The 57,671-nt window shown below is 52.7% G+C and carries 51 protein-coding genes, 1 other RNA gene and 1 pseudogene (1 of these 53 running past the window's edge); 37 read left to right on the top strand and 16 right to left on the bottom strand.

Going from position 1 to position 57,671, the window contains the following annotated elements; all coding sequences use genetic code 11:
• On the bottom strand, nt 1-1,137 hold the 5' portion of the coding sequence (metK, locus tag SK34_RS07780; protein WP_003027071.1) for a methionine adenosyltransferase. 18 nt of this gene lie to the left of the window's left edge; the window shows 1,137 of its 1,155 coding nt (coding positions 1-1,137); its start codon is at nt 1,135-1,137; its stop codon lies beyond the left edge, outside the window.
• Between the two features lie 418 nt (nt 1,138-1,555).
• On the opposite strand from metK, the gene SK34_RS25095 reads away from it, so the two are divergent.
• The 4 genes from SK34_RS25095 to speB all read left to right on the top strand — a co-directional run bounded on the left by SK34_RS25095 (nt 1,556) and on the right by speB (nt 5,059).
• Nucleotides 1,556-1,693, top strand: a complete 138-nt coding sequence (locus tag SK34_RS25095; RefSeq protein ID WP_269147429.1) for a hypothetical protein — start codon at nt 1,556-1,558, stop codon at nt 1,691-1,693.
• 91 nt (nt 1,694-1,784) lie between these two features.
• The gene (yqgB, locus tag SK34_RS23590; protein ID WP_003027062.1) at nt 1,785-1,916 is read left to right on the top strand and encodes an acid stress response protein YqgB; all 132 of its coding nucleotides are present in this window, start codon (nt 1,785-1,787) and stop codon (nt 1,914-1,916) included.
• Between the two features lie 8 nt (nt 1,917-1,924).
• A complete protein-coding gene (speA, locus tag SK34_RS07775) occupies nt 1,925-3,901 on the top strand; it encodes a biosynthetic arginine decarboxylase (RefSeq protein ID WP_003027059.1) in 1,977 nt (658 codons plus the stop codon).
• 237 nt (nt 3,902-4,138) lie between these two features.
• Entirely contained in the window at nt 4,139-5,059 is a 921-nt protein-coding gene (gene speB / locus SK34_RS07770; protein WP_003027056.1) for an agmatinase, read from the top strand.
• A 196-nt stretch (nt 5,060-5,255) separates the two neighbouring features.
• Here the strand turns inward: speB and SK34_RS07765 are convergent, their stop codons facing one another.
• The gene (locus tag SK34_RS07765; protein ID WP_003027053.1) at nt 5,256-6,014 is read right to left on the bottom strand and encodes a metalloprotease LoiP; all 759 of its coding nucleotides are present in this window, start codon (nt 6,012-6,014) and stop codon (nt 5,256-5,258) included.
• Nucleotides 6,015-6,293: 279 nt separating this feature from the next.
• On the opposite strand from SK34_RS07765, the gene tkt reads away from it, so the two are divergent.
• From tkt to SK34_RS07730, 7 genes are all read left to right on the top strand, one after another.
• Nucleotides 6,294-8,285 (top strand): transketolase, encoded by a 1,992-nt coding sequence (tkt, locus tag SK34_RS07760; RefSeq protein WP_003027049.1) that lies wholly within the window; start codon nt 6,294-6,296, stop codon nt 8,283-8,285.
• A gap of 314 nt (nt 8,286-8,599) precedes the next feature.
• Entirely contained in the window at nt 8,600-9,043 is a 444-nt protein-coding gene (gene cmtB, locus SK34_RS07755) for a PTS mannitol transporter subunit IIA (RefSeq protein WP_016150966.1), read from the top strand.
• 27 nt (nt 9,044-9,070) lie between these two features.
• Nucleotides 9,071-10,450: a PTS mannitol transporter subunit IIBC gene (locus SK34_RS07750; protein ID WP_016150965.1), complete on the top strand. Its 1,380-nt coding sequence runs from the start codon at nt 9,071-9,073 to the stop codon at nt 10,448-10,450.
• A 24-nt stretch (nt 10,451-10,474) separates the two neighbouring features.
• A complete protein-coding gene (locus SK34_RS07745; RefSeq protein WP_016150964.1) occupies nt 10,475-11,752 on the top strand; it encodes a zinc-binding dehydrogenase in 1,278 nt (425 codons plus the stop codon).
• Nucleotides 11,749-12,720 carry a class II fructose-bisphosphatase gene (gene glpX, locus SK34_RS07740; RefSeq protein WP_016150963.1) on the top strand — a complete coding sequence of 324 codons (972 nt, stop codon included), beginning with the start codon at nt 11,749-11,751 and terminating at the stop codon, nt 12,718-12,720. Before SK34_RS07745 ends, glpX begins: the two co-directional genes overlap by 4 nt.
• A gap of 15 nt (nt 12,721-12,735) precedes the next feature.
• Nucleotides 12,736-13,245 carry an MltR family transcriptional regulator gene (locus SK34_RS07735; RefSeq protein WP_032950053.1) on the top strand — a complete coding sequence of 170 codons (510 nt, stop codon included), beginning with the start codon at nt 12,736-12,738 and terminating at the stop codon, nt 13,243-13,245.
• A complete protein-coding gene (locus tag SK34_RS07730) occupies nt 13,242-13,952 on the top strand; it encodes a nucleoside/nucleotide kinase family protein (RefSeq protein WP_016150961.1) in 711 nt (236 codons plus the stop codon). Before SK34_RS07735 ends, SK34_RS07730 begins: the two co-directional genes overlap by 4 nt.
• On the opposite strand, the gene SK34_RS07725 is transcribed toward SK34_RS07730, so the two are convergent.
• The 5 genes from SK34_RS07725 to SK34_RS07705 are packed head-to-tail and all read right to left on the bottom strand — an operon-like array spanning nt 13,909 to nt 16,987.
• A complete protein-coding gene (locus SK34_RS07725; protein ID WP_048232776.1) occupies nt 13,909-14,592 on the bottom strand; it encodes an ABC transporter ATP-binding protein in 684 nt (227 codons plus the stop codon). The genes SK34_RS07730 and SK34_RS07725 overlap by 44 nt on opposite strands.
• Nucleotides 14,586-15,263: an ABC transporter ATP-binding protein gene (locus SK34_RS07720; RefSeq protein WP_048232774.1), complete on the bottom strand. Its 678-nt coding sequence runs from the start codon at nt 15,261-15,263 to the stop codon at nt 14,586-14,588. The genes SK34_RS07725 and SK34_RS07720 overlap by 7 nt, the downstream gene beginning before the upstream one ends.
• Nucleotides 15,251-15,958: an energy-coupling factor transporter transmembrane component T gene (locus SK34_RS07715; protein ID WP_048232773.1), complete on the bottom strand. Its 708-nt coding sequence runs from the start codon at nt 15,956-15,958 to the stop codon at nt 15,251-15,253. Before SK34_RS07715 ends, SK34_RS07720 begins: the two co-directional genes overlap by 13 nt.
• Nucleotides 15,959-16,537, bottom strand: a complete 579-nt coding sequence (locus tag SK34_RS07710; protein ID WP_003027040.1) for an ECF transporter S component — start codon at nt 16,535-16,537, stop codon at nt 15,959-15,961.
• Between the two features lie 24 nt (nt 16,538-16,561).
• Nucleotides 16,562-16,987, bottom strand: a complete 426-nt coding sequence (locus SK34_RS07705; protein WP_003027037.1) for a PPC domain-containing DNA-binding protein — start codon at nt 16,985-16,987, stop codon at nt 16,562-16,564.
• A gap of 374 nt (nt 16,988-17,361) precedes the next feature.
• Here SK34_RS07705 and epd point away from each other — a divergent pair, with 374 nt between their 5' ends.
• From epd to fbaA, 3 genes are all read left to right on the top strand, one after another.
• The gene (gene epd / locus SK34_RS07700) at nt 17,362-18,390 is read left to right on the top strand and encodes an erythrose-4-phosphate dehydrogenase (protein WP_003027035.1); all 1,029 of its coding nucleotides are present in this window, start codon (nt 17,362-17,364) and stop codon (nt 18,388-18,390) included.
• 39 nt (nt 18,391-18,429) lie between these two features.
• Entirely contained in the window at nt 18,430-19,593 is a 1,164-nt protein-coding gene (gene pgk, locus SK34_RS07695) for a phosphoglycerate kinase (RefSeq protein ID WP_003027032.1), read from the top strand.
• Between the two features lie 88 nt (nt 19,594-19,681).
• Nucleotides 19,682-20,761, top strand: coding sequence for a class II fructose-bisphosphate aldolase (fbaA, locus tag SK34_RS07690; protein WP_048232772.1), 1,080 nt, complete (start codon nt 19,682-19,684; stop codon nt 20,759-20,761).
• 56 nt (nt 20,762-20,817) lie between these two features.
• Here fbaA and SK34_RS07685 read toward each other — a convergent pair whose 3' ends face one another.
• Entirely contained in the window at nt 20,818-21,723 is a 906-nt protein-coding gene (locus SK34_RS07685; protein ID WP_048232771.1) for a carbamate kinase, read from the bottom strand.
• 338 nt (nt 21,724-22,061) lie between these two features.
• Here SK34_RS07685 and SK34_RS07680 point away from each other — a divergent pair, with 338 nt between their 5' ends.
• From SK34_RS07680 to srsR, 9 genes are all read left to right on the top strand, one after another.
• Complete coding sequence (locus tag SK34_RS07680) at nt 22,062-23,285, top strand: MFS transporter (RefSeq protein WP_048232770.1); 1,224 nt, start codon at nt 22,062-22,064, stop codon at nt 23,283-23,285.
• Between the two features lie 13 nt (nt 23,286-23,298).
• On the top strand, nt 23,299-24,960 hold the full coding sequence (locus tag SK34_RS07675; protein ID WP_048232769.1) for an acyl-CoA synthetase FdrA: 1,662 nt from the start codon (nt 23,299-23,301) through the stop codon (nt 24,958-24,960).
• A gap of 16 nt (nt 24,961-24,976) precedes the next feature.
• Complete coding sequence (locus tag SK34_RS07670) at nt 24,977-26,239, top strand: YlbE family protein (RefSeq protein WP_048232768.1); 1,263 nt, start codon at nt 24,977-24,979, stop codon at nt 26,237-26,239.
• A 38-nt stretch (nt 26,240-26,277) separates the two neighbouring features.
• Nucleotides 26,278-27,150 (top strand): oxamate carbamoyltransferase subunit AllH family protein, encoded by an 873-nt coding sequence (locus SK34_RS23575; RefSeq protein WP_075262637.1) that lies wholly within the window; start codon nt 26,278-26,280, stop codon nt 27,148-27,150.
• Nucleotides 27,068-28,000 (top strand): HTH-type transcriptional activator AllS, encoded by a 933-nt coding sequence (gene allS, locus SK34_RS07665; protein ID WP_048232767.1) that lies wholly within the window; start codon nt 27,068-27,070, stop codon nt 27,998-28,000. The genes SK34_RS23575 and allS overlap by 83 nt, the downstream gene beginning before the upstream one ends.
• Nucleotides 28,001-28,126: 126 nt before the next feature.
• Nucleotides 28,127-28,987 (top strand): small-conductance mechanosensitive channel MscS, encoded by an 861-nt coding sequence (locus SK34_RS07660; RefSeq protein ID WP_003027007.1) that lies wholly within the window; start codon nt 28,127-28,129, stop codon nt 28,985-28,987.
• Between the two features lie 150 nt (nt 28,988-29,137).
• Complete coding sequence (gene argO / locus SK34_RS07655; protein ID WP_003027005.1) at nt 29,138-29,773, top strand: arginine exporter ArgO; 636 nt, start codon at nt 29,138-29,140, stop codon at nt 29,771-29,773.
• 93 nt (nt 29,774-29,866) lie between these two features.
• Nucleotides 29,867-30,613 (top strand): oxidative stress defense protein, encoded by a 747-nt coding sequence (locus tag SK34_RS07650; RefSeq protein WP_003027002.1) that lies wholly within the window; start codon nt 29,867-29,869, stop codon nt 30,611-30,613.
• Between the two features lie 123 nt (nt 30,614-30,736).
• Nucleotides 30,737-31,633, top strand: coding sequence for a LysR family transcriptional regulator SrsR (gene srsR, locus SK34_RS07645; RefSeq protein ID WP_003026999.1), 897 nt, complete (start codon nt 30,737-30,739; stop codon nt 31,631-31,633).
• Here the strand turns inward: srsR and SK34_RS07640 are convergent.
• The 5 genes from SK34_RS07640 to argP all read right to left on the bottom strand — a co-directional run bounded on the left by SK34_RS07640 (nt 31,630) and on the right by argP (nt 38,175).
• Entirely contained in the window at nt 31,630-33,096 is a 1,467-nt protein-coding gene (locus SK34_RS07640; protein WP_048232764.1) for a succinyl-CoA:acetate CoA-transferase ScpC, read from the bottom strand. The two genes, srsR and SK34_RS07640, sit on opposite strands and share 4 nt — an antisense overlap.
• A 24-nt stretch (nt 33,097-33,120) precedes the next feature.
• A complete protein-coding gene (scpB, locus tag SK34_RS07635; RefSeq protein WP_003026994.1) occupies nt 33,121-33,906 on the bottom strand; it encodes a methylmalonyl-CoA decarboxylase in 786 nt (261 codons plus the stop codon).
• Between the two features lie 10 nt (nt 33,907-33,916).
• Nucleotides 33,917-34,912 (bottom strand): methylmalonyl Co-A mutase-associated GTPase MeaB, encoded by a 996-nt coding sequence (gene meaB, locus SK34_RS07630; protein WP_048232762.1) that lies wholly within the window; start codon nt 34,910-34,912, stop codon nt 33,917-33,919.
• Nucleotides 34,905-37,049, bottom strand: a complete 2,145-nt coding sequence (gene scpA, locus SK34_RS07625) for a methylmalonyl-CoA mutase (RefSeq protein ID WP_003838245.1) — start codon at nt 37,047-37,049, stop codon at nt 34,905-34,907. The genes meaB and scpA overlap by 8 nt, the downstream gene beginning before the upstream one ends.
• A gap of 232 nt (nt 37,050-37,281) precedes the next feature.
• On the bottom strand, nt 37,282-38,175 hold the full coding sequence (gene argP, locus SK34_RS07620) for a DNA-binding transcriptional regulator ArgP (RefSeq protein WP_003026988.1): 894 nt from the start codon (nt 38,173-38,175) through the stop codon (nt 37,282-37,284).
• A 170-nt stretch (nt 38,176-38,345) separates the two neighbouring features.
• Here argP and rpiA point away from each other — a divergent pair, with 170 nt between their 5' ends.
• Together rpiA and serA are read left to right on the top strand one after the other, a co-directional pair.
• Entirely contained in the window at nt 38,346-39,005 is a 660-nt protein-coding gene (rpiA, locus tag SK34_RS07615) for a ribose-5-phosphate isomerase RpiA (RefSeq protein WP_003026986.1), read from the top strand.
• A 271-nt stretch (nt 39,006-39,276) separates the two neighbouring features.
• Entirely contained in the window at nt 39,277-40,509 is a 1,233-nt protein-coding gene (serA, locus tag SK34_RS07610) for a phosphoglycerate dehydrogenase (RefSeq protein ID WP_003026984.1), read from the top strand.
• A gap of 50 nt (nt 40,510-40,559) precedes the next feature.
• Here the strand turns inward: serA and SK34_RS07605 are convergent, their stop codons facing one another.
• The 3 genes from SK34_RS07605 to zapA form a co-directional block, all read right to left on the bottom strand.
• Complete coding sequence (locus tag SK34_RS07605; RefSeq protein ID WP_003026982.1) at nt 40,560-41,156, bottom strand: 5-formyltetrahydrofolate cyclo-ligase; 597 nt, start codon at nt 41,154-41,156, stop codon at nt 40,560-40,562.
• Between the two features lie 19 nt (nt 41,157-41,175).
• Nucleotides 41,176-41,359, bottom strand: a non-coding RNA gene (gene ssrS, locus SK34_RS23570) — 6S RNA.
• A 41-nt stretch (nt 41,360-41,400) separates the two neighbouring features.
• Nucleotides 41,401-41,730, bottom strand: a complete 330-nt coding sequence (zapA, locus tag SK34_RS07600; protein ID WP_003026980.1) for a cell division protein ZapA — start codon at nt 41,728-41,730, stop codon at nt 41,401-41,403.
• Nucleotides 41,731-41,897: 167 nt separating this feature from the next.
• Here zapA and SK34_RS07595 point away from each other — a divergent pair, with 167 nt between their 5' ends.
• The 12 genes and pseudogenes from SK34_RS07595 to SK34_RS07535 form a co-directional block, all read left to right on the top strand.
• On the top strand, nt 41,898-42,476 hold the full coding sequence (locus SK34_RS07595; RefSeq protein WP_003026978.1) for a YecA/YgfB family protein: 579 nt from the start codon (nt 41,898-41,900) through the stop codon (nt 42,474-42,476).
• A gap of 24 nt (nt 42,477-42,500) precedes the next feature.
• Complete coding sequence (gene pepP, locus SK34_RS07590; protein WP_048232760.1) at nt 42,501-43,826, top strand: Xaa-Pro aminopeptidase; 1,326 nt, start codon at nt 42,501-42,503, stop codon at nt 43,824-43,826.
• Nucleotides 43,823-45,001: a 2-octaprenyl-6-methoxyphenyl hydroxylase gene (ubiH, locus tag SK34_RS07585; RefSeq protein WP_048232758.1), complete on the top strand. Its 1,179-nt coding sequence runs from the start codon at nt 43,823-43,825 to the stop codon at nt 44,999-45,001. Before pepP ends, ubiH begins: the two co-directional genes overlap by 4 nt.
• A gap of 139 nt (nt 45,002-45,140) precedes the next feature.
• A complete protein-coding gene (gene ubiI / locus SK34_RS07580; protein WP_048217184.1) occupies nt 45,141-46,343 on the top strand; it encodes an FAD-dependent 2-octaprenylphenol hydroxylase in 1,203 nt (400 codons plus the stop codon).
• A 452-nt stretch (nt 46,344-46,795) separates the two neighbouring features.
• Nucleotides 46,796-47,890, top strand: coding sequence for a glycine cleavage system aminomethyltransferase GcvT (gene gcvT, locus SK34_RS07575; RefSeq protein WP_003026967.1), 1,095 nt, complete (start codon nt 46,796-46,798; stop codon nt 47,888-47,890).
• Between the two features lie 25 nt (nt 47,891-47,915).
• Nucleotides 47,916-48,305 (top strand): glycine cleavage system protein GcvH, encoded by a 390-nt coding sequence (gene gcvH, locus SK34_RS07570; protein ID WP_003838257.1) that lies wholly within the window; start codon nt 47,916-47,918, stop codon nt 48,303-48,305.
• Nucleotides 48,306-48,436: 131 nt separating this feature from the next.
• Nucleotides 48,437-51,310 carry an aminomethyl-transferring glycine dehydrogenase gene (gene gcvP, locus SK34_RS07565; RefSeq protein ID WP_044700806.1) on the top strand — a complete coding sequence of 958 codons (2,874 nt, stop codon included), beginning with the start codon at nt 48,437-48,439 and terminating at the stop codon, nt 51,308-51,310.
• A gap of 61 nt (nt 51,311-51,371) precedes the next feature.
• Nucleotides 51,372-52,115 (top strand): SDR family oxidoreductase, encoded by a 744-nt coding sequence (locus SK34_RS07560; RefSeq protein WP_032937431.1) that lies wholly within the window; start codon nt 51,372-51,374, stop codon nt 52,113-52,115.
• Between the two features lie 147 nt (nt 52,116-52,262).
• Entirely contained in the window at nt 52,263-54,572 is a 2,310-nt protein-coding gene (locus SK34_RS07555; RefSeq protein ID WP_048232755.1) for a type VI secretion system Vgr family protein, read from the top strand.
• Between the two features lie 2 nt (nt 54,573-54,574).
• Nucleotides 54,575-56,215 carry a LysM peptidoglycan-binding domain-containing protein gene (locus SK34_RS07550; RefSeq protein WP_053064278.1) on the top strand — a complete coding sequence of 547 codons (1,641 nt, stop codon included), beginning with the start codon at nt 54,575-54,577 and terminating at the stop codon, nt 56,213-56,215.
• On the top strand, nt 56,215-56,733 hold the full coding sequence (locus SK34_RS07545) for a hypothetical protein (protein ID WP_044715551.1): 519 nt from the start codon (nt 56,215-56,217) through the stop codon (nt 56,731-56,733). Before SK34_RS07550 ends, SK34_RS07545 begins: the two co-directional genes overlap by 1 nt.
• Nucleotides 56,734-57,320: 587 nt before the next feature.
• A pseudogene (locus SK34_RS07535) lies at nt 57,321-57,671 on the top strand (bacteriophage T4 gp5 trimerisation domain-containing protein); the annotation flags it as partial.

The following is a 57,671-nucleotide window of genomic DNA, read 5'->3' as shown; positions in this document are numbered from 1 at the left end:
TTCACGCAGCAGAGCGGCTTTGTCGGTTTTTTCCCATGGGAAATGTTCGCGCCCAAAGTGACCGTAAGCAGCGGTTTCTTTGTAAATCGGGTGCAGCAGATCCAGCATCTGAATCAGGCCATACGGGCGCAGGTCGAAGAACTCGCGCACCAGCAGGGTCAGTTGCTCAGAAGGCACTTTTTCAGTACCAAACGTTTCCACCATGATAGAGGTCGGTTCAGCCACGCCGATTGCGTAGGAAACCTGAATCTCACAGCGATCAGCCAGACCAGCGGCAACAATGTTTTTCGCGACGTAACGAGCTGCATAGGCTGCGGAACGGTCAACTTTAGACGGATCCTTACCAGAGAATGCACCGCCGCCGTGACGCGCCATGCCGCCGTAGGTATCAACGATGATTTTACGACCTGTCAGTCCACAGTCGCCCATTGGACCGCCGATTACGAAACGACCGGTTGGGTTGATGAAGAACTTGGTCGAAGCAGTCAGCCATTCAGTAGGCAGTACCGGCTTGATGATCTCTTCCATAACGGCTTCTTGCAGCGATTTCTGATCGATGTCTTCAGAGTGCTGAGTCGACAGAACAACCGCATCAATACCGACGATTTTGCCGTCGTCATACTGGAAGGTAACCTGGCTTTTTGCATCCGGACGCAGCCAGGATAAGGTGCCGTTTTTACGCACTTCAGCCTGACGCTGCACCAGACGGTGAGCATAGGTGATCGGGGCTGGCATCAGCACGTCGGTTTCGTTGGTTGCATAACCAAACATCAGACCCTGGTCGCCTGCGCCCTGTTCCAGCGGATCGGCGCGGTCAACACCCTGGTTGATGTCCGGAGACTGTTTACCAATCGCGCTCAGTACCGCACAAGAGTTGGCGTCAAAGCCCATGTCGGAATGCACATAGCCAATTTCGCGAACCGTATTACGGGTGATCTCTTCGATATCAACCCATGCGCTGGTGGTGATCTCACCGCCAACTAAAACCATACCGGTTTTGACGTAGGTTTCGCAGGCAACGCGTGCTTTCGGATCCTGCTCGAGGATTGCGTCCAGTACGGCGTCAGAGATTTGGTCAGCGATTTTGTCAGGATGCCCTTCTGATACGGACTCGGACGTAAAAAGGTGTTTTGCCATATTTAATTTCACCTAAGGAGAATTTGGTTAGCTCAAACTGTCGAGTGGAATAGCCATGTGTAGAAGATTCTACCATGAGTCTGCAGATGACGGACACTGGCAGTCTGAGTGTTAATCGGTATAGATGGATTAACATCTGGACGGCTATTTTAGGACAGTTCTTCGCCTGATTTCCAGCTTTTTTTGATTGAGGTCGCATTGTACTGAAAATGTAACTGGAAATTTTTCCTGACGGTGCTGGCAATGCGCGCATTTATCTTTTGCTTTTTGACTTCCTTATGGGTATAAAACGCGGCGCGCGGCTCATACAAAAGCACACGACGTTTTCATCGTGTTGCCACTTCCAGCCGGGTTAAGACTTTAGCTTTGGCTTGTGGGTTCGTTCCGTAAGGAGCAACCGTGGAGGTGATACGAGATAATGAACCGTTGTATTCTGCTGAATCTGTCGCACCGTTCTGGTGTACATATGTTCCCCGCAATCTGCATCTTGCATACCTGCCGATGTTATACCCATCTCGGCGCTTCTCAGGACTCCAGGGCCGGTAACGGTCACTAAGAACTGAACAAGGGCGCTCTTGGTAAACAAGAGTTTTCTCGTGGTTTCGCCGAACCGTCAGCATTAAGTTCGGTTACGTGTTTACATTGATATGAAAAAGAAACCGGTCGCACAGTCGGAGCGTCAGCACTATCTGCTGCAAATTCTGCCTGTATTTGGGTTGTTATCGCGTCTTCGGATTGCGATAGTAGTCAACTGTTTTACACTTGTTAATAAAATTTGAGGTTCGCTATGTCTGACGACATTTCTTTGGGTTCGCCTTCGTCAGCAGGCGAACACGGTGTACTACGCTCCATGCAGGAGGTTGCAATGAGTTCCCAGGAAGCCAGCAAGATGCTGCGTACTTACAATATTGCCTGGTGGGGTAATAACTACTACGACGTCAATGAACTGGGCCACATCAGCGTGTGCCCGGATCCGGACGTACCCGAAGCGCGCGTTGACCTTGCTGAGTTGGTGAAAGCCCGTGAAGCGCAGGGCCAGCGTCTGCCTGCATTGTTCTGCTTCCCGCAGATCCTGCAACATCGTTTGCGTTCGATTAACGCCGCGTTTAAACGCGCCCGTGAATCCTACGGCTACAACGGTGACTATTTCCTCGTTTACCCGATCAAGGTCAACCAGCATCGTCGCGTGATTGAATCGCTGATCCACTCCGGCGAACCGCTGGGGCTGGAAGCTGGTTCCAAAGCTGAATTGATGGCCGTTCTGGCCCATGCCGGAATGACCCGTAGCGTGATCGTGTGTAACGGTTATAAAGACCGCGAATATATCCGTCTGGCGCTGATTGGCGAGAAGATGGGCCATAAGGTCTATCTGGTCATCGAGAAGATGTCTGAAATCGCTATCGTGCTGGATGAAGCTGAACGCCTGAATGTCGTTCCGCGTCTGGGCGTGCGTGCGCGTCTGGCGTCGCAGGGCTCTGGCAAGTGGCAGTCCTCCGGCGGTGAGAAATCAAAATTCGGCCTGGCGGCAAACCAGGTGCTGCAACTGGTAGAAATTCTGCGCGAGCGTGGTCGTCTGGACAGCATCCAGTTGCTGCACTTCCATCTCGGCTCCCAAATGGCGAACATTCGTGATATCGCCACCGGCGTACGTGAGTCGGCGCGTTTCTACGTTGAGCTGCACAAGCTTGGCGTTAATATCCAGTGCTTCGACGTGGGCGGTGGTCTGGGCGTAGATTACGAAGGTACCCGTTCGCAGTCTGACTGTTCCGTAAACTACGGTTTGAACGAATACGCCAACAACATCATCTGGGCTATTGGCGACGCCTGTGAAGAACACGGTCTGCCGCATCCGACGGTAATCACCGAGTCTGGCCGCGCGGTAACCGCGCACCATACCGTGCTGGTATCTAACATTATCGGCGTTGAGCGTAGCGAACACACCGAAGCCACACCTCCGGCTGACGATGCGCCACGTGCCCTGCAAAGCATGTGGGAAACCTGGCAAGAGATGCATGAACCGGGAACCCGTCGTTCGCTGCGTGAATGGCTGCACGACAGCCAGATGGATCTGCACGATATTCACGTTGGGTACTCTTCAGGCACCTTTAGCCTGCAGGAGCGTGCGTGGGCAGAGCAGCTGTATCTGAACATGTGCCATGAAGTGCAGAAACAACTCGACCCGAGCAACCGTGCGCACCGTCCGATTATCGACGAGCTGCAGGAGCGTATGGCGGATAAGATTTACGTCAACTTCTCGCTGTTCCAGTCGATGCCGGATGCGTGGGGGATCGATCAGCTGTTCCCGGTAATGCCGCTGGAAGGGTTGAATCAGGTGCCTGAACGCCGTGCGGTGCTGTTGGATATCACCTGTGACTCTGATGGCGCTATCGACCACTACGTTGACGGTGATGGCATTGCGACCACCATGCCGATGCCGGAATACGACCCTGAGAACCCGCCGATGCTGGGCTTCTTTATGGTGGGTGCGTACCAGGAGATCCTCGGCAACATGCACAACTTGTTTGGTGATACCGAAGCGGTTGACGTGTTCGTCTTCCCTGACGGCAGCGTAGAAGTTGAGCTGTCCGACGAAGGGGATACCGTGGCGGATATGCTGCAATACGTGCAGCTGGATCCGAACACCCTGCTGACGCAGTTCCGTGACCAGGTGAAAAACACCGATCTGGACGCTGAGCTGCAACAGCAGTTCCTCGAAGAGTTTGAAGCCGGTCTGTACGGTTATACTTATCTGGAAGATGAGTAACGATAAATTCCAGGTGGCGCTGCGCTTACCGTTCCTACGAAAGTAGGCCGGATAAGGCGAAGCCGCCATCCGGCAGTCGGAATCCGCGGGGGCAGCATTTGTGGCACTCACTTGAATCCGTACAAAATAACGGCGATAATTTGCCGTAAATATGCAGTTACCAAATCAATCCCTTCCTCGTCGGGCTTAACGACGCGGAGGGGATTTTTTTTCATCGATTTTTAAAGAGGTCAGTACATGAGCACCTTAGGTCATCAATACGACAACTCCCTGGTTTCTAACGCCTTTGGTTTTTTACGTCTGCCGATGAACTTCATGCCGTACGATAGCGACGCCGACTGGGTGATCACCGGTGTACCGTTTGATATGGCAACGTCTGGTCGTGCGGGCGGGCGTCATGGTCCGGCGGCAATCCGTCAGGTGTCCACCAACCTGGCCTGGGAGCACAACCGCTTCCCGTGGAACTTCGATATGCGCGAGCGCCTGAACGTGGTGGACTGCGGCGATCTGGTTTATGCGTTCGGGGATGCGCGTGAAATGAGTGAAAAACTGCAGGCGCATGCTGAGAAGCTGCTGTCTGCCGGTAAGCGCATGCTCTCCTTTGGCGGCGACCACTTCGTCACGCTGCCGCTGCTGCGCGCGCATGCCAAGCACTTTGGTAAAATGGCGCTGGTGCACTTTGATGCCCACACCGACACCTACGCTAACGGCTGCGAATTCGACCACGGCACCATGTTCTACACTGCGCCGAACGAAGGTCTGATCGATCCGAATCACTCTGTGCAGATCGGTATTCGTACCGAGTTCGACAAAGACAACGGCTTTACCGTACTGGATGCGTGCCAGGTTAACGACCGCAGCGTTGATGACATTATCGCTCAGGTTAAGCAGATTGTCGGTGATATGCCGGTATACCTGACTTTTGATATCGACTGTCTGGACCCGGCGTTTGCACCAGGAACCGGTACGCCAGTGATCGGCGGTCTGACTTCCGATCGTGCTATTAAACTGGTACGTGGTCTGAAAGATCTGAACATCGTCGGGATGGATGTTGTTGAAGTGGCTCCGGCCTACGATCAGTCAGAGATCACCGCACTGGCGGCGGCAACGTTAGCATTAGAAATGCTCTATATCCAGGCGGCGAAAAAAGGCGAGTAACGGTTTCGGGCTATTTTACTCGCCATTTTGAACCCGGGCAGTGCTCGCCATCCTCACGTACTACGTGTACGCTCCGGTGGCTGTGCGCTGTCCGGTCTCAAACTGGCTTCGCCAATAACGCCCGATCGCTGGACTAAATTTGTAATTCTGTAGGCCGGATAAGGCGTTCACGCCGCCATCCGGCACTGTTCGAAGATTATTTGATCCCGTCTGCGCTCATGCGATCGCGAATATGTTGCGCACGTTCTGCGGATGCCGGATGATCGTCAAACATTGAGCTTTGACGTCCTGCTTCCAGTTTTGCCAGTTTCTCAAAACTGGTGGCTAAGCCAGCCGGGTTGATCCCACGTTTGCGCAACAGATCATACGAGTAATCATCCGCCTCGGATTCCTGACGCTGGGAGAACTGCGAGTTCACCAGTTTCTCGCCAAGATCGCCCAATTGCGATTGCGACAGGCTGCCGACAATCCCGCCAGCGGAAGCCGCAGCTGCGCGCACAGCGTTCGTACCCAGCGCAACCTGCATCCCTTTTTTCACGTGACCCAGCGCAACGTGACCCATTTCGTGGCCGATCACCGCTTCGACTTCGTTGTCGGTCATCATATCCATCAGGCCGCTGTATACGCGGATACAGCCGTTCGCCATGGCAAAGGCATTTACATCTTTCGCCATATAAACTTTGTAGTTCACCGGCTGGCCGTTAATGTTATCGCCAAGCGCGGCGGCGATTTTGCCAAGACGCGTTGCATACTCGCTGCCAGCCGGGGCGATGGTAGCTTTGCTGTCCATATCCTTACAGGCCTGATCGCTCAGCGCTTTTACCTGCGCATCGCTCAGACTGTAGGCCTGAAAAGCCTCTGCGCCTGAGGAAAGCAGTCCGTTTGAGTCCATGTTCTGGCAGCCGGTCAATGCCGCCGCCATGCTCGTAGCAAGCAGTAAAGCGCGAATTTTCATTTTTTCTCTTCCGCACAAAGTCAGGATTATTCTAAAAAATGCGTCGTTTGCAGGTGAACCGACGCTCGGCATAAGTATAAAGAAAAGAACAATAAGCGGGCGAGAAGATTGCGCAACTTGCGCGCATGATCCAGAGATTTCTGAAGCGGTAAAAGGATGCTCCATGTACATGACACGCGGCTTGGGTTACATTGTTGGCACTTTTTTCCGGCGTAGCCCAAAACGCGCTGTCGTCAAGTCGTTTAGGGCGTGGCCTTCATTATCCGATCTGGAGTCAAAATGTCCTCACGTAAAGAGCTTGCCAATGCTATTCGTGCGCTGAGCATGGACGCAGTACAGAAAGCCAAATCCGGTCACCCGGGTGCCCCGATGGGTATGGCTGACATTGCCGAAGTCCTGTGGCGTGATTTCCTGAACCACAACCCGACTAACCCGTCCTGGGCTGACCGTGACCGCTTCGTGCTGTCTAACGGCCACGGTTCAATGCTGATTTACAGCCTGCTGCACCTCACCGGCTATGATCTGCCGATGTCCGAGCTGCAGAACTTCCGTCAGCTGCACTCCAAAACGCCGGGTCACCCGGAAGTGGGTTACACCGCGGGTGTTGAAACCACGACCGGTCCTTTGGGTCAGGGCATTGCGAATGCAGTGGGTATGGCTATCGCTGAGAAAACGCTGGCGGCGCAGTTTAACCGTCCTGGTCACGACATCGTTGACCACTTCACCTATGCTTTCATGGGCGACGGCTGCATGATGGAAGGTATCTCTCACGAGGTATGTTCCCTGGCCGGTACGCTGAAACTGGGTAAACTGGTTGCGTTCTACGATGACAACGGCATCTCTATCGATGGCCACGTTGAAGGCTGGTTCACCGATGACACCGCGAAGCGTTTCGAAGCTTACGGCTGGCACGTGATTCGTGGTGTAGATGGTCACGATGCTGACGCGATTAAACGCGCTGTTGAAGAAGCACGCGCAGTGACCGACAAACCGTCCCTGCTGATGTGCAAAACCATCATCGGTTTCGGTTCTCCGAACAAAGCCGGTACCCACGACTCTCACGGTGCACCGCTGGGCGATGCAGAAATCGCACTGACCCGTGAACAGCTGGGCTGGAAATACGCGCCGTTCGAAATCCCGTCTGAAATCTACGCGCAGTGGGATGCGAAAGAAGCCGGCCAGGCAAAAGAAGCCGCATGGAACGAGAAGTTCGCTGCTTATGCCAAAGCTTTCCCGCAGGAAGCTGCTGAATTCACCCGTCGTATGAAAGGTGAAATGCCGTCTGACTTCGACGCGAAAGCCAACGAGTTCATTGCTAAGCTGCAGGCTAATCCGGCGAAAATCGCCAGCCGTAAAGCGTCTCAGAACGCGATTGAAGCCTTCGGTCCTCTGCTGCCTGAATTCCTCGGCGGCTCTGCTGACCTGGCACCGTCTAACCTGACTCTGTGGTCTGGTTCTAAGGCCATCAACGAAGATACTGCCGGTAACTACATCCATTACGGTGTACGTGAATTCGGTATGACCGCGATTGCCAACGGTATTTCCCTGCATGGTGGTTTCCTGCCGTACACCTCCACCTTCCTGATGTTCGTGGAATATGCCCGTAACGCGGTGCGTATGGCTGCGCTGATGAAACAGCGTCAGGTGATGGTCTATACTCACGACTCCATCGGTCTGGGTGAAGATGGCCCGACTCACCAGCCGGTAGAGCAGGTTGCTTCTCTGCGTGTGACCCCGAACATGAGCACATGGCGTCCGTGTGACCAGGTTGAATCCGCAGTAGCATGGAAATACGGTGTTGAGCGTCAGGACGGCCCGACCGCGCTGATCCTCTCCCGTCAGAACCTGGCGCAGCAGGAACGTACTGCAGAGCAACTGGCGAACATCGCTCGCGGTGGCTACGTGCTGAAAGATTGCGCGGGTCAGCCGGAGTTGATCTTCATCGCCACCGGTTCTGAAGTTGAACTTGCCGTGGCTGCCTGGGACAAACTGACCGCTGAAGGCGTGAAAGCGCGCGTGGTTTCCATGCCGTCTACCGATGCATTCGACAAGCAGGATGCGGCTTACCGTGAATCCGTACTGCCGAAAGCCGTCTCTGCTCGCGTCGCTATCGAAGCTGGCATTGCTGACTACTGGTTCAAATACGTGGGCCTGAACGGCGCTATTGTCGGTATGACTACCTTTGGTGAGTCTGCACCGGCAGAACTGCTGTTTGAAGAATTCGGCTTCACCGTAGACAACGTGGTCGCGAAAGCAAAAGAACTGCTGTAATTTCGATTACAGGTGAAAACGGGTCGCTCAGGCGGCCCGTTTTTAATTTAGCTGAATTTAATTCACATTGCGCAATCAGTAAATTTAGATCTGAATCACAAATATGATATTTAGTGTTATTTGGTATTTGCAATGCATATCACACAATTAGTGTTGCTTTTTATTTTTAATGACTCAATTCATTGTTTTTAAAGACTTCACAAAAAGACATTCCGCGCCATACGTATTTTCCCTCTTGATTGATTTCATTTTGCCGCACGCGTATTTTATTTTTAACGCTAACTCGTACCCTAAAAATAAAATAAGGAAAATGTATGCGGCTGATTGATTACTTTCCCGAATCATCTATCTCAATAAAAGATTCAGCAAAGAACTGGCAGGAAGCAATTGACTTTTCTATGTCATCCTTACTCGCCAATCATTATGTCAATTCAGATTATATTCAGGCGATCAAAGACTCAACGATTAACAATGGCCCTTATTATATTTTAGCGCCTGGTGTCGCCATGCCACACGCTCGTCCGGAATGTGGCGCGTTAAAAACCGGAATGTCATTAACGCTTCTTAAACGGGAAGTGAAATTTGCCGATGATGATGAAGGTATCAGATTATTAATTGGGTTGTCGGCGGCAAATGCTGACTCTCACATTGGCGCTATTCAGGCCTTAAGCGAATTATTATGTGAAGAGGAAGCGCTAAGCGCTTTGTTAGCGGCTAAATCAGAAAAACAGCTGGCGGATATTATCGCCTTTGCATAATTCATCTTTTCCTTTCAGGATAATATTATGGAAAACAAGTCTGCTCGTGCCAAAGTCCAGGCTTTTGGTGGTTTTTTGACTGCAATGGTCATTCCCAATATCGGTGCCTTTATTGCCTGGGGTTTTATAACCGCATTGTTTATTCCTACCGGTTGGATGCCGAATGAGCATTTCGCCAAAATTGTCGGTCCGATGATTACCTATTTACTGCCCGTCATGATTGGCTCCACAGGGGGGCATCTGGTTGGCGGGAAACGTGGCGCAGTAATGGGAGGCATTGGTTCTATTGGCGTTATTGTGGGCGCGGATATCCCGATGTTCCTTGGCGCGATGGTGATGGGACCACTTGGCGGCTGGGTGATTAAGCATATCGACCGCCTGCTGGAAAAACGCATCCCCGCTGGTTTCGAGATGGTTATCAATAACTTCTCCCTGGGTATTGCGGGAATGCTCTTATGTTTGCTGGGATTTGAAGTCATTGGCCCGGCGGTTCTCATTGCCAATAACTTTGTGAAGGAGTGTATTGAAGCGTTGGTTCATGCGGGTTATCTGCCGTTGCTATCCGTAATCAATGAACCCGCGAAAATCCTCTTTCTGAATAATGCTATCGATCAGGGCGTCTATTATCCGCTAGGAATGCAACAAGCTTCTGAAACGGGAAAATCGATTTTCTTCATGGTGGCATCTAACCCAGGGCCGGGGTTAGGCCTGTTACTCGGCTTTGCCATTTTCGGTAAAGGGATGAGTAAAAAATCCGCGCCAGGTGCCATGATTATCCACTTCCTCGGTGGTATTCATGAGCTGTATTTCCCGTATGTGCTGATGAAGCCTTTAACCCTGATTGCGATGATTGCCGGGGGAATGACCGGGACGTGGGTATTCCACCTGCTGGACGGTGGGTTGGTTGCAGGACCGAGCCCAGGATCAATATTCGCCTATCTGGCATTAACGCCAAAAGGATCTTTCCTCGCGACCATCGCAGGCGTTACAGCGGGAACAATTGTTACTTTTGTGATTACATCTGTAATCCTGAAAATGGAAAAGAGCGTAGAAACAGAAAGTGAGGATGACTTTGCTGAATCAGCCAGAACCGTCAAAGCGATGAAGCAGGAAGGTAAATTCTCTTATAAAAATATTAAACGCGTCGCTTTTGTCTGTGATGCGGGAATGGGTTCCAGTGCGATGGGGGCAACCACGTTTCGTAAGCGTCTGGAGAAAGCGGGATTAAATATTAACGTCACGCACTATGCTATCGAAAACGTTCCACAAGATGCCGATATTATTGTCACCCATGCCAGTCTTGAAGGTCGTGTTAAACGAGTGAGTGAAAAGCCATTAGTACTTATTAAGAACTATATTGGTGATCCACTGTTGGATGATTTATTTAAACGCATTACTGCGAACTAACCTTCTTCTATTTTGGGAGTAAGTATGAAAACGAAAGTGGCTGCCATATATGGCAAGCAGGATATTCGTATCCGCGAATTTGATCTGCCTGAAATTACAGATAACGAATTGTTAGTAAGCGTAATATCCGATAGCGTTTGTTTGTCCACCTGGAAAGCGGCGGCATTGGGGAGCGATCATAAACGCGTGCCGGACGATTTGGAAAATCATCCGGTCATTACCGGACATGAATGTGCAGGTATCATTGTTGAGGTGGGAAAAAACCTTACGGATAAATATAAGAAAGGTCAGCGTTTTGTGTTGCAACCCGCGATGGGATTGCCAAGTGGATATTCCGCGGGATACAGCTACGAATATTTTGGCGGTAATGCGACATATATGATTATCCCGGAAGTGGCGATTAATCTGGGATGCGTTCTACCTTACCACGGCTCTTATTTTGCCGCCGCCTCATTGGCAGAACCGATGTGCTGCATTATTGGCGCGTATAACGCGAATTTTCACACCACGCCTTACGTCTATGAGCATCGCATGGGGATTAAGCCGGGGGGAAGCATTGCGCTTCTGGCCTGCGCCGGGCCGATGGGTATCGGCGCAATAGATTATGCCATTAACGGCAGTATTCAGCCGTCACGCGTGGTGGTGGTCGACATTGACGAAGCACGATTGGCGCAGGCTAAAAAATTGTTACCGGTTGAGCTGGCGGCAGAAAAAGGGATTGAGCTTATCTATGTGAATACCTTCGGTATGGACTCCCCGACCGCGATGCTGCGCGCCCTTACTAATGACGCAGGTTTTGATGATGTCTTTGTGTATGCGGCAGTGCCAGCCGTCATTGAAATGGCTGACGATTTACTCGCGGAAGATGGTTGCCTGAATTTCTTTGCCGGTCCGACGGACAGCAACTTTAAAGTGCCGTTTAATTTTTATAACGTGCACTACAACAGCACTCACGTGGTCGGGACCTCCGGTGGATCAACGGATGATATGAAAGAGGCTATTGCACTCAGTGCAACCGGACAGCTACAGCCGTCGTTTATGGTGACGCACATTGGCGGCCTTGATGCGGTTCCGGAAACCGTATTGAATTTACCGGCAATTCCTGGCGGTAAGAAGCTGATTTATAACGGCGTTACCATGCCGCTAACCGCCATTGCTGATTTTGCCGAGAAAGGGAAAACTGACCCATTATTCAAAGAGTTGGCGCTGCTGGTGGAGGAAACGCACGGCATCTGGAACGAAAAGGCAGAAAAATACCTGCTGGCACACTTCGGCGTTGATATCGGGGAGGCGGCGATATGATGTCGCTGGCATGGCCGCTATTTCGTATCACGGAGCAGGCTGCGCTGGCAGCCTGGCCGCAAACCGGGTGCGGCGATAAAAACAAGATTGATGGTCTGGCCGTGACGGCAATGCGCGAAGCATTGAACAGTATTGCCATCCGCGGACGAATCGTCATTGGCGAAGGGGAGATTGATCAAGCCCCGATGCTGTGGATTGGTGAGGAAGTGGGAACCGGCGCCGGACCAGAGGTCGATATCGCTGTCGATCCTATTGAAGGTACGCGAATGGTGGCGATGGGGCAATGCAATGCGCTGGCCGTCATGGCGTTTGCCCCTCGCGGCAGTTTGTTACACGCCCCTGATATGTACATGAAAAAACTGGTTGTTAATCGGTATGCAAAAGGGGCGATTAATCTGGCGCTGCCGTTGGCAGACAATCTGCGCAATGTGGCTGAGGCACTGGGCAAACCGCTGGAGCGACTGCGGATGGTGACGCTGGATAAACCGCGTCTTCAACCGGCGATTGCCGAAGCGACACGGCTTGGGGTCAAAGTCTTTGCGCTGCCCGATGGTGATGTGGCCGCCAGCGTGCTGGCCTGTATGCAGGAAAATCCCTATGACCTGATGTACACCATTGGCGGGGCACCTGAAGGGGTTATTTCAGCTTGCGCAGTTAAAGCGCTGGGGGGCGACATGCAGGCTGAACTGATTGATTTTTGCGCGGCGAAAGGTGATAGCGCAGATAATCGTCTGATTGCGGCACAGGAACGTCAGCGCTGCAGGGAAATGGGCGTTGAGATCAACCGTATCTACGCGCTAGACGAACTGGTAGGGGGAAATAAGATCCTCTTCAGCGCGACGGGGGTTACGGGCGGCGATCTTGTGAAAGGGATCCAACAGGTTGCGAATGGTGTGCGCACGCAAACTTTACTGATCGGCGGCGCGGATCGAACGTGTAATATAATAGACTCTCTGCATTCATGGTGATTTATCGGATAACTAATGACGACGCTGACAGAAGACGATGTGCTTGAGCAACTGGATGCTCAAAATAATTTACTTTCGTTTATGACGACGGCACATAACATTTTGCTCCAGGGCATTAAGCGCTTTCTGCCGTCGCTGTTCGTTAATAACGATGAAGAGATCGTGGAATATGCAGTGAAGCCGTTGCTCGCCCAGAGTGGACCGCTTGACGATATCGACGTTGCGCTACGTCTGATTTATGCGCTGGGAAAAATGGATAAATGGCTTTACGCCGATATCACCCATTTTTCCCAGTTTTATCAGTACCTGAACGAGCAGGATACTATCCCCGGTTTTGCCGATGACATCACCTGGGATTTTATCAGCAACGTGAACAGTATTACCCACAACGCAACGCTCTACGGCGCACTGGAGTCAATGAAATTTGCCGACTTTGCTGCGTGGTCTGAGGTGCGCTTTAGTGCAATGGTCAAGACGGCAATGACGCTGGCAGTGACGGCGATTTTAAAGGAATTAACGCCGTGAAAATCAAACTAACGGTGAATGGGCTACAGGTTGAAGCACATTACCATGATGATGAGATAGAGAACGTCCACAAACCGTTATTACAGCAACTGGCAAAAATACACGCTGCTAATCCGCAGCGACGTACGATAGTTTTTCTCTGCGCGCCACCGGGTACGGGTAAATCGACGCTGACCACCTTCTGGGAATATCTCTGCGCTCAGGATCCTTGTCTGCCGGAGATCCAGACACTGCCGATGGATGGCTTCCATCACTACAACAGCTGGCTGGATGCCCATAATCTGAGGGCATACAAAGGTGCGCCGGAAACCTTTGATGTGGATAAGCTTGCGCAGAATCTACGCCAGATAAGGGAAGGAGAAGGATTCTGGCCGCAATATGATCGGCAAAAGCACGATCCGGTCGAAGAGGCCATACGGGTGACTGCGCCGATGGTGATTGTGGAGGGAAACTGGCTATTGCGCGATGATGAAAGATGGCGAGCGTTAGCTGAGTTTTGTGATTACTCGTTGTTTATTCGCGCTCCAGCCAATGCGCTGCGTACGCGACTGGTAGGCCGTAAACTGGCTGGCGGACTCTCACAAGCTGACGCTGAGGCATTTTATGAGCGTACCGACGGACCGAATGTTCGTCGGGTGCTGGAAGATAGCCTGTCAGCAGACCTTATGCTGGAGATGACGCTTGAGGGGGCATATCGGACGGCATGAGATTTTTGTTGTGTAGCCGTACTATGCGCGAAAAATGGCGCTGCGTAAATGCAGCGTCATGACTGATCGCTACAACGCTGGTGCCACGTGTACGACACACTGCCAGCCAGTTTTTGAAGACGCCAAGCCAGTGTGCATCAAAGTCCCGACTGGGCTCATCCAGCAGTAGAATAGCGGGTTTGAGGGCTTCCAGACTGGCGACGGCAACCATACGTCGTTGTGCAGTATGCAGATCGAGCGGGTGCGCGTCGGCGACATCCTCTAACTGACATAATTGCAGCGCCGCCATCGTGCGTTGCGCAATTTCAGTCGCCGGAAGCTTCTGTAGCCGTAATCCGAAGGCAACTTCCTCTGCAACCTTGCTGTGAAAGATTTGATTCTCCGCTTCCTGAAACAGTACGCCGAGCACCCTGGCGCGCTCCCGGTTTTTCAGTTGCGCAATCGCACGATTTTGAACGGTTATTGTGCCGGATGAGGGCGTCAGTAGCCCGGCCATGATGCGCAACAGCGTGGATTTTCCTGCGCCATTATCGCCCGTTAGCGCCAGCCATTCCCCCTCCTGGAGTTCCAGCGAAATATTGCGTAAACAGTCATCGGCGGCGTTCGGCCAGCGATAGCTGACCTGGTTTAGCGTTAGCATAGTGATGACAATGCTCCGTCGCGCAGCTGCCATGCCTGCTGGCAGTAGCTGAGAAAAGGTGAAGGGTTGCGTTCGAAAAGTATCACCAAAGCATGCTGTTCCTGTGCCCACTGTTGCAGTCGCGCCAGCAGCATTGCCGTGGCTTGCGCCGTCAGGCGACTGAACGCTTCATCCAGAATCAATATTTTCGGCTGCATGGCGAGTGCGCTGGCAATGACTACCCGCTGGGTTTCCCCGCCGGAAAGGGTGCCGGGATGACGATGGCGTAGGGGCTGACATTCTGTCAGCGTAAGGGCGGCATCTATGCGCTGCATAATTTCAGTCTCGGTAAGGCAGAGATTTTCCGGGCCAAACGCCACTTCTTCCTCCACGCTGAAAGTACAACCTGAAAGCTGCAGGTAAGGTGACTGCTGCACAAGCTGGATGGTACTCGACTGCTCGACCAGCGATAGTTGCCCGATGGGATTACCCAGTAGCGTGCCTGTGCCCTCAATTTCTCCCGGAAGGAAGTCGGGGTACCAGCCAGCCATCAGCTGTGCCAGCGTACTTTTCCCGCAGCCGTTCTCACCAAAAATAGCCACCATACCAGGCCTGGCGTAATGGAAATCGTAACAGGCGGATGGCCGCATAGCGTGCGTCGGAATATAGCGAAACTGCTCTAACGTAACCATATCCAGATTCCTGTCTCAACTGCCATCAGAACCACCATACCGTAGCGGGCCAGACGTTGTAAGGTGCTGTCTGGCGGCGCCCATAGCGTGGTGCGAGTGCGATGCAGGCGAAATCCCCGCATATCGAGCGCTGCACCGCGAACGGCCAAGTCATTGAGCGCGTTATGGGTGAGCGGCACAATCAATGCCGGCATAGCGCGTAAACGTTGGTACCAGGACTCATCCAGCGGTACGCCGCGTGCGCGCTGAGCCTCGTGAATAATCGCCAATTGGCGTTTGAGTTGTTCAACCACCAGCAGCGGGCCTGCGAACAGATAGGCAACGCCTGGCGGCAGGCGAGAAGCAAACAGGGCGCGCATAAAGCGCGCAACCGGCACGTACTGCATCCACATCTGCGATGTCGACACAATGGCCAGGATCCGCAGCCAGAGCGTAACGGCATCGGCCCAGCGTTCTGGTGTGCGCGGCTGCCCGCTAATCCACTCGGTAAGCCATCCGCCGTGTACCAGCCATAGCCCCAGTCCTAAGGGAATCATCAGCCAGAGTACGTATTTCGCCCGCGACCGCGTAGCCTTCATACATAGCAAACCGACAAACGTCGCGGCGCTGTACAAGCTGAGCGGCACTCCGGCTGGCAGCAGGAGCGTGGAGCAGGCGGCAAGCGCCCACAGAGTTAACGACGTAAACGGATGCATTTAGCGCACGGCAGACATCGTAGGGAAATGGCGCGTGGTACGCAGCGGAAGTTGTCGCAGCAGCACCCAGACGATGATTGCCGTGAGGATTTTATCGACCAGATTCGCTCCGATGACGGTGATGGCGACGGACTCAACTAGGTTCTGACCGACCGAGTGCATCCAGGCGACAAAAAGATCGGCGCCGCTGCCGGTGACCCCCCCGAACAGAGTCGTGCGAATCGGCACGGCAACGAGGGTCACGGCAAGCGTGATAATTACGCCGCTGACCACGACTTTGGGTAAGGTGCGAAACCATCCCGCCCGTGCCAGCCAACCGGCGACCAGTCCAATAACCATGGCGACGGGCGCAAAGGCGGCGGCGATCGGATCGGTCAGCAACCCCCACAACAGGTTAGTGAGTAATCCGGTTAGCATCCCCACAACCGGACCTAACAGCACCGCGCTGATCAACGTGCCAATCGAGTCGAGAAAAATAGGTAATTTCAACATGCTGATAAGCTGCCCACCGACCATGTTGATGGCGATAGCAATGACAATAAGAACCAGAGACTGGCTGGAAAATTGGCGACGCGCCATAAAAGACCTCGTATAAGTGAATCGTTAGCGGGATGAAATAACCAGTTCGTCATAACCGGAAACGGCGCAGGGCTGACGGCTGAATGCCAGAGACGTCAACTCGCCAATCACCAGTTCCAGCGTGGTTCGCACGGTACAGCCCGGCATCATGTGTCCGCCCAGCATCGCGCCGTGTGGGTCAGCAACCGCCAGATGAAGATGCTCGCCGGTAAGTTCCAGCGTGCCGTTCAGAGAGATAATTTCCCACGTACCCGTAAGTAATGTGGTTTCTTCACGTCCGGCGAAGCGCAGAGCAATGTTGGTCAAACTGCCGGTGCAACCCGCTATCCAGGCTGCCTGTAGTTGATGCTGCTGGATAAAAGCGTGTAGCGCTGAAAATACTTCCTGGCCCGGTAATAAACGCAGCGCATGAAAGCGAGCTTCAGATGGTTGGGGATAGAATGTTGCCATAGTTGAGGGACTCCGAGACTCGGACGTTGCGCTGATAATATAGACACGGGTTAGGGAGCTTTCTGATATAAATCAGGATTTGTGACATGGCAACGAAATAATCTTGCTACGGTTATTCGTAATTCTGGAATATGGAATAAAAGTCGCGTTGAAGGACGTTAAAATGTGACGTAAGTCAGATAACTGTGTTCTGTTGCTGGACAATCATTCCTTTTATTCCGCGTTTCGCTTATTCTAGCTGAAGCGTTTCAGTCGATTAAATGTTCGACAATTAACCAATTAGTCGCAGTTTGCGACAGGTAAGGTTTCCCTGAGCGATTTGCTGCATTACTCTGTCTGCCACATCGTTTCTGAGAAATCCTTGCAGGGGACCTATGACCGTACGCGTAGCGATTAATGGTTTCGGTCGCATCGGACGCAACGTGGTTCGTGCTTTGTATGAATCCGGGCGTCGGGCGGAAATCACCGTGGTGGCAATCAACGAACTGGCGGATGCTGCAGGCATGGCGCATTTGTTGAAATATGACACCAGCCATGGGCGTTTTGCCTGGGATGTTCGTCAGGAACGAGACCAGCTCATCGTTGGCGATGACGCGATCCGCATTCTGCATGAGCGAACGCTCGATGCGCTTCCGTGGCGCGAACTGGGTGTCGACGTTGTGCTGGATTGTACGGGGGTCTTCGGCAGCCGCGAACACGGCGAGGCGCATATTGCCGCCGGCGCAAAGAAAGTGCTCTTTTCACATCCTGGTAGTCACGACATCGACGCAACCGTTGTGTTTGGCGTTAATCAGGATCAGCTGCGCGCTGAGCACCGGATCGTTTCCAATGCCTCCTGCACCACGAATTGCATAATACCCGTCATCAAATTGCTGGATGATGCTTACGGCATTGAGTCTGGTACCGTCACCACGATCCACTCCGCGATGCACGATCAGCAGGTTATTGATGCTTATCATCCTGACCTGCGTCGCACGCGAGCGGCCAGCCAGTCGATCATTCCGGTTGATACCAAACTGGCGGCGGGCATCACGCGAATTTTCCCGCAGTTTAACGATCGTTTTGAAGCGATAGCGGTGCGTGTACCGACCATAAATGTGACGGCGATCGACTTAAGCGTGACGGTGAAAAAACCAGTAAAAGCTAGTGAAGTCAACCAGTTGCTGCAAAAAGCAGCACAAGGTGCATTTCATGGTATAGTTGACTATACGGAATTACCGTTGGTCTCAGTAGATTTTAACCACGACCCGCACAGCGCCATCGTTGATGGTACGCAAACGCGCGTGAGTGGCGCTCACCTGATCAAAACGCTGGTCTGGTGTGATAATGAATGGGGCTTTGCTAACCGTATGCTCGATACGACGTTAGCGATGGCTGCTATTGGTTTCAGGCTCGACGCTTGAGCGTCGACAAAACTTTATGAATCAACGAGAGGATTCACCATGTCTGTAATTAAGATGACCGATCTGGATCTGGCTGGTAAACGCGTTTTTATCCGTGCGGACCTGAACGTACCAGTTAAAGAAGGGAAAGTAACCAGCGATGCGCGTATCCGTGCTTCCCTGCCAACCATCGAACTGGCCCTGAAACAAGGTGCTAAAGTGATGGTAACTTCCCACCTGGGTCGTCCTACCGAAGGCGAGTACAACGAAGAATTCTCTCTGCTGCCGGTTGTTAACTACCTGAAAGACAAACTGTCTGCTCCGGTTCGCCTGGTAAAAGATTACCTGGACGGCGTTGAAGTCGCTGCCGGTGAACTGGTTGTTCTGGAAAACGTTCGCTTCAACAAAGGCGAGAAGAAAGACGACGAAGCGCTGTCCAAAAAATATGCTGCTCTGTGCGACGTATTCGTTATGGACGCTTTCGGTACTGCTCACCGTGCGCAGGCGTCTACCCACGGTATCGGTAAATTCGCCGATGTCGCTTGTGCAGGTCCGCTGCTCGCTGCCGAGCTGGATGCACTGGGTAAAGCACTGAAAGAACCTGCTCGTCCGATGGTTGCTATCGTTGGTGGTTCTAAAGTTTCTACCAAACTGACCGTTCTTGATTCTCTGTCAAAAATCGCTGACCAGCTGATCGTTGGCGGTGGTATCGCGAACACCTTCGTTGCTGCTCAAGGTCACAACGTGGGTAAATCTCTGTACGAAGCTGACCTGGTTGACGAAGCTAAGCGTCTGCTGACCACTTGCGACATCCCGGTTCCGACCGACGTTCGCGTAGCGACTGAATTCTCTGAAACCGCACCGGCTACCCTGAAATCCGTTAGCGATGTAAAAGAAGACGAGCAGATCCTGGATATCGGCGACGCTTCTGCACAGCAGCTGGCTGACATTCTGAAGAATGCGAAAACCATTCTGTGGAACGGCCCGGTTGGCGTGTTCGAATTCCCGAACTTCCGCAAAGGTACTGAAATCGTTGCTAATGCCATCGCAGACAGCGAAGCATTCTCTATCGCAGGCGGCGGTGACACCCTGGCAGCAATCGACCTGTTCGGCATTGCTGACAAAATCTCCTACATCTCTACTGGCGGCGGCGCGTTCCTCGAATTCGTGGAAGGCAAAGTACTGCCAGCAGTAGCCATGCTCGAAGAGCGTGCTAAAAAGTAAGAATTTAATGGGCAGGGAAACCTGCCCTTATTTTAGCGCGCTTTAGGGCGCGCGCCCTTTCCAAGGCCGAAGATACAGGACTCGTAAAATGTCTAAAATTTTTGATTTCGTAAAACCAGGCGTAATCACTGGTGATGACGTACAGAAAGTTTTCCAGGTAGCTAAAGAAAACAACTTTGCTCTGCCAGCTGTTAACTGCGTGGGTACCGACTCCATCAACGCCGTTTTGGAAACTGCTGCAAAAGTTAAAGCGCCGGTAATCGTACAATTCTCCAACGGTGGTGCTTCTTTCATCGCGGGTAAAGGCGTGAAGTCCGACGTTCCTCAGGGCGCTGCAATCCTGGGTGCTATCTCTGGCGCGCATCACGTTCACCAGATGGCTGAACACTACGGTGTTCCGGTTATCCTGCACACTGACCACTGCGCGAAGAAACTGCTGCCGTGGATCGACGGTCTGCTGGACGCGGGTGAAAAACACTTCGCAGCAACCGGCAAACCGCTGTTCTCTTCTCACATGATCGACCTGTCTGAAGAGTCTCTGGAAGAGAACATCGAAATCTGCTCCAAATACCTGGCGCGCATGTCCAAAATGGGCATGACTCTGGAAATCGAACTGGGTTGCACCGGTGGCGAAGAAGACGGTGTGGACAACAGCCACATGGACGCTTCTGCACTGTACACCCAGCCGGAAGACGTTGATTACGCATACACCGAGCTGAGCAAAATCAGCCCGCGTTTCACCATCGCAGCTTCCTTCGGTAACGTACACGGCGTTTACAAGCCGGGTAACGTCGTTCTGACCCCGACCATCCTGCGCGACTCTCAGGACTATGTTTCTAAGAAACATAACCTGCCGCACAACAGCCTGAACTTCGTCTTCCACGGCGGTTCCGGTTCTACTGCTCAGGAAATCAAAGACTCCGTAAGCTACGGCGTAGTGAAAATGAATATCGACACCGATACCCAATGGGCTACCTGGGAAGGCGTTCTGAACTACTACAAAGCAAACGAAGATTACCTGCAGGGCCAGTTGGGTAACCCGAAAGGCGAAGATCAGCCGAACAAGAAATACTACGATCCGCGCGTATGGCTGCGTGCTGGTCAGGCAACCATGATCACCCGTCTGGAACAGGCTTTCAAAGAACTGAACGCGGTTGACGTTCTGTAATTCAGTCTGCTAATGACATATAAGGCTTCCTCCGGGAAGCCTTATTTCATCTCGGTTTACTTTGTCACGCAGGTGCCTTTTTCTCCGGCCAGAATTTGCGGGGCATCTTTCAGGGCGCCGATAAATGCCGCGTTCCCTGTCTGTTTGACAAATTGCATCACTGCCGCCGCTTTAGGCCCCATCGCACCATCAGGCGCGGCAAATGGCGTAAGTTCCTCAACGGTGGCATGTCGTAGCGCACGCGCCTGCGGTGTTCCCCAGTTTTCATAAACGGCATCGGCGTCCGTCAGAATCAGCAGATGGTCAGCGTTGATGGATTGTGCCAATACGGCAGCGGTCAAATCCTTATCAATGACCGCTTCGGTTCCCTGGTAACCATCACCCTGTGCAATAACCGGAATACCGCCACCGCCACAGCAAATAACCGTATGTCCCGCATCCATCAGCGTACGGATGGCGTCGCTATCGATAATTTTCAGCGGAGTCGGTGAGGGAACCACGCGGCGAATATATTGCCCATCGGTTTTCATCTGCCAGCCATAGCATGCTTCCAGCTCTGCCTGTTGATCCGGTTGATACACGGGGCCAATATACTTACCGGGAACTGAGAAGGCTTCGTCCTGCGGATCCACCTCAACCCGGGTCATCAGCATTGTGACGGGAGAGTTGCCCGCGGATGACGCCAGTTCCTGAGTAATAGCGAAACCGATCATTCCCTGGCTTTCCGCGACCAGAATATCCAGCGGCCAGGCTGGGGATTCTTTGTATGCTGCATTCTGTAGCGCCAGCAGGCCAACCTGAGGGCCGTTGCCATGAACAATGACCAACTGATAGTCACGGGCTAATTCGGCTGCCATCTCAGCAAATACCTGAATGCTCCGCCGCTGGTTTTCTGCGCTCAAAATTTCTCCGCGCTGTAATAACGCATTACCGCCAAGAGCAATGACAATTCTCTTTTTCATTGATGACCTCATTATGCAAATTATCTCGCGGTCAAAATAACGTTTTATTACCTTTATTATGTGATGGGAGCGACAAGTAAAATATCTACAAAAATAACTCGATAATTAATGATGATCTCAGTCTCTTTATTTAAATTGCTTTGAAAATGATTATTAGACTTTTTTTAATAATGCTGTGGTCAGTTCCTAGGAATTTATAACAATGGGTTTTGTGTGACTTTGTTCAAATGAAATACATTTTTACCCCGATAAGGTAGGCGCAGTTAAAACATCAAACCTCACGTATCGTGTCAGGTAACATGGGGTATTCAGCGGTAATTATTACCGGGAGATTGCTTATGTCTGGTTCATATGAAGTGGCTGAGGCCACAAAGAAAAAGGGAATACCGGCCTGGTGGGTCACCGTTTTCCTATTCTGGCTCGGATGGATTTTTATGTACGCCGACCGTACGGTGCTCAATCCGGTGATGGGCGAATTAGAAAAGGAATTTGGTTTAAGCGGCACACAGTTAGGTATTCTTAATTCCGTGTTCTATTTTTCTTATGCTTTGCTTCAGGTTCCAGCCGGAATTCTGGGCGACAAAATTGGTAAGAAAAAAGTACTGGTTCCAGGATTTATTCTATTTGGTGTTTTCACCGCGGTTACTGGTTGGGCGAAAAGCTGGTATACGTTGCTATTTGCCCGTGTGGTAACGGGGGCTGGTGAAGGAACCTACTACGGTCCGCAATACGGTCTCTCTTCCGAGCAGATCCCGAAGAAATATCGTTCTCTTGGCAGTGCGATCATCAACAGTGGTATGGCCTTTGGTATTGCGTTGGGTTTGATGACCTCAAGCTGGCTGGTATACGATCAAGGTTATTCGTGGCGCATGCCATTTTATGCAATGGCAGTTCCCTCGGTGTTGGTTGGGGTGGCGATCTGGTTATTCGTAAAAGAGAAGAAACGTACCGCAGATGTTGATGGCGCGCCGGTGAAAAAAGGTAAGTTCAGTGACCTGCTTAAAAATCGTAACTTAATTATTACTTATATAATGGTGTTCTGTAGCCTGTTCGGTTTCTTCGTGATCCTGACCTGGCTTCCCTATTATTTGCAAAATGAACGTGGTATTGCCGGTAGCGAAACCGGGTTTATTTCTTCGCTGGTGGCCTGGATTTCAATTCCCGGAGCGCTGTTATTCTCCAGCCTTTCTGACAAATTAGGCAAGCGAAAACCATTAATTATGTTTCTGGTGCCGGTAGCGATTATCAGCATGCTGTCAATTATTTGGATGCCGAATATGACAGGGGTAATCATTGCACTGTGTGTCTATGGTCTGGTGGGTAAACTGGCACTGGATCCGGTACTGGTCGCTCTGGTTGCCGACAGTGTGGATGAAAATAATTACAGTACTGCATTTGGTTTATTTAACTTCATCGGCATGAGCTCATCTATTTTGGCCCCCATTATTGCCGGCGCGGCACGTGATATGACCGGAAGCCTGGCTTCCAGTTTCTATGTTTCAGCCGTTCTGCTGGCTATCGGTTTAGTTGCAATGCTGTTTTTAAAAGAAAAACGCACATAAAGAGGTAGCGGTAATGATTTACGCCTTTATTAAAAAGGGAAGTTTTCAGGATTCCGTCAGCCTGATGATCATTTCCCGAAAACTTAGTGAACGCCCGGAAGTTGATCAGGTTTCAGTCATGATGGGAACGCCAGCCAATAAATCGATGCTGGATTCCACAGGGTTCTGGCACGACGACTTTGCTGACGCCACCCCAAACGATATTTGCGTCGCGGTCCGAACTGAAGGCGAAGAGCCTGGGATAATGGATTTGATCCGTGAGCAACTGGAAAAAGAGCTGAACGCGATTGCCAGTGCGTCTGGGAGCTCGCATCAACTGGTTAAAGCACGCCGCTTCGAAAGTGCGTGTCAGAAATTGCCTCAGGCTAATCTGTTGCTGGTTTCGGTCGCAGGGGAGTATGCCGCGTCCGTTGCCAGAGAGGGGCTGCTGGCCAACAAAAACGTGATGCTCTTTTCCGATAACGTACCGCTGGAACAAGAAGTTGAGCTGAAAACGCTGGCACGCGAGCGCGGGCTTCTCGTCATGGGGCCAGACTGCGGAACGGCGATGATAGCCGGCAGCCCATTAGCTTTCGCTAACGTACTCCCTGAAGGTGGGATTGGCGTGATTGGCGCGTCAGGTACTGGGATTCAGGAAATTACTTCGCAGATTGCGCTACACCAGCAGGGTGTGAGTCACGCTATTGGTCTGGGTGGTCGCGACCTGAGTGCCGATGTTGGTGGTATCAGCGCATTGACTGCGCTGGAGATGCTGGCTACGGATGATGCCACGCAGGTGATTGCGTTTGTCTCCAAACCGCCGTCGCCGCAGGTGCGAACCCGCATTATTGCCGCAATGCAAAACGTCGGTAAACCGGTTGTCGCACTGTTTTTGGGAAGCAAGCAGGAGCAGCGTCGCGAAGGTAACGTTTGGTTGGCGAATTCACTTTCTGATGCTGCGCAACTGGCGGTATTGCTGATGCGTGTGGCGCAGCAGAGACAGATTCAACCGGAAGTAGCAGGTAAAGGTATTTATGGCCTTTATGCTGGCGGCACGCTGGCAGCTGAAGCCGCTATGTTGCTCTCTGCCGGGCTGGGAGTACCCGTTAGCGAAAGCCACGACCAGGGAGTGATGCTGGAAGGCGGAGGCCATCGTATTGTCGACCTCGGGGACGACAGCTACACCCTGGGCAGACCGCATCCGATGATTGACCCGACGACTCGCAGTATTGAGATCGAAAAACTGGCCGCGTTGCCGGATGTGGGCGTACTGCTTCTGGATGTGGTGCTGGGCTATGGCGCTTGTGCTGACCCGGCTGGAGCGGTTGTTGAGGCGGTAGAGTCGGTGCGGGCCAAACGTGCCGCCCCGCTGGTGGTGATTGCCACTCTGACCGGAACCGATGCCGATCCGCAGGGGCGCAGTGGGCAGGCGGAGATACTTCGCGAGGCTGGGATAGCGGTGGTAGAAACGCTGGAAGAGGCAGTTTTACTCGCCGTCAACCTGACACATAACCAGGAACGTAGCATCCCGGCATCCCATAGCGCACTCCTTGACGGCGTACAGGTCATTAACGCCGGATTACGCAGCTTTGCGCTGGATCTGCAAAGCAGCGGTACGCCGGTTGTGCATTATCAGTGGGCGCCTGTTGCCGGTGGCAACGCCCGTCTTGCCAGTTTACTCAAACAGTTACACTAAGTTCAGAGGTACGGATATGTATTCATCTATTGCACAGGCCAACGAAGCCATTATCGAACGAATTAAAGCCGCGCGTCCCCACTGGGTTGCTGTGCGCCCTGCAAAAGAAGCGGTGGCCGAATTGTCTTCTGGACGCAAATTATTGCACGCTGGTCCGCCGATCGCCTGGGAAGAGATGACCGGCCCAATGCGCGGAGCCTGCATTGGCGCATCATTGTTTGAAGGCTGGGCGGTGACGGAAGAAGATGCCGTGCGGATGCTGGAGCAGGGTGAGGTTGATTTTATCCCTTGCCATCACGTTGGTGCGGTAGGTCCGATGGGGGGAATCACCTCCGCTAATATGCCGGTGCTGGTGGTGCGTGACGTGGTGCATGGTAACCAGTCCTGCTGCAACCTCAATGAAGGTATTGGCAAAGTGATGCGTTTTGGCGCCTACGGTGATGACGTGCAAAAGCGCTTGCGCTGGATGCGCGACACGCTGGCGCCAGTACTACAGGAAGCGCTCTCGCAGATGGAAAACGGCGTCGATCTGACGGCAATGATGGCGCAGGCCATCACCATGGGCGATGAGTTCCACCAGCGTAATATTGCCGCCTCTTCTCTGTTACTGCGTACACTCTCTCCGGTGATCGCTGGCCTGGATCGTCCGAAGACGGAAATCATTGAAGTGCTGCAATTCCTGAGCGTCACTGACCAGTTCTTCCTCAACCTGGCGATGGCCTACAGTAAAGCTGTGATGGATGCCGCGGCGGAAATTAAGGCAGGCTCGGTGGTCACCGCTATGACGCGTAATGGTCGTGATTTCGGCATTCGCGTGAGCGGAACCGGCGATCGCTGGTTTACCGCGCCGGTAAATACGCCGCAGGGTTTGTTCTTTACCGGCTATAGCCAGGCTGATGCGAATCCGGATATCGGCGACAGCGCCATCACGGAAACATTAGGGATTGGCGGTGCGGCAATGATTGCGGCGCCGGGCGTAACGCGCTTCGTCGGCGCGGGTGGTATGGGCGCGGCGCTGGAAACCTCAGAAGAGATGGCGGAGATTTATCTTGCCAACAACCCGCTGTTTCAGATCCCCTCATGGGATTTCAAAGGGGCATGTCTGGGGCTGGATGTCCGCCGTGTAGTCGAAACAGGGATTACGCCACTGATTAACACCGGCATCGCACATAAAGATGCGGGGATTGGTCAGGTGGGGGCGGGAACCGTACGCGCACCGCTGCTCTGTTTTGAAAAAGCGCTTGAAGCTCTGGCCGAACTACATCACATCACCGCCTGATATTGAAGGGGCGGCAAAACCGCCCCTGAGTATTACAAATGAAGACAATTTATGCTCTAGCCTGCGCCGGGTTTTATCGGCTTCCCGATGGCGAATGGAGACGGCATAGCCGTTTTTCGCAGGCGATTAACTTTTGGCGTCCTGAGGGGGCGTTATTGACGTTGCTTCGCCACGGAAAAGGGATGGGGCCGACAGCCGTATTGCTGAGTACCGCGCAGTTTCCCCACGTGGCTCAGATTGAATGGCTAAGCAAACAAGGAAATATCCTGCGAGGGAGAAACATCACAATTTGCCCGCGTCGCATACTGCAATTGCCAATGAACTCCATCGCCATTGCCCCTGTCGACCTCTCTTTTTGTACGCAACACAGTGGCCTCTGTGGAGCGCTAAATCAACCGCTTCACACGATGTCGCACTATTCTGAGATTATTAAGCAGCTTGATTGTTGGTATTGCGGCATGACCCCCGACTGGAGCTGGCTGATCGGATGTGGACCTGGGCTGACGCCTAGCGGTGATGACATGCTGACTGGCATGCTGGCCGTACTGTATGCCGCAGGGTTTTCTGAGCAACTTCAGTATTTTTTACCTCCGGGGGCTCAGCTGGCAAAACTCACTACATCAGTAAGTTGCAGCTATTTGAACAGCGCCAGAGTGGGAGAGTTTTCTACATCAGTGCAGAAGGTCATACGCGGTTTACAACCGGGGCGTGAGTCTTATTTTGCAATTGCGCATCTGCTTGCTGTTGGTCATACCTCGGGAGCAGATATATTGCTAGGGATAGCAATAGCTCAACAGTGGTTACAGAGGAACGATCCAAGGAGAATGCATGCTCGATCAGGAAACAATACGCACTTTTATTTGGGTTGCGGAGACGGAGAGTTTTTCCCGCGCAGCCAGCTCACTCCATAAAACGCCAGCGGCGATCAGCTATCGTATCAAAACGCTTGAGGAGCAGGTGGGGACTCAGCTCTTCATGCGCACCACGCGCACTGTCAGCCTGACGTTGGCCGGACAGCATTTGCTTGAGCATTGTCGACAGTGGCTCAACTGGCTGGATGCGATGCCGGATGAACTTCAGCAAATCAATGCGGGCGTTGAAAGGCAGGTGAATATTGTAATCAATAATTTGCTATATCAGCCGCAAACCACAGCGGATTTGCTGACCTGGCTGCATCAACAATTCCCCTTTACCCGATTCCAGATTTCCCGGCAGGTTTATATGGGCGTCTGGGATTCACTGTTGTATGACGATTTCCAGTTAGCGATTGGCGTTACCGGTTCGGAGTCGCTATCCAATAATATTTCTCTGTTGCCGCTCGGTGATATCAGCTGGCAGTTTGTGGTGGCGCAGAATCATCCTTTGGCTCTCCACCCCGCGTCTGTACTGTCAGATGATATGCTACGTCGATACCCAGCGATTAATATTGAAGATACCTCACGTACCCTCACGCGTCGGGTCGCCTGGTTGCTTAGTGGACAAAAGGAGATAAAAGTCCCAGATCTTAGCACCAAGCTGGCCTGTCATTTAAGCGGCCTTGGCGTCGGTTTTTTACCGGAGAGGATGTGTCGTCCTTATGTTGAGTCTGGAGCATTGATTGCCCGTGAGGTAATCAATCCACGCCAACCGTCACCGCTCTCTATCGCCTGGAAGAATGCAGGTAGCGGAAAGGTGGTCAGTGAAATTGCCGAAATCTTTAAGCAGAAAGATTCACTGGTCAGCGGGTTCTTGCGGATGATTGATCAACCAACTGAGCATTGAATTTACGAATGCTTTTATTGGATCATGTTGAAAAATGGCATGTTCGGTCTTTTTTGTTTACCTTTAGTACAGTGTTTTTGTGAGAATGATCTCATGAATTTTTTTGACATGACCAAGGAATACTAAATGGAAGATTTGAATGTTGTCGACAGCATAAACGGTGCGGGCACCTGGCTGGTGCGCAACCAGGAACTGCTGTTGAGCTATGCCGTCAACATCGTTGCGGCCATCGCGATTGTCATTATCGGTATGATCGTGGCGCGCATTGTATCAAATACCGTTAACCGCCTGATGCTGGCGCGTAAAATTGATGCCACTGTTGCCGACTTCCTCTCTGCACTGGTGCGTTACGGTATTATCGCTTTCACGCTGATTGCCGCTCTGGGCCGCGTTGGGGTGCAAACAGCCTCCGTGATCGCCGTTCTCGGTGCCGCAGGTTTAGCCGTCGGTCTGGCGTTGCAAGGTTCGCTGTCCAACCTCGCCGCAGGTGTCCTGCTGGTAATGTTCCGTCCGTTCCGTGCGGGTGAGTATGTCGATCTCGGCGGCGTGGCTGGAACCGTGCTCAACGTGCAGATTTTCTCCACCACCATGCGTACCGTTGACGGTAAGATTGTAGTGATCCCGAACGGTAAAATTATTGCCGGGAACATCATTAACTTCTCTCGTGAGCCGGTTCGTCGTAACGAATTTATTATCGGCGTGGCTTACGACTCCGATATCGATCAGGTGAAAAAAATCCTCACTGATATCATTCAGTCGGAAGATCGCATTCTTAAAGACCGTGAAATGACGGTACGCCTGAATGAGCTGGGGGCTTCCTCAATTAATTTTGTGGTACGCGTCTGGAGCAACAGCAGCGATCTGCAAAGCGTCTACTGGGATGTGCTGGAACGCATTAAGCGCGAGTTCGATGCCAACGGCATCAGCTTCCCGTATCCGCAGATGGATGTGAACTTCAAGCGTGTGAAAGAGCGCGCGGCAGAGTAATTACGCGCCCGGAGGCGCTTTTGCTTTCCGGGCCGATAAAAACTTTCTTTCCATTAATTTCCCTAATCTGCGATTAAAATTATCCATTTCCGCTAATGTTTTCCCCGCGCTATAGTCTGCTCCTAAGAGAAACAGTTCGGGATGATTAACGTGTTATCGTATTACTTTCAAGGGCTTGCACTTGGTGCGGCCATGATTCTTCCGCTTGGTCCGCAAAACGCCTTCGTGATGAACCAGGGCATTCGCCGCCAGTATCACATCATGATTGCTTTACTCTGTGCTATCAGCGATTTAGTGCTGATTTGTGCGGGGATCTTTGGCGGTAGCGCCTTGTTGATGCAGTCACCATGGCTGATGGCGCTGGTCACCTGGGGTGGGGTGGCTTTTTTACTCTGGTACGGTTTCGGGGCGTTAAAAACGGCGATGAGCAGTAATCTGGAACTGGCCAGTGCCGAGGTGATGAAGCAGGGGCGCTGGAAAATCATCGCCACCATGCTGGCGGTGACATGGCTCAATCCCCATGTTTACCTGGATACCTTTGTGGTGCTGGGGAGTCTGGGGGGGCAACTGGACGTTGAGCCGAAGCGCTGGTTTGCGCTGGGAACCGTCAGCGCTTCGTTCCTGTGGTTCTTCGGTCTGGCATTGTTGGCGGCCTGGCTGGCTCCGCGTCTGCGCACTGCTAAAGCGCAGCGCATCATCAATACGCTGGTAGGATTAGTGATGTGGTTTATTGCTTTTCAACTGGCAAAAGAAGGTGTTGCGCACGTTCATGCGTTGTTCAACTAAGTGTTGTCTGATGGACAACGGAGCGAGATCGTCTAAGCTTGCCTGCATGTGCCCTGAGTTTCGGGGTAATTATTGAAACATGGAGGAACGACCGTGAAGTTCAAAATAATGGCCCTGGCGGCATTAGTCGGATTCAGCGCACTATCGGTACAGGCAAATGAGTTGCCAAATGGACCGCACATCGTGACTTCCGGAACAGCAAGCGTGGATGCGACACCAGACATCGCTACGCTGGCAATTGAAGTGAACGTTGCTGCCAAGGATGCGGCTTCAGCGAAGAAGCAGGCCGATGAGCGCGTGGCGCAATATCTGTCCTTCCTTGAACAGAACCAGATAGCGAAGAAAGACATTAGCGCTGCAAACCTGCGTACCCAGCCGGATTACGACTACCAGAACGGTAAAAGTATCCTCAAAGGGTATCGTGCGGTGCGCACCGTTGAAGTCACGCTGCGCCAGCTGGACAAACTTAACGCTCTGCTCGATGGCGCGCTGAAGGCTGGTCTGAATGAGATCCGTTCGGTATCGCTTGGTGTTGCCCAACCGGATGCTTACAAAGATAAAGCGCGTAAAGCGGCAATTGATGATGCCATTCATCAGGCTGAACAGCTGGCTGCGGGCTTCAATAGCAAACTTGGCCCGGTGTACAGCGTGCGCTACCACGTTTCCAATTATCAGCCTAGCCCGATGGTTCGGATGATGAAGGCAGATGCCGCACCTGCTGCTTCTGCTCAGGAAACCTACGAACAGCCGGTTATTCAGTTTGACGATCAGGTTGATGTCGTCTTCCAGATTGAGCCGACGGCGGGGCAACCAGCTGCAACTCCAGCCAAAACTCAGTAATTGTTGCAGACCCGGCTTTCCAGCCGGGTTTTTTCTGTGAGCAACTGTAAAAATGAGACTTCACATCCGGTCTTTTTTTTCGCCGTAATGAGGATAGGCCATAGCGATTTTTAAGGGGACGCTATGGATATTTTTATCTCGAAAAAGATGCGTAATTTCATTCTGCTGGCGCAAACCAATAACATCGCCAGAGCGGCAGAAAAAATACATATGACCGCATCGCCCTTCGGTAAAAGCATTGCTGCACTGGAAGATCAAATCGGCTATACGCTGTTTACCCGCAAAGATAACAACATCAGCCTGAATAAAGCCGGACAGGAACTGTATCAGAAGCTGTTTCCCGTTTATCAGCGTCTCTCTGCCATTGATAACGAAATCCATAACGCCTCTCGCCGCTCGCGGGAAATTGTTATCGGCATCGACAATACCTACCCAACGATTATTTTTGACCAGTTGATTAGCCTTGGTGACAAGTATGACGGTGTGACGGCTCAGGCCGTTGAATTCAGCGAGAATGGGGTGATTGATAACCTGTTTGATCGCAAACTGGATTTTATTATCTCGCCGCAGCACGTTTCCCCCCGCGTGCAGGAGCTGGAAAATCTGGCGATCAGCGAACTGCCTCCGCTGCGTCTGGGGTTTCTCGTTTCCCGACGCTATGAAGAAAAACAGCCGCAGGATCTGCTGCGCGAGCTGCCCTGGCTGCAAATGCGCTTCCAGAATCGCGCCAACTTTGAGGCGATGCTGGATGCATACATGCGACCCTGCGGGATCAACCCGACGATTATCTATCGTCCGTACAGCTTTATGGCCAAGATTAGCGCTGTGGAGCGCGGGCAGTTTTTGACGGTGATCCCTCACTTCGCCTGGCGGCTGGTGAACCCGTCGACGCTGAAATATTTCGACGCGCCCGGCAGTCCCATGTATATGCAGGAGTTTCTCTATTCGCTGAAAAATCATCGGTATACCGCCACCATGCTCCAGCATATTGCTGAAGATCGTGACGGTAGTGCAAGTTAACCTAGCATCGAGCCTGTTTCGAGAAGGTTGCGATGCAGATCGAACGCATGGCTGAGATCGTGATGGATATGCCCGCCGGGCGCTTTCTCCAGATAGCGGTGCAAGTAATCTCTGTAAAGCGGATGCGCACAGTTATTGATAATTGTGTGCGCCCGCTGCATCGGAGATAACCCACGCAGATCGGCAATCCCTTGTTCGGTCACGATCACTTTAACGCTATGTTCGCTGTGGTCGACATGGCTGCACATCGGTACGATGGTTGAGATTTTCCCGCCTTTGGCAATCGACGGCGCCATAAAGATAGACAGGTAGGCGTTGCGCTCGAAATCCCCGCTGCCGCCGATGCCGTTCATCAGGTTCACCCCCGCAACGTGCGTGGAATTGGCATGACCGTAGATATCAAACTCCAGACCGACGTTGAGCGCAATAACCCCCAGCCGACGAATGATTTCCGGGTTATTGGAGATCTCCTGCGGGCGCAACACAATCCGGCTGGCGAAGAAGTCCATGTTGTCGTAAATCTTCTGTAGCGACGGGGCTGAAATGGTCAGGCTGGAGGCGCTGGCACCGCTAATCTTGCCCGTTTCCAGCAGATGCACAACCGACTCCTGCAACACCTCCGAATACATCATAAAGGGCGGGATATCCTGGTTCTCGCCCAGTCGAGCCATTACCGCGTTGTTGATATTGCCCACCCCGCTTTGTAAGGGCAGAAACTCAGCTGGAATGCGTTTGTGCGCCATTTCTGCCAGCAGAAAAGAGACTACGTTATCGGCAATTTGTTGGCTGACCGGATTGGTTTTATCCGATGCATTTCCTGCATCGGGCAGTTCGGTATCCACCACCGCAACCACCTTTTTGGGGTCTATCTGTACGCACTGACTGCCTACGCGATCCATGGTATGAAAAATGGGTACGCTGTTACGCCGCGGCGGCGCACCGGGTATCACGATGTCGGCAAACTCCGCCACACGCGGATTATGGTAATGATTCAATTCAATGATCACTTTTTTCGCCCGCAGCAGCCAGGTGGGGGCATTACCGATACCGCTGGACAGCCAAATCCGGCCATCCGGCGCGATGGCTGAGGCTTCAATGACGGCAACATCGATCTCGCCAAAAAAGCCGTAATTAACCATTTGCGCCACTTCGCTCAAGTGGAGATCGACAAACCTCACCTGGCCCTGATTAATTTTCTCGCGCAGGCCCGATGACGTTTGATAAGGCGCACGCCAGGAAACGGCATCCGCCGCGGATAGTACATCATCAGCGGCGGCGCCAATTGATGCTCCGGTCAGCAGGCGGATCTGAAAAGGCTGTCCGTTCTGATGCTGTTCGCAGGCGCGTTGGGCAATTGCGGTGGGTAACGCTTTTGGCGAACCCGCGGGGGTAAAGCCGCTAAACGCCACCATATCATCGTGCTGGATAATTTCTGCCGCCTGTTCGGCGCTCATCCGTTTCATGGCCGTCTCCTTCCTCAGACGTGATTAATGGCCGACAAAATTAGGTTTACGTTTTTCCATAAACGCGTTCATCCCTTCCTGATAATCCTCGCTGTCGTACACCGCGCGGCGCATGCCCTGAATGCGCTCGAACTCATCGGAATTCATGGTGTGCGCTTCACCCAGTACGCGCAGCTCTTCTTTAATGACGGCGATCGCCAGCGGCGCTTTCTCCGAGATGTGGTGCGCCATTTGCAGAGTGAAATCCTCCAGTTCGTCTACAGGAACCACATGGTTGAGGATCCCGACGGCCATCGCACGCTGAGCGGTGATAGGTGAGGCGGTAAAGATCAGCTCTTTCACGATGTGAAAACCGGCGTCGCGAGTCAGGTTGTGGATGCCGACCAGGTTATACGGCACGCCGAGGTTGACCGGGGTCATCGAGAAGGTGGATGTTTCAGCGGCGATGATCAGATCGGAACTCATGATCATCTCAAATGCGCCGCCCCAGACGCTGCCTTCAACCATAGAGATCACCGGTTTTGGATATTTTTGGATCATGCGGGTTATCTGACGCAGCGGATCGTCATAGGAGAGCGGATCTCGACGTCCGGTCGGGAGTTCATGAATATCATGCCCGGCGGAGAAAACTTTGGCTCCACTCGGAGCGCGCAGAATGATGCAGCGAATGTCCGCACGATTGAGATCGCTCAGCGCCTGCATCAGATCGTCAATAAACACTTTACTCAGGGCATTGAGCTTGCGGGCGTAATTGAACTCAATAACCGCGACTTTCTGGATGATGACCACGTTGACGTATTGATAAGACATAATGTTCTCTTTATTGAAAGTAATGATGCTGGATAAATTCGCTGATGTGCCGCAGACCGGTGCGCGGCGACAGATCGTTATTTTTGACGGCCTGTAGCGTCTGCTGGAAATAGCGGTCGAAATCAGTCCGCGCAAACAGCAGATGTAGGGCTTCTTCTTCAGCCTGCTGGTGTAACCAGTCCACCGCCTGCTGCTGGCGGACTTTTTCCAGTCGACCGCTGGCAGTAAGGCACGTTTTAAAGTCGGTTATCGCCTGCCAGACCTCCTCAATACCGCGTTTTTCCAGGGCGCTACAGGTCAGAACCAGCGGCTGCCACTCGTCATATTTACGGCGCAGAATATGCAGGGCGGATTCGTACATATGACGGGCGATGGCCACGCTGGCATGGTTCTCACCGTCGTCCTTGTTGATGACGACCAGATCCGCCATTTCCATCAGACCTTTCTTGATGCCTTGCAAATCGTCGCCACCGCCAGCGATTTGCAGGGAGATAAAGCAATCCACCATGTTTGCGACTTCGGTTTCTGACTGCCCAACGCCGACGGTTTCTACAATAACCACGTCAAAGCCAGCCGCTTCGCACAACAGCATTAATTCGCGGGCGCGCTGGCTGGCTCCGCCTAAATGACCGCTGGAAGGGACCGGGCGAATAAACGCAGATTCGGCGCGAGACAGCTCCGTCATGCGGGTTTTATCGCCAAGAATGCTGCCACCGCTGACCGGGCTGCTGGGATCGACGGCGATCACCGCCACCCGTAATCCGTGACGGATTAACAGCATGCCGAATGCTTCCAGAAAGGTGCTTTTGCCCGCGCCCGGCGTACCGGTTATCCCCAAACGCAGGGCGTTACCGGTGAACGGCATAATTGCGTCCAGCAACTGCGTACTCAGCGGCTGGTGGCGCGGGTGGCTGCTTTCGACCAGCGTCATCGCCTGGGCGAGCGTTGCCCGTTCGCCGAGTCGCAAGCGACGGACGGTATCCTCAAGCGTGGCGGCGTTAATCATGATGCTGACTGATACGGGTTAGCACATCGCGGACGCTGTCGAGCATTGGCGTGCCGGGGCCATAAATGGCTGCCACGCCATGCTCGTGCAGGAAGGCGTAATCCTGTGGCGGAATAACGCCTCCTGCTACCACGCAGATATCTTCACGCCCCCATTTTTTGAGCGCGGTAACCAGTTCCGGGATCAGCGTTTTATGACCCGCCGCCAGTGACGATGCGCCTATTACATGCACATCGTTTTCTACCGCCAGACGGGCGATCTCTTCTGGTGTGGAGAACATCGGACTGAGATCGACATCGAAGCCGAGATCGGAGTAGGCGCTGGCGATCACTTTCGCGCCGCGATCGTGACCATCCTGGCCCATCTTGGCGATCAGAATCCTCGGTCGGCGACCATTTTCCGCGAGGAACTGTTCGGTTTGCGCAACGATGGCGTCGAACTCATCGGCGGATTTGTCGGACTGGTGATAGCTTTGCGCAATCACGCCGGTGACGCACTGGCTGGGAACCAGATAGCGGTCAAAAGCGGTTTCCAGTGCGTCGGAGATCTCACCGAGCGTGGCGCGAACGCGGGCGGCGTTAACGGCGGCGGCCAGCAGATTTTCATTATGCTGCGCGGCGTGGGTCAGCGCCGCGAGCGCGGCATTGACGGCATCTGTGTCACGAGTTGCGCGGATATGCTGCAACGAGGCAATTTGCTCGTTGCGTACCTTCACGTTGTCGATTTCCAGTACCGACGTTTCGTCTTCTTTATCCAGCTTGTATTTGTTCACGCCGACGATAACGCGTTTACCCTGGTCGATCAGCGACTGCTCGCGCGCGGAAGCTTCTTCGATCATCCGTTTAGGGAGCCCGGCTTCGATCGCTTTCGCCATGCCGCCTGCCTCATCAATTTGTTTGATGATCGTGCGCGCCTGCTTCACGATTTGATCGGTGAGCGACTCGACGTAATACGATCCGGCCAGCGGATCGACGGTGCGGCAGATCTCTGACTCTTCCTGAATGATGATCTGTGTATTACGCGCGATGCGGGCGGAGAAATCGGTGGGTAGCCCGAGCGCCTCATCAAAGGCGTTGGTATGCAGAGACTGGGTGCCGCCAAGCGTAGCGCCGAGCGCTTCAATGGTCGTGCGGATCACGTTGTTGTAAGGATCCTGCTCGGTCAGACTCCAGCCGGAGGTCTGGCAGTGGGTACGCAGAGCGAGAGATTTCGGGTTGTTTGCGCCAAAACCGCTGACTGCTTCACTCCACAAATAGCGAGCCGCGCGCAGCATGGCTACGTTCATAAACAGATCCATGCCGATGCCGAAGAAGAATGACAGGCGCGGCGCGAAGTCATCAATTTTCAGCCCGGCAGACAGCGCGGCTTTGATGTACTCAATGCCGTCAGCCAGCGTAAACGCCACCTGCTGGACGCAGTTCGCCCCGGCTTCCCCCATGTGATAACCGCTGATACTGATGGTGTTATAGCGCGGCATATTGGCGGAACACCAGGCGATGATGTCGGCGATGATGCGCATTGAAGGTTTTGGCGGGTAAATGTAGGTGTTGCGGCACAGGTACTCTTTCAGAATATCGTTCTGAATGGTCCCGGTGAGTTGCTCCGGCGTTACGCCTTGTTCTTCTGCAGCGACGATATAAAACGCCAGTACCGGCAGCACCGCGCCGTTCATGGTCATTGATACCGACATCTTATCCAGCGGAATCTGGTCGAACAGCACCTTCATATCTTCGACAGTATCGATCGCCACGCCCGCTTTGCCGACGTCGCCTGCCACGCGCGGGTTGTCAGAGTCATAGCCGCGATGGGTGGCAAGGTCAAAGGCGACGGAAAGTCCTTTTTGCCCGGCGGCGAGGTTGCGGCGGTAAAAGGCGTTGGACTCTTTGGCGGTAGAGAAACCAGCGTACTGGCGAATGGTCCACGGCTGCGCGGTATACATGGTGGCGCGCGGGCCACGCACGTAAGGCGGTAGGCCGGGAAGAGTGCCCGTGACTTCCAGATTATCGAGGTCCGCTTCAGTGTACAGCGGCTTGATTGCAATTCCTTCCGCCGTCTGTCTTTCCAGCGATTCGACGGTTTTTTCCCGTCGACTGAGTTCTTTATTAGCGAGTGTTTGCCACTCCTGCACGTTTGCCATTTTTTGCTCCGTATTACGCAATAAGTTGAATCTTTGCGGATACGGTGAGCTTTTTCATTTGGCTTGTCGCCAGCAAAAAATAGCCAACAGGGCGTCGTTTTTTGCCGCATGGCGTGTTTGATTTTGTGATTTATTTCAAAGACGTGGCGGGAATAGCATGAATAGAGGGTAAAGGCTTGTCGGCCGGATAAGGCGTTACGCCGCCATCCGGCACTCTGGAGCAATAAACGGTTTAATCCTGACGCAACACCTTGTGCCCGTATTCCAGCAGCGCGTCGGTAACGTTGCGCATCATGCGGCTTTCCGGCGCAAAACGGTGCCAGTACAGCATCCGACGCTGGAACAGACCTGGCGTTAAGTCGATCAGCTCGCCGCTTTCCAGCTCTTTCTCAATCTGTAAGTGCGGGATCATGCAGCAGGTGGTGCCCTGACGCGCCAACTGGACGAAGGCTTCAGACGAGTTAACGATGTGGCACGGCACGCTGCCCGGCGGCAGGTCGAAGTTTTGTTGCAGGAACGCCTGATGCATATCATCAAGATGGTCAAACGCTACCGCCGGGGCTTTCAGCAGGGCGGAGCGGGTGACGCCGTTAGGGAAATAACGCTCGGCGAAAGGTTTGGAGCCAACAAACAGGTAGTCCAGCGCGCCAAGTTTATCCACCAGACAGCTTGGCAGCGCCTGATGTTGGATACTCACCGCACCGACCACTTCACCACGACGCAGACGTTCCTGGGTGCGCGTTTCATCCTCAACCTGCAGGTTCAGCCGAATCGGTGAATTGGCCAGTACCGGGGCTAACGCCGGAAGCAACCAGGTCGCCAGACTGTCGGCGTTCACTGCCAGTGAGAGCAGCAGCGGCGTCGATCCGGTTTGTTCATCACCCAGCCACTCGTCTTCCAGCAGTTCAACCTGACGCAAAAGCGCCAGTAGTTTCTGCCCCTGTTCGGTTGGGCGTGGTGGTACGGTACGCACCAGCAGCGGTTGTCCGAACATATTCTCAAGCTGTTTTATGCGCTGTGAAACCGCGGATTGCGTGATGCACAGCTTTTGCGCCGCGCGCTCAAATCCTCGTTCACGAATAACCGCATCCAGTGCTTGTAGTGTTCTGTAGTCCGGACGTTTCATTGCTTTGACGCACTCCTGAAAATTTTGCTTGTTCTGCACTATGACACAAATTTAGGTTGGGTAAAGACGAAATCCGCCGCTTGCGAGCGGGTGTGGGGACATTTTTCTGCACAATGTTCTATAATGCGCGTGAATTTTCCCACCATATTCACACCACAGGCGAAACGATCATGACGCAGGATGAACTGAAAAAAGCAGTAGGATGGGCGGCACTTCAGTATGTACAGCCCGGTACCATTGTGGGCGTAGGTACAGGTTCAACAGCCGCACACTTTATTGATGCGCTGGGCACAATGAAAGGTCAGATTGAAGGTGCGGTATCCAGTTCGGACGCTTCAACCGAAAAACTCAAAAGCCTTGGCATCCACGTGTTCGATCTTAACGAAGTTGATAGTCTCGGCGTATACGTTGACGGCGCGGATGAAATCAACGGCCACATGCAGATGATCAAGGGCGGCGGTGCAGCGTTGACCCGTGAAAAAATCATTGCTTCCGTGGCGAAGAAATTTATCTGCATCGCGGATGCGTCCAAAGAAGTCGACATTCTCGGCAACTTCCCGCTGCCGGTTGAAGTGATCCCAATGGCGCGCAGCGCTGTGGCTCGCCAGTTGGTGAAGCTGGGCGGTCGTCCTGAATACCGTCAGGGCGTAGTGACGGACAACGGCAACGTGATCCTTGATGTACATGGTCTGGAGATCCTTGACGCCGTGGCCATGGAAAACGCCATCAATGCGATTCCGGGCGTGGTAACCGTCGGTCTGTTTGCCAACCGTGGTGCGGATGTCGCGCTGATCGGTACCCCAGACGGCGTGAAAACTATCGTAAAATGATCTGATGGGAGTGTCTTCTCCCGTTAAAAAAATTTTGGCAGGGCAAATTTGGTGACTTGTGTCACGTTTATAATATTGTCCTGCCGATCTCTCCAAAGAAAAAGTTATCGCCAGTATTTTCCTCTGACATTTCTCTCTGAATGACATTTCTTCAGCACGGCGACGCAAACGTTCATATTGCCGCAATATTATTTTTTGATATGTTGAAGAGGCGGATGAAAATCCCACACACAACACATCAGTTTGAACAAAAAAAGACAGGGTCGGGGAAATGGCAAAGGTATCACTGGAGAAAGATAAGATTAAATTTCTGCTGGTAGAAGGCGTGCATCAAAAAGCACTCGAAAGCCTTCGTGCAGCAGGTTATACCAACATCGAGTTTCACAAAGGCGCTCTGGACACTGAACAACTGAAAGAGTCCATCCGTGATGCCCACTTCATTGGCCTGCGATCCCGTACCCATCTGACTGAAGATGTGATTGACGCCGCAGAGAAACTGGTCGCGATTGGCTGCTTCTGTATCGGCACCAACCAGGTTGATCTGACCGCTGCGGCAAAGCGCGGGATCCCCGTGTTTAACGCGCCATTCTCTAACACGCGTTCCGTTGCGGAACTGGTGATTGGCGAACTGCTTCTCCTGCTACGCGGTGTACCCGAAGCGAACGCCAAAGCACACCGCGGCGTGTGGAACAAACTGGCTACCGGCTCCTTTGAAGCGCGTGGCAAAAAACTGGGGATCATCGGTTACGGCCACATTGGTACTCAGCTAGGCATTCTGGCGGAATCGCTGGGGATGCATGTCTATTTCTATGATATTGAAAATAAACTCCCACTCGGCAACGCCACGCAGGTGCAGCATCTTTCCGACCTGCTCAATATGAGCGACGTGGTCAGTTTGCACGTACCGGAAAATGCCTCCACCAAAAATCTGATGGGCGCGCGTGAGATTGCGTTGATGAAACCAGGCGCGCTGCTGATTAACGCCGCACGTGGTACGGTTGTTGATATTCCTGCGCTGTGCGACGCGTTAGCGACCAAGCACCTGGCAGGGGCGGCAATCGACGTATTCCCAACCGAGCCGGCAACCAACAGCGATCCTTTCACTTCGCCGCTGTGTGATTTCGACAACGTGATCCTGACGCCGCACATTGGTGGTTCAACGCTGGAAGCGCAGGAAAACATCGGTCTGGAAGTGGCTGGGAAACTGACCAAGTATTCCGATAACGGCTCTACGCTGTCTGCAGTTAACTTCCCGGAAGTTTCGCTGCCGCTACACGGCGGTCGTCGTCTGATGCACATTCACGAAAACCGTCCGGGCGTACTGACCGCGCTGAACCAGATTTTTGCCGAGCAGGGCGTCAACATTGCCGCACAGTATCTGCAGACTTCCGCACAGGTAGGTTATGTGGTTATTGATATTGAAGCGGATGAAGATGTGGCGGAGAAAGCGTTGCTGGCGATGAAAGCCCTCCCGGGTACTATTCGTGCTCGTCTGCTGTACTGATTTCCTTTTAACGGGCAGGCTGCTGGCCTGCCCGCATGTTCCATGTTTTCCTACCACGCCCAAATTTTGGACGGCGTCACCACCGCAGGCAGCGGGATATCCCATTCTTCGACAGGCAGCTTTTCTACTCGCTGACAATCGTGCGCGTAGCCTACGGGCTGGATCTTATGCTGCTGCCAGTTTTGTAGCGTGCGGTCATAAAATCCGCCGCCCATGCCCAGGCGTTGCCCATATTCATCAAACGCCACTAACGGCGTAATCAGTACATCCAGCTGTGACAGCGGTAATACGTCACGTACATCAAGTCGTGGTTCCTGGATCTTTAAGCGATTGGTTACCAGGTCGCTATGCGGATGATAGTGCAGAAACAGCAAATTACCGGCGCTGAAGGGATGAAGAACCGGAAGATAAACGCGCTTGCCCGCTCGCCACAGCTGATCTATTAGCGGCTGGGTATCGAGTTCGCCATCGAACGAGAGGAATACTGCCACCGTATGAGCGAGTACAACAGGGGGAAAGCTGAGCATTCGGGTCGCGGCTTGCTGACCGTATTGTCGTTGCTGTTCGGAGGTAAGCGCACGACGACGCTGCCGAATCAGTTGACGAATTTCTTGCCGGGATAAAGGGAGTTCAGAAAGTAATGTCATGGCAGTTGCCAGGTAGAAGGGAATCTCCGAGATGCCGCCGCAGGCTGTAACCCTTGAACCCTTGGTTCAAGGTGAATGTGTCGTCACAGTTTTAAGGCTTCTCGGACGGGCCGAGCATGCTCACCAACCGTGGAGCGCCACATTCTTGTGGTATGAAATATCGGCTCAGGGGACTGGCCCGCTTGCAAACATCTCAGAGAAATTTTGTCTTCACGGTCACTCTACCACAGTAAACCGAAAAGTGTTATTCAAAGTTTTGGCCCGTTTTTTCGGTTATGCGACCCTGATCAAGCAACGCCTGTTCGATGGTCTGTTGTAGCATCCGAATACGTTGTTCCATGCTCGCCGCGTACTCACGCGTCTTCGCTTTTTCCTGAGTTAATTCATAGCTGATGTTCAACGCGGCGATGAAAACCAACTGCTCAGTATTTGTGACTCTAGTGCGAACTTTCAGATCTTGCAATCGCTGATTGAGATCGTCCGCAGCCTGATTCAACGCATCCCTTTGTTCAGGCGGGCAATTCACTCGCAGTGAACGGCCAAATATTTGGATATCGACGGGTTGTGCAGACATGCCACCTTCCTGCTGATTGACTGCGCTGCCTTCGTCTCCAGACCGTGGGTCCGCGAAGGGGCGACACTATAGCTACCCTGGTATCAAGATACAAGCCCTTTTCTGGTCCACCAGGGTCCAAAGTGGTAGCATACCATGAATATTCCTCCCTTTGATGACGAATGCTTATGTCTATACAGAACGAAATGCCTGGTTACAACGAAGTTAGCCAGTTTTTGAACCAACAAGGGGCTGGATTAACCCCGGCCGAAATGCACGGCTTGATAAGCGGAATGATTTGCGGTGGAAACAACGACAGTTCATGGCAGCCGCTGTTGCACGACCTGACGAACGAAGGTCTGGCCTTTGGTCACGAGCTGGCTCAGGCGCTGCTGAAAATGCACTCTGCCACCAGCGATGCCCTCGAAGACGACGGCTTCCTTTTTCAGCTTTATCTGCCTGAAGGGGATGACGTCAGCGTGTTCGATCGCGCCGATGCGCTGGCGGGATGGGTAAACCACTTTTTGCTGGGCCTTGGCGTCACGCAGCCGAAGCTCGACAAAGTAACCGGCGAAACCGGGGAAGCGATTGACGACCTGCGCAATATCGCGCAGTTAGGGTATGACGAAGACGAAGATCAGGAAGAGCTGGAAATGTCGCTCGAAGAGATCATCGAATACGTGCGTGTAGCCGCTTTGCTGTGTCATGACACGTTTACGCGTCAGCAGCCGACTGCGCCGGAAGTCCGTAAACCGACTCTGCACTAAGAACGAAACGCAAAGGAGAGTGTGATGAGCGAGATATCTCAGCAAGAATTCCAGCGTCGTCGCCAGGCTTTACTGGCACAAATGCAGCCCGCCAGCGCCGCGCTGATTTTTGCCGCGCCTGAAGCGACGCGCAGCGCGGACAGTGAATACCCGTACCGCCAAAGCAGTGATTTCTGGTACTTCACCGGTTTTAACGAACCTGAAGCCGTGCTGGTGCTGATTAAAAGCGATGACACTCATAACCATAGCGTTTTGTTCAATCGGGTTCGCGATCTGACGGCGGAGATCTGGTTTGGTCGCCGTCTGGGCCAGGATGCTGCCCCGGCAAAACTTGGCGTTGACCGGGCGCTGGCCTTCAGTGAAATCAACCAACAGCTGCACCTGTTGCTCAATGGCCTGGACGCGGTGTACCACGCACAGGGCGAATATGCCTGGGCCGACGAGATTGTGTGCACGGCGCTGGATAAACTGCGTAAAGGCTCCAGACAAAATCTGCACGCACCTGCCGCGATTATCGACTGGCGTCCAATGGTGCATGAGATGCGCCTGTTCAAATCACCGGAAGAGATTGCGGTCATGCGTCGTGCCGGAGAAATCACCGCGCTGGCGCATACCCGTGCGATGGAAAAATGCCGTCCGGGAATGTTTGAATACCAGTTAGAAGGGGAGGTTCACCACGAATTTACCCGCCATGGTGCGCGTTATCCGTCCTATAACACGATTGTCGGCAGCGGTGAAAACGGCTGTATCCTGCATTACACCGAAAATGAAAGTGAAATGCGCGATGGCGATTTGGTGCTGATCGACGCTGGCTGTGAATACAAAGGCTATGCGGGCGACATTACGCGTACCTTTCCGGTAAATGGTAAATTTACCCCAGCACAGCGTGAAATCTACGATATCGTGCTGGAATCCTTAGAGACCAGCCTGCGTCTGTATCGTCCCGGAACGTCCATTCAGGAAGTCACTGGCGAAGTGGTGCGCATCATGATTACGGGTCTGGTGAAACTCGGTATTTTGCACGGTGATGTCGATCAGTTGATTACCGAAAATGCACATCGCCCATTCTTTATGCATGGTCTAAGCCACTGGCTTGGGCTGGATGTGCACGACGTCGGCGTTTATGGTCAGGACCGCTCACGTATTCTTGAGCCGGGAATGGTGCTCACCGTCGAGCCGGGACTGTATATCGCGCCGGACGCCGATGTACCGCCGGCTTATCGTGGTATCGGCATTCGTATTGAGGATGACATCCTCATCACCGAGGACGGCAATGAAAACCTGACCGCCAGCGTAGTGAAGAAAGCGGATGACATTGAAGCATTAATGGCTGCGGCGCGACTGCAATGAGCGTGATTATCGTTGGTGGTGGTATGGTTGGCGCGACGCTGGCGTTGGCCATTTCTCAGCTCAGCCATGGGACTCTGCCGGTTCATCTGATAGAAGCGAGCGAACCTGAAACTGACCGCCATCCCGGGTTTGATGCCAGGGCGATCGCTCTGGCGGCAGGAACCTGCCAACAACTGGCGCGAATTGGCGTATGGCAGGCGATTGCCGATTGCGCAACGGCAATTAAAACGGTTCACGTCAGCGATCGCGGTCATGCCGGATTTGTGACGCTGGATGCGCAGGAATACCGTATTCCGGCTCTGGGCCAGGTGGTAGAACTGCACGACGTCGGGCTGCGTCTGTTTGCGCTGCTGCGCAAAGCACCGGGCGTCACATTGCACTGCCCCGATCGCGTAGCCAGCGTGTCGCGCACGCAGGAGCGCGTAGAAGTTACGCTGGAAAATGGCGAAATGATTGATGGTCGCCTGCTGGTGGCCGCCGACGGTACGCGCTCCGCACTGGCTACCGCCTGCGGTGTTGACTGGCTGCAACAGCCTTATGAGCAACTGGCGGTAATTGCCAACGTTACGACCTCTGTACCGCACGACGGGCGAGCGTTTGAACGCTTCACGCAATATGGTCCGCTGGCAATGCTTCCGATGTCTGACGGTCGCTGCTCGTTGGTGTGGTGCCATCCGCTGGAGCAGCGTGATGAGATTATGGCTTGGTCTGACGAACAGTTTTGCCGTGAACTACAAACCGCTTTTGGCTGGCGACTGGGACGTATTACCCAGGCCGGTAAACGCAGCGCCTATCCGCTTTCGTTAACTACAGCGCTGAAGGCGATTACCCATCGTACCGTGCTGGTAGGGAACGCCGCCCAGACGCTGCATCCCATTGCCGGGCAAGGTTTCAACCTGGGCCTGCGTGACGTAATGAGCCTGGCTGAGACGTTGATGCAGGCGGAAAACGGCGCGGAAGATGTGGGTGATTATGCGGTGCTGGCTCGCTATCAGCAGCGCCGCGAGAGCGATCGTGATACGACGATTGGTGTGACCAATAATTTAGTGTATTTGTTTGCCAATCACTGGGCCCCGCTGGTTGTTGGGCGTAATGCCGGGCTGATGGCGATGGAATTATTCACCCCTGCGCGCGATGCGCTGGCGGAGCGGACCCTGGGCTGGGTTGCGCGCTAAATATAACCTGTAGGCCGAATTAAAGAAGTAGGCCTGATAAGCGCAGCGCCATCAGGCAATGTCGCGGAATTGATGCCGGATGGCGGCTTTGCCTTATCCGGCCTACGGTTTTTGATTGTCCTATTTTCAGGAGCAAACAGTGCAAAGTGTTGATGTAGCAATTGTTGGTGGCGGCATGGTAGGACTGGCGGTTGCCTGCGGCTTACAGGGCAGCGGGTTGCGCGTTGCTGTATTAGAACAACATGTTCCGCAGCCGTTGGCGGCGGATGCACCTCCTCAGCTTCGTGTTTCGGCCATTAATGCCGCCAGCGAAAAACTGCTTACCCGTCTTGGTGTCTGGTCCGACATTGTTGCCCGTCGCGCTTGCTGCTACCACGGCATGGAAGTCTGGGACAAAGACAGCTTTGGACGTATTGCGTTTGATGACCAGAGCATGGGCTACAGCCATTTGGGGCACATTGTCGAAAACTCAGAGATTCATTATGCGCTGTGGCAAAAGGCGCAGCGTTCAGCGGATATTACGCTGATGGCACCCGCTGAATTACAGCAGGTGGCCTGGGGTGAGAACGAAGCATTTCTGACCCTGAAAGATGGCGCAATGCTGACGGCCCGCCTGGTCGTCGGTGCTGATGGTGCTAACTCCTGGCTGCGCAACAAAGCGGATATTCCGCTCACCTTCTGGGATTATCGTCATCAAGCGCTGGTGGCGACTATCCGTACGCAGGAAGCGCACGGTGCGGTTGCGCGTCAGGCGTTTCACGGCGAGGGGATCCTGGCATTCCTGCCGCTCAGCGATCCACACCTGTGTTCTATCGTCTGGTCGCTCTCGCCGCAGGAAGCAGAACGTATGCAGCAGGCAAGCGTTGACGAGTTTAATCAGGCGCTGAATATCGCTTTTGATAATCGTCTGGGGCTGTGCAGCCTTGAAAGCGAACGTCAGGCGTTTCCGCTGACGGGACGTTATGCCCGTCAGTTCGCCGCCCATCGTCTGGCGCTGGTGGGGGATGCGGCGCATACCATCCACCCGCTGGCGGGTCAGGGGGTTAACCTTGGCTTTATGGATGCGGCGGAGCTGATCGATGAACTTAAGCGGCTACAACGTCAGGGTAAAGATATTGGGCAGTATCTCTATTTACGCCGCTACGAGCGCAGCCGTAAGCACAGCGCAGCGCTGATGCTGGCAGGGATGCAGGGATTCCGTGAACTGTTTGCAGGCGAGAATCCGGCGAAAAAACTGCTACGCGATATTGGGCTGAAACTGGCCGATACCCTCCCGGGCGTAAAACCACAACTCATCCGTCAGGCGATGGGACTGAACGATCTTCCCGAGTGGTTACGTTAGTGTCCGTAAGGACAATCTTAAGAGTTTGAGACCCGTCACACTTTCCTCTCCCGGCCTGCGCGCCGGGGTGCTTCTCTCATTTGAAATAATCTAATTCCACGCCTTTTTTCGCATTAGTTTTTTTAATATAACGTTTTTTTCATAACGCCATTTTTGACATTTTTTCCACATTTAATGTGGATTGATGCTGTAAGTTTGCGCTTATCTTTGTTTGTTGTTCTGGTTTCTTACTACATACATGGAGTTTTATTCTGTTGGCGATCTGGCTGTTTTTCGCCATAAGCTAATGTGATGGTTAATTTTGACTTATGGTTTAGCGTCTGTTTCGGTGGTAAGTTCAGGACAAAGAGAACGTTTGCGTCGTAGCCCCTGGAGCGGCTGCGGTGCTGGGTTTCGTGGCGATAATTTCACCGCGAAAGAGTTGATAGCCCCGCTTATTCAACGAGGAAAAGATGGCTCAACAGACTCCTTTGTACGAACAACACACGCTATGTGGCGCGCGCATGGTCGATTTCCATGGCTGGATGATGCCACTGCATTACGGTTCTCAGCTCGATGAACACCATGCTGTTCGCACCGATGCCGGAATGTTTGATGTGTCGCATATGACCATCGTCGACCTGCGCGGTAGCCGCACCCGGGAGTTCTTGCGTTATCTGCTGGCAAACGACGTCGCAAAGCTAACGAAGACGGGTAAAGCCCTCTACTCCGGTATGCTTAACGCTTCGGGCGGCGTGATAGATGACCTGATTGTCTACTACTTCACTGAAGATTTCTTCCGCCTCGTTGTAAACTCCGCCACCCGCGAAAAAGACCTCTCCTGGATTACCCAACACGCTGAACCATACGCTATCGACATCACCGTTCGTGACGACCTGTCGCTGATTGCGGTACAGGGTCCAAACGCACAGGAAAAAGCAGCTACGTTGTTTACTGACGAGCAGCGTCAGGCGGTAGCAGGCATGAAGCCGTTCTTCGGCGTTCAGGCGGGCGACTTGTTTATCGCAACCACCGGTTATACCGGCGAAGCGGGCTATGAAATTGCCATGCCGAATGAAAAAGCGGCAGATTTCTGGCGTGCGCTGGTACAGGCTGGTGTCAAACCCTGCGGTCTCGGCGCACGTGACACGCTGCGTCTGGAAGCGGGCATGAACCTGTACGGTCAGGAGATGGACGAAGGCATTTCTCCGCTGGCGGCCAACATGGGCTGGACCATCGCATGGGAACCGGCTGACCGCGACTTTATCGGTCGTGAAGCGTTGGAAATGCAGCGTGAAAAAGGCCACGAACAGCTGGTCGGGCTTGTGATGACCGAGAAAGGCGTGCTGCGTAATGAACTGCCGGTGCGCTTCACCGATGCTTCCGGCAACCAGCAGGAAGGCATTATCACCAGCGGGACATTCTCCCCAACTCTTGGTTACAGCATCGCGTTGGCGCGTGTCCCTGCGGGTATCGGCGAAACTGCGATCGTGCAGATCCGTAACCGTGAAATGCCGGTAAAAGTGACTAAACCTGTTTTTGTGCGTAACGGCAAAGCCGTCGCGTAATTCATCCTTTTTTGGAGATTGATTGATGAGCAACGTACCTGCAGAACTGAAATACAGCAAAGAACACGAATGGCTGCGCAAAGAAGCTGACGGCTCTTACACCGTTGGTATCACCGAACACGCTCAGGAGCTGTTAGGTGACATGGTTTTCGTTGACCTGCCAGAAGTTGGCGCAACCGTCAGCGCGGGCGATGATTGTGCCGTTGCGGAGTCCGTAAAAGCGGCATCCGATATCTATGCGCCAGTAGGTGGTGAGATTGTGGCGGTTAACGACGCGCTTAGCGACTCCCCGGAACTGGTCAACAGCGAGCCGTATGCGGGCGGCTGGATTTTCAAAATCAAAGCCAGCGATGAAAGCGAAATTGAATCGCTGCTGGATGCGGCCGCATATGAAGCATTGTTAGAAGACGAGTAAATACGCTTTTGCCGGATGGCGCTGCGCTTATCCGGCCTACAAAGCATGCGTAGACCCGGTAAGCGCTAGCGCTGCCGGGCTCGTAGACAGAGACAATCACGATTCACTGCACGTTTCAGGAACCATCGCCCATGACACAGACGTTAAGCCAGCTTGAAAACAGCGGCGCTTTCATTGAACGCCACATCGGACCGGACGCCGCGCAGCAGCAAGAGATGCTGAATGCGGTTGGCGCCGAGTCGTTAAACGCGCTGATCGGCCAGATTGTGCCGAAAGACATTCAGCTCGCAACCCCGCCGCAGGTCGGCGAGGCGGCGACCGAATACGCTGCGCTGGCTGAATTAAAAGCCATCGCTGGGCGTAACAAGCGCTTCACGTCCTACATTGGCATGGGCTACACCGCCGTGCAGTTGCCACCGGTTATCCTGCGCAACATGCTGGAAAACCCGGGCTGGTACACTGCGTATACGCCGTATCAGCCAGAAGTTTCTCAGGGGCGCCTGGAAGCGCTGCTCAACTTCCAGCAGGTGACGCTGGATCTGACCGGTCTGGACATGGCCTCCGCCTCTCTGCTGGATGAAGCCACCGCGGCGGCTGAAGCGATGGCGATGGCAAAACGCGTCAGTAAACTGAAAAACGCCAACCGCTTCTTTGTGGCCGCTGATGTTCATCCGCAAACGCTGGATGTTGTGCGTACTCGTGCACAAACCTTTGGTTTTGACGTCATTGTTGATGACGCGGCGAAAGCACTGGATCACCAGGATGTGTTTGGCGTGCTGTTGCAGCAGGTTGGCACCACCGGTGAAGTGCATGACTACAGCAAACTGATTACCGAGCTGAAATCCCGTAAAGTTGTGGTCAGTGTCGCTGCCGACTTTATGGCGCTGGTACTGCTGACTGCTCCGGGCAAACAGGGTGCGGATATCGTTTTCGGTTCTGCACAACGCTTCGGCGTACCGATGGGTTACGGTGGCCCACACGCGGCATTCTTCGCCGCGAAAGACGAATTCAAACGCTCCATGCCAGGCCGTATTATCGGCGTCTCCAAAGATGCGGTGGGCAATACCGCACTGCGCATGGCGATGCAGACTCGTGAGCAGCATATCCGCCGCGAGAAAGCGAACTCCAACATTTGTACCTCGCAGGTCCTGCTGGCCAACATCGCCAGCCTGTATGCCGTTTATCATGGTCCGGTTGGCCTGAAACGCATTGCTAATCGCATCCACCGCCTGACTGATATCCTGGCAGCCGGTCTGCAACAGAAAGGATTGAAGCTGCGTCATGCGCATTACTTCGACACTCTGTGCGTTGAAGTAGCCGATAAGGCCGCAGTGCTGGCGCGTGCCGAAGCGGCAGAAATCAACCTGCGTAGCGATATCCATAACGCGGTAGGTATTACGCTCGATGAAACCACCACCCGTGAAAACGTGGTGCAGTTGTTCAATGTACTGCTGGACGACAGTCACGCTCTGAACATCGATACGCTGGATAAAGACGTGGCGCTCGACAGCCGTTCTATTCAGGAAAGCATGCTGCGTGACGATGTGATCCTCAGCCATCCGGTGTTCAACCGCTATCACAGCGAAACCGAGATGATGCGCTACATGCACTCACTGGAGCGTAAAGATCTGGCGCTGAATCAGGCAATGATCCCGCTGGGTTCCTGCACTATGAAGCTCAACGCCGCTGCCGAGATGATCCCTATCACCTGGCCTGAATTCGCTGAGCTGCATCCGTTCTGCCCGCCAGAGCAGGCTGAAGGTTATCACCAGATGATCGGCCAGCTTTCCGAGTGGCTGGTAAAACTGACCGGTTATGATGCCGTCTGCATGCAGCCGAACTCCGGCGCGCAGGGCGAGTATGCGGGTCTGCTGGCGATTCGTCATTATCACGAAAGCCGTAACGAAGGTCATCGCGATATCTGCTTGATCCCGGCTTCTGCCCACGGTACCAACCCGGCGTCTGCACAGATGGCGGGTATGCAGGTAGTGGTTGTCGCCTGTGATAAGAACGGCAACATCGACCTGGACGATCTGCGAGCAAAAGCAGAACAACATGCCGACAACCTTTCTTGCATCATGGTGACTTATCCATCCACCCACGGCGTTTATGAAGAAACGATCCGTGAAGTGTGCGACGTTGTGCACCAGTTCGGCGGCCAGGTTTACCTTGATGGCGCGAACATGAACGCTCAGGTTGGGATCACCACGCCGGGCTTTATTGGCGCAGATGTCTCGCACCTCAACCTGCATAAAACATTCTGCATTCCGCACGGCGGCGGCGGCCCAGGTATGGGACCGATCGGCGTGAAATCACATCTGGCGCCGTTTGTACCGGGCCACAGCGTAGTGCAGATTGAAGGGATGCTGACCCGTCAGGGCGCAGTTTCTGCGGCGCCGTTCGGTAGCGCATCCATTCTGCCAATCAGCTGGATGTACATCCGTATGATGGGCGCAGAAGGTCTGAAGCAGGCAAGCCAGGTGGCGATTCTTAACGCTAACTACATTGCCAGCCGTCTGAAAGATGCTTATCCGGTATTGTATACCGGTCGCGATGGTCGCGTGGCGCATGAATGTATTCTCGACATTCGCCCACTGAAAGAAGAGACCGGCATCAGCGAACTGGATATTGCCAAGCGCCTAATCGATTACGGTTTCCATGCGCCGACTATGTCATTCCCGGTCGCGGGTACCCTGATGGTTGAACCGACTGAATCTGAAAGCAAAGTGGAATTGGATCGCTTTATCAATGCGATGCTGGCAATCCGCGCTGAGATCGATCGCGTGAAAGCCGGTGAATGGTCACTGGAAGATAACCCGCTGGTTAACTCACCGCACACGCAAAACGAGCTGGTCGCGGAGTGGAATCACGGTTACAGCCGCGAAATCGCCGTCTTCCCGGCGGGTGTGGCGAACAAATACTGGCCAACCGTGAAACGCCTTGATGACGTTTACGGTGACCGTAACCTGTTCTGCTCCTGCGTACCGATGAGCGAATATCAGTAATCTGCTGATTCAACTATCTTTTAAAGGCGCTTCGGCGCCTTTATTTTTTGGGAGAAACGTTATGGCTATAGCATTGGTGACGGGCGGCAGTCGTGGCATTGGTCGAGCAACCGCGCTGCAACTGGCGCAAGAGGGTTACACGGTCGCCGTGAATTTTCATCACAATATTCGTGCGGCAACCGAGGTGGTGAACAACATCGTCGCTGCAGGCGGTAAAGCATTTGCTTTGCGTGCGGATATCAGTGATGAAAGCCAGGTGGTGGCAATGTTTGAGTCTATTGACCGTGAAGGCGAGCAACTGACTGCCCTGGTGAATAATGCCGGGATCTTGTTTGAGCAAAGCACGGTCGAAAACTTAACCGCCGAACGAATTAATCGCGTACTGGCAACCAACGTTACCGGCTATTTTCTGTGCTGTCGGGAAGCGGTAAAGCGCATGTCGTTCAAGCACGGCGGTCAGGGTGGATCGATTGTAAATGTCTCTTCGGCGGCATCGCGGCTTGGTGCGCCATTCGAATATGTTGATTACGCGGCCTCGAAAGGCGCTGTGGACACGCTCACCACCGGCCTGGCGCTGGAGGTTGCGGCGCAAGGGATCCGCGTAAACTGCGTGCGACCAGGTCTTATCTACACTGAAATGCACGCATCAGGCGGCGAGCCGGGAAGAGTCGATCGCGTGAAATCACTGTTGCCTATGCAGCGTGGCGGGCAGCCGGAAGAAGTCGCGCAGGCAATTACCTGGCTGTTGAGCGAGAAGGCATCTTACGTAACGGGCAGTTTTCTGGAACTGGCGGGCGGGAAGTAATGTGCCGCTTCTGAAATAGAGGGAACTCTACGATTCCGCGCTACCTAAACGTTTTCTGAATCTCATTCAACCCCCCCTTCAGTTCTACCTGTGCTGACTTTACTGGCGTATGGTGACTTTCGGATGATATATCATGGAGAGAAACTCATGTCACAGCAGGGACTGCGCTTTACGCTGGAAGTGGACGGGTTACTGGCGATGAGCACCGCCGTCGTCAGCTTCACCCTGCACCAGAATCTCTCCACCCCCTTTACACTCAGTGTCGATATCGCCAGCGGCCTGCCTGACCTCACCGCCACAGATTTTCTCGAGAAAAACGCCACCCTCACTGTCTGGCAGGGGGCTGTTGCACTGCGTTATCTTCACGGCATCATCACCGGCGTGGAGCTCAGGGAGAACAACCACTGGCAGATGAATTACCAGCTGACTGTTTCGCCCCCGCTCTGGCGGGCCGGACTGCGCCAGAACTTCCGCATCTTTCAGCAGCAGGATATCCAGACTATTTCCGCCACCCTGCTTGCTGAAAACGACGTCACTGACTGGGTGCCTTCCTTTTATGAGCCCCATCCCGCCCGCGAATTCTGCGTGCAGTACGGCGAAACTGACCTCAATTTTCTGAGCCGCCTGTGGGCCGAAGAGGGTATTTTCTTCTTTGACTGGTTCCTCCCGACCGGTCCCGACCAGAAACTGGTGCTCTGCGATGACGTCGCCGGGGTCTCCACATTCGGCGACATGCCCTTTAACCCGAACACCCGGGAAGCCACCACCGCATGCATCAGTGCGTTCCGCTACCGGGCGCAGATTCGCCCTTCCTCAGTTGAAAACCAGGATTACACCTTCAAAACCCCCGGATGGCCCGGTTACTTCAGCCACCATGCCAAAAACCTCAACGGCCAGCGCACCCAGTATGAAATCTTTGATTATCCGGGACGCTTCAAAGACGTACAGCATGGTCAGGACTTTGCCCGCTACCAGGCGGAGGGCCACCGGCAGGATGCTGAAACGGCAGCCTGCGTGAGCAACTCCCCGAAACTGTGGCCCGGCAAACGTTTTACCCTGACCGGTCACCCGTCAGAGACGCTGAACCGCGAATGGCAGGTCACCGGCTCTGTACTGGAAGGAAAGCAGCCACAGGCGCAGCACGGCAGCTCCGGCGAAGGCACCACACTCAGTAACCACCTGGACGTCATCCCGGCCGACCGGACATGGCGTGCCTCCCCGCGGCCCAAACCCGCCGTGGACGGCCCGCAGAGCGCCATTGTCACCGGTCCTGCCGGCGAGGAAATCTTCTGCGACGAGCATGGCCGGGTGCGGGTGCGTTTCCACTGGGACCGCTACTGCCCGGGAAACGAAGACAGCTCCTGCTGGGTGCGGGTGTCACAGGCGTGGGCCGGTGCCGGATTCGGCAACCTCGCCATTCCGCGTGTGGGTCAGGAAGTGATAGTGGATTTCCTGAACGGCGACCCGGACCAGCCCATTATTATGGGCCGCACCTACCACCAGGATAACTGCTCGCCGGGCAGCCTGCCGGGCACGAAAACGCAGATGACCATCCGCTCGAAGACCTACAAAGGTGGCGGATTTAACGAACTGAAATTCGATGATGCGACGGGCAATGAGCAGGTCTATATCCATGCGCAGAAGAACATGGATACGGAGGTGCTGAACAACCGAACCACTGATGTGAAGGTGGACCATACGGAGACCATCGGCAATAACCAGAGCATCACTGTGGGACTGGGCCAGACGGTGACCGTAGGGAAAGAAAACGCATCCGGACACGACCGGACAGTCACGGTCGCGCATGACCAGCGCAACACGACGGGGAATGACCGTCAGGTGGCGGTGGGTCATGATGACACGGTGACGGTAAAGAACGACCGGAAGACAGAAGTGATGCACGACCGGCGTGAGCAGGTGGGGAATGACGAGACGCTGGTTGTGGGCAATGACCGGAAGATGTCGGTGAAGGGAAAACAGGAGCAGACCACCACCGGCGACCATATCAGCCTGGTGAAAGGGATGAAGAGCCTGGAGGTGAAGGGAGACCTGGCGCAGAAGATAAGCGGCGCGCTGGGGCTCAAGGTACAGGACGATATTGTGCTGGAAAGCAGCAGCCGGATAAGCCTGAAGGTGGGCGGTTCGTTTGTGGTCATTCACCCGGGCGGCGTGGACATTATGGGGCCGAAAATCAACCTCAACAGCGGCGGGAGTCCAGGCACGGCCGTGGGGACACTGAAACCGGAGGTATTGAAGGCGCTGACGGATGAGAATGGTGATTCTCCATCCTCATCTGGATATGAAGGTAAAGAGGGATCAAAGGATTCAAGTGGGGAAAACGAATCAGAACAGCCAACATCTGAGCCTGAATTAAACCATATGTTTGGGTCCATAAAAGGGATTAATGGCATACAAAGTAAAGAACTTGTATTTAGACCGTTTGCTGAAGAGGAATAAAAGTGACTAGCAAACCCACTCCATTTTTTGATGAACCACAGGATAAACCGACAAAGTATGATGGTCTGTTTGGATGGTCTGCTGACTGGAAATGTTATCTTGATCAGGAGGATAAGCCTGTACCGTTAGATGATATTTGGTCGTTGTCACCGGATCAGCATAGCGTGGTTGTTCTTAAAGGAGATACGCTCGGACAAATTGCAAATGAGTATAACTGCTCCGTTGAGGAGCTTGCTAAATATAATAACATCAAAAATCCAGGGTTGATTTACCCCGGACAGGTAATAAATCTTCCGCCGCGACATTACACACTGACCGACACCGCGGAAAAAAAAGATGATAATCAGTGTCTGTTATCATTATCTTTTGAAGATCTAATAGAGAAACCTCTTTCCGGATTGAAGGTTAAAGTAACATCGACGCAGGGTGAGTTTTTCGAGTTCATAACCGATGGCCTGGGATATATTGATGATTTTGCAGTACAAGTCGAATCTGAAATTAAAATAACTGTCTCCAGTGGTATGGGGAAGATAAAGGAAATTGCCAGGTTCATATCTCAGGAAGGTAAATTAAATGCCATTCTCTCAAGTCCAAAAGTGAGAGTTAAAGGAAAAAGCACAACAATAACTGGCCCGGCAGGTAATGCTGATAGTAAAATTGATGAAATTAATAAAATCAACGTTGGAAGAGATTCTGAAGGCAAACCCAGAGTTCATATAAACCATACCTGCCCTAACAATTATGATCTTATGCTAGGTAAGAATGTTATTTACTGGAATGATATTATTCGTGCATCTGAGCGGAGTGGCATTATACCCCAGAGCATTGCGGCAGTTATTCATGCTGAAGCGGCTAAATATCGTGGTGGAGTCTGGAAACCAACCTCAGTGTGTAAGGATTCAGAAAAGTCGACAAAGCAAAACACAGTATATAAAAGCTCAGCGGCGGGTATGACACAATTTTTAAATGGAACATGGGTAACGGAGACGTTAAGGGAAGGGACATATCTTTTTGAAAAAGCGATTAAACAAGGGTTGGTTGCAGACATGCCCTTACTCAATAAAAAAGGAGAGACAGTAAAAGACAAAAAAGGTGAGGTGGTGTATGAAAAAAAACTTCAGGTTTCTACAGATAAGTGGAAAAACCTTGAGGAATTAAAAAATGGCAGATATATCACGGGAATAACACCATATCCTCGTCACGCAACGGCAGATGTACAGCAATGGTTAAATCTTCGTTTTAAACCTGAATATGCCATTATGGCAGCAGTCGATTACGGCGTCGAAAATTTAGCATCGCTGAAAAAATCGGGATATAAGATTGACGGACTTAATGATGCTGAAAAAGCTAAAATCATATACTTAACTCATCATCTTGGTCTAAGTGATGCAAAACGTTTTATTAAGAATGAAATTACTGAAGGTAGTGCAAAAATTTTACTAACTGCACAAGTGGGAGATGAGTCAGCCAAGGCAAGGTCCAAAACAGCAGGGTATGTGAAAGCACACAGAAAGTGGCTGATGAATTATATAGATGGAAACATTAAATTAAGTGATTATTTTTGCCATGAGAAAACAACCATAAACAACCCTGAAGATATCGATCTAATAGATATAATTAAAAAGATCAATAAGGAAATATAATGACCAAGTATTTTGCTCCCATCTTGTCCTTACTAATATTCTCATCTACAAGCATGGCTGATTGCAATTCTAATTCGTCATTTTGTTATTATACTAAGTTTGGTATTCTCGATCAGATAACGAGATCCACCTCTGGTGATGATTACTCTTACCTTACCCTTAATGGAGTGAATATATACAAGGCAAAAACCGATTACATGTCATTCATGGATGATGATATGCTTGATGATGATATGGGTTTTTTTAAGAATAACAAATACTTTACCACTAAGACAGTTATTACATATACTTTAAACGAGCGTTGCCTTGATAGAATAGATTATCAGGGTTTTTGCAGTATCAGTGTAGTTCTCGATTTTTCAGGCGACAAACCTGTTATATCCAATGGATTCACTCCGGATTCAGGCAATTCGGTTATCGACTGGGTTTCATGGGGAAAAGCAAATGCAATCATTGTGTTTGAAGATGAATCTAAGTTCAAATATATGAATGGACATGTTGAGCGTATTGTTAAATAAAGGTAAGATTATCGCTGTTATTAAATTGAGGTGACGGATTCAATGGATATCGCACATGTTTAGATTTCTACCGGTAAGTGGAAAAATCTTGATGAATTAAGATATATCACGGGAATAACGCCGTATCCTCGTCACGCAACGGCAGATATACAGCAATGGTTAAATCTGCGTTTTTAAACCTGAATACGCCATTATAGCGGCAGTCGATTATGGGGTTGAAAATTTAGCATCGCTGAAAAAGGCAGGATATAAGATTGACGAACTTAATGATGCTGAAAAAGCTAAGCTTATATACTTAACTCATCATCTTGGCCTAAGCGATGCAAAACGTTTTATTAACAATAAAATTACTGAAGGTGGTGCAAAAGAATTGCTAATAGCACAAGTGGGAGAGGAATCAGCCATTTCAAAAGCCCACCAAAATGGAGGGTATATGAAAGCTCACAGAAAGTGGCCAATGGATTATATAGATAACAATATTAATGTGGGTACATATTTTTGCCCAAAACTAGTCAACTCCCAAAAAGTAAAGACTTACGGATTAGAATCGATTATGAATAAAATTCAAGAGATAGAAAAATGAGTAAGTGTCACAGGCGTGGGCCGGTGCCGGATTCGGCAACCTCGCCATTCCGCGCGTGGGTCAGGAAGTGATTGTCGATTTCCTGAACGGCGACCCTGACCAGCCCATTATTATGGGCCGCACCTACCACCAGGATAACCGCTCGCCGGGCAGCCTGCCGGGCACGAAAACGCAGATGACCATCCGCTCGAAGACCTACAAAGGTGGCGGATTTAACGAACTGAAATTCGATGATGCGACGGGCAATGAGCAGGTCTATATCCACGCACAAAAGAACATGGATACGGAGGTGCTGAACCACCGAACCACTGATGTGAAGGTGGACCATACGGAGACCATCGGTAATAACCAGAGC

The sequence above is a fragment of the Citrobacter sp. MGH104 genome (assembly GCF_001034485.1).
In the GTDB taxonomy this organism is placed as follows: Bacteria; Pseudomonadota; Gammaproteobacteria; order Enterobacterales; family Enterobacteriaceae; genus Citrobacter; species Citrobacter freundii.
The sequence above is the reverse complement of the archived record's forward strand: the minus strand, read 5'-3'. Positions and strand labels throughout refer to the sequence as shown.

Coding starts and splice junctions, on each gene's coding strand:
- SK34_RS25095 (WP_269147429.1), top strand. CDS start 1,556: ATGAACCGTTGTATTCTGCTGAATCTGTCGCACCGTTCTGGTGTACAT.
- yqgB (WP_003027062.1), top strand. CDS start 1,785: ATGAAAAAGAAACCGGTCGCACAGTCGGAGCGTCAGCACTATCTGCTG.
- speA (WP_003027059.1), top strand. CDS start 1,925: ATGTCTGACGACATTTCTTTGGGTTCGCCTTCGTCAGCAGGCGAACAC.
- speB (WP_003027056.1), top strand. CDS start 4,139: ATGAGCACCTTAGGTCATCAATACGACAACTCCCTGGTTTCTAACGCC.
- SK34_RS07765 (WP_003027053.1), bottom strand. CDS start 6,014: ATGAAAATTCGCGCTTTACTGCTTGCTACGAGCATGGCGGCGGCATTG.
- tkt (WP_003027049.1), top strand. CDS start 6,294: ATGTCCTCACGTAAAGAGCTTGCCAATGCTATTCGTGCGCTGAGCATG.
- cmtB (WP_016150966.1), top strand. CDS start 8,600: ATGCGGCTGATTGATTACTTTCCCGAATCATCTATCTCAATAAAAGAT.
- SK34_RS07750 (WP_016150965.1), top strand. CDS start 9,071: ATGGAAAACAAGTCTGCTCGTGCCAAAGTCCAGGCTTTTGGTGGTTTT.
- SK34_RS07745 (WP_016150964.1), top strand. CDS start 10,475: ATGAAAACGAAAGTGGCTGCCATATATGGCAAGCAGGATATTCGTATC.
- glpX (WP_016150963.1), top strand. CDS start 11,749: ATGATGTCGCTGGCATGGCCGCTATTTCGTATCACGGAGCAGGCTGCG.
- SK34_RS07735 (WP_032950053.1), top strand. CDS start 12,736: ATGACGACGCTGACAGAAGACGATGTGCTTGAGCAACTGGATGCTCAA.
- SK34_RS07725 (WP_048232776.1), bottom strand. CDS start 14,592: ATGCTAACGCTAAACCAGGTCAGCTATCGCTGGCCGAACGCCGCCGAT.
- SK34_RS07720 (WP_048232774.1), bottom strand. CDS start 15,263: ATGGTTACGTTAGAGCAGTTTCGCTATATTCCGACGCACGCTATGCGG.
- SK34_RS07715 (WP_048232773.1), bottom strand. CDS start 15,958: ATGCATCCGTTTACGTCGTTAACTCTGTGGGCGCTTGCCGCCTGCTCC.
- SK34_RS07710 (WP_003027040.1), bottom strand. CDS start 16,537: ATGGCGCGTCGCCAATTTTCCAGCCAGTCTCTGGTTCTTATTGTCATT.
- SK34_RS07705 (WP_003027037.1), bottom strand. CDS start 16,987: ATGGCAACATTCTATCCCCAACCATCTGAAGCTCGCTTTCATGCGCTG.
- epd (WP_003027035.1), top strand. CDS start 17,362: ATGACCGTACGCGTAGCGATTAATGGTTTCGGTCGCATCGGACGCAAC.
- pgk (WP_003027032.1), top strand. CDS start 18,430: ATGTCTGTAATTAAGATGACCGATCTGGATCTGGCTGGTAAACGCGTT.
- fbaA (WP_048232772.1), top strand. CDS start 19,682: ATGTCTAAAATTTTTGATTTCGTAAAACCAGGCGTAATCACTGGTGAT.
- SK34_RS07685 (WP_048232771.1), bottom strand. CDS start 21,723: ATGAAAAAGAGAATTGTCATTGCTCTTGGCGGTAATGCGTTATTACAG.
- SK34_RS07680 (WP_048232770.1), top strand. CDS start 22,062: ATGTCTGGTTCATATGAAGTGGCTGAGGCCACAAAGAAAAAGGGAATA.
- SK34_RS07675 (WP_048232769.1), top strand. CDS start 23,299: ATGATTTACGCCTTTATTAAAAAGGGAAGTTTTCAGGATTCCGTCAGC.
- SK34_RS07670 (WP_048232768.1), top strand. CDS start 24,977: ATGTATTCATCTATTGCACAGGCCAACGAAGCCATTATCGAACGAATT.
- SK34_RS23575 (WP_075262637.1), top strand. CDS start 26,278: ATGAAGACAATTTATGCTCTAGCCTGCGCCGGGTTTTATCGGCTTCCC.
- allS (WP_048232767.1), top strand. CDS start 27,068: ATGCTCGATCAGGAAACAATACGCACTTTTATTTGGGTTGCGGAGACG.
- SK34_RS07660 (WP_003027007.1), top strand. CDS start 28,127: ATGGAAGATTTGAATGTTGTCGACAGCATAAACGGTGCGGGCACCTGG.
- srsR (WP_003026999.1), top strand. CDS start 30,737: ATGGATATTTTTATCTCGAAAAAGATGCGTAATTTCATTCTGCTGGCG.
- SK34_RS07640 (WP_048232764.1), bottom strand. CDS start 33,096: ATGAAACGGATGAGCGCCGAACAGGCGGCAGAAATTATCCAGCACGAT.
- scpB (WP_003026994.1), bottom strand. CDS start 33,906: ATGTCTTATCAATACGTCAACGTGGTCATCATCCAGAAAGTCGCGGTT.
- meaB (WP_048232762.1), bottom strand. CDS start 34,912: ATGATTAACGCCGCCACGCTTGAGGATACCGTCCGTCGCTTGCGACTC.
- scpA (WP_003838245.1), bottom strand. CDS start 37,049: ATGGCAAACGTGCAGGAGTGGCAAACACTCGCTAATAAAGAACTCAGT.
- argP (WP_003026988.1), bottom strand. CDS start 38,175: ATGAAACGTCCGGACTACAGAACACTACAAGCACTGGATGCGGTTATT.
- rpiA (WP_003026986.1), top strand. CDS start 38,346: ATGACGCAGGATGAACTGAAAAAAGCAGTAGGATGGGCGGCACTTCAG.
- serA (WP_003026984.1), top strand. CDS start 39,277: ATGGCAAAGGTATCACTGGAGAAAGATAAGATTAAATTTCTGCTGGTA.
- SK34_RS07605 (WP_003026982.1), bottom strand. CDS start 41,156: ATGACATTACTTTCTGAACTCCCTTTATCCCGGCAAGAAATTCGTCAA.
- zapA (WP_003026980.1), bottom strand. CDS start 41,730: ATGTCTGCACAACCCGTCGATATCCAAATATTTGGCCGTTCACTGCGA.
- SK34_RS07595 (WP_003026978.1), top strand. CDS start 41,898: ATGTCTATACAGAACGAAATGCCTGGTTACAACGAAGTTAGCCAGTTT.
- pepP (WP_048232760.1), top strand. CDS start 42,501: ATGAGCGAGATATCTCAGCAAGAATTCCAGCGTCGTCGCCAGGCTTTA.
- ubiH (WP_048232758.1), top strand. CDS start 43,823: ATGAGCGTGATTATCGTTGGTGGTGGTATGGTTGGCGCGACGCTGGCG.
- gcvT (WP_003026967.1), top strand. CDS start 46,796: ATGGCTCAACAGACTCCTTTGTACGAACAACACACGCTATGTGGCGCG.
- gcvH (WP_003838257.1), top strand. CDS start 47,916: ATGAGCAACGTACCTGCAGAACTGAAATACAGCAAAGAACACGAATGG.
- gcvP (WP_044700806.1), top strand. CDS start 48,437: ATGACACAGACGTTAAGCCAGCTTGAAAACAGCGGCGCTTTCATTGAA.
- SK34_RS07560 (WP_032937431.1), top strand. CDS start 51,372: ATGGCTATAGCATTGGTGACGGGCGGCAGTCGTGGCATTGGTCGAGCA.
- SK34_RS07555 (WP_048232755.1), top strand. CDS start 52,263: ATGTCACAGCAGGGACTGCGCTTTACGCTGGAAGTGGACGGGTTACTG.
- SK34_RS07545 (WP_044715551.1), top strand. CDS start 56,215: ATGACCAAGTATTTTGCTCCCATCTTGTCCTTACTAATATTCTCATCT.